Here is a 52652-nt window from a genome sequence, read left to right as displayed (position 1 = left end):
ATAGTTATCTATCAATGGGGCGGGGGACATTACCCCCCCCCCAAAAATTTATAATTAATTTGGGGGGGGGAACATGACCCCCAATTTTTTAAATTTATTTTTAAAAAAAAAAAAATAAATTTTTGGGGGCAAATTACCCCCACCCAATAACAATGTTTTTTTTGTGGTGGGTGTTTTTTTTTCCCCGCCCCATTGATAGATAACTATTTTCACTTTATTTATTTGCACCTACTTAATCATCGATGACTAATGACTATTAAACGAGTCTTCTGAGAGTATCTAATAACATCTGCTGGTTAAAAGTGCCTTTGGTAATATAGGCATTGGCACCTGCTTCTGCACCCCTTTTTTTATCTTCATCGCTGGCTAAGGAAGTTACCAAAATAATCGGTATTTCGCTATATTCTTTTTGTTGGCGAATTTTGGCGGTGAGCGATAAACCATCTAAATTCGGCATTTGAATGTCGGAGACTATAGCATCATAAGAGCGAGATTTTAATTTAGTAAGTGCATCCATGCCATCGACGGCTGTTACGACTTCATAACCTGCTCCTTCTAGGATACGTTTTTCTTGGGTACGAATGGCGATCGAATCTTCTACTAACAAAATAACTTGTTTACGTTCTTTTGAAGCTAGGGATTTTACAGAGCGTCTTGTAACTTTTGAGACTGCTTGCTTACGCACAGATTTAATTAAATCCTGGGGATTTAACACCATACAAACTTCCCCAGTACCCAAAATAGTTGCACCGGAAACATTCCGCACCCGCTTGAGCAATTTACCTTGGGGTTTGAGCATTACATCCTGTTCATCTAGTAATGCGTCTACAATTAATCCCAAAGTAGCATCTCCTACTTTAATAATAATACAAGGCAAATGTTGAGAATTTGTAGCTGCTTGCTGAAGCGGAAGAGTTCCCCATCCCTGCTGATGATTTATTTCTAATAAATCAGCTAAGTGAGTCACTGAAATAGGTTGAGAATCAACAAGAATTGTATCTTGTCCTTCAATGGGAAAAATATCTGACTGTGTAATTAACCGCGCCATCATCACATATTCCACAGGAATTGCATAAGAAATATTATCGACTGAAACAATTAATACGTGCGCTGTCGCTAAAGTTGTGGGTAACAACATCCGAATTGTACAACCCATTCCGAAATTAGATTCAACTTGGATATTGCCTTTCAAATGTTCTACATTATTCCGTACCACATCTAAACCTACACCCCTACCCGAAACTTCGGTAACAAATGTCCGAGTCGAAAATCCCGGTGTAAAAATTAAAGATTGAATTTGGGATGGTGTCATTGTGTTCAGTTCTTCTTCGCGACAAACACGGCGTTTCAATGCAGTTTGTTTGATTTTTTCAATATCTAATCCCCTACCATCATCGATAACTTCTATTACTACATTGGTTGTTGTTTGTTTCGATCGCAGTAAAATTGTTCCTTGGGGAGGTTTACCGAGACGGCATCTTTCTTCTACAGCTTCAATTCCGTGATCGACACAATTACGAATCATGTGCATCAAAGGATCTTTCATTTCTTCAATGATGCGTTTATCGGCTTTTGTTTCTGCTCCTTCGATAATGAAATTAATTTCTTTACCTTGTTGTTTAGCTAAGTCGCGTACCATGCGAGGAAATAAATTAAAAATAGTTGATAATGGTAATAGTCGCAGAGTTCTAATTCCATCGGAAAGTTCATCAGAAATTACTTCTAGTCTCTGGACATCTTCATAAAGGGAATTTCGTAATTTGTTAACTAGCATTCCCAGTTTATCCAGGAATTGTTCTTTAGTTCTGGATGAATCTTTACTATGTGCTAAATCGGAGCTTTGGGGCAGAGAAAACAGAGAAGCAGCAACGGGGAAAAAGTCTGTTTGTGCTGATTCATTTTTGAGTGTTATTCTCGAAGATTGAGATTTAATGCGACTATATTCTTCACATAAATTGGCGATTTCTTCAATTTCTGCCAGTCGGTGATTAACCCGAATTTTGGTGACTGTAAGTTCACCTGCTTGAGTCATTAAAGAATCTAAATGCCGAGTTTCTACTCTAACGCTTTCAATGCGGTAAGTTTGCTCAGTGGGAGTTAAGTTTGGGAAAATTTTTAGTGGTTCTGGAGGGTTTTCTGAAATTGGGGAAATAGTAAGGTTTAGTTTTTGAATTTCGTTGACGGGAACTGTGTCAGAGGTAATGTTTGGGAGATTAACAGTTGGCGGAACTTCTATTTCTGGGTGAATTACTTCTACATCAGTCGCAGTAATTGGAGTTTCTGCTGCTATTTCCTCTGGTTGCTCTCCAGATAAGGTGTCTTCTTCGTGAGTTTCTGATGATGGTTGATTTTCTGTTGAATTATCCGAAGATTCTGGGCTATTTCCTCCCATCATATAAGCTAAAACATGGAAGGCATCTATGCGGGGTGGAGTGCCTGTAACTGCTTCTACTACTAATTGACTAATGGCATCTAATCCTTGGTAAAGGCGATCGCTAACATCAGGCGATAGTTCTACTTCATTTCGTTTTATTGTACCTAAAATATGCTCTAATTGATGGGCGAGAGTGGAAATATCTTTTAATCCCAACATCCCAGCATCGCCTTTGAGACTATGTGCTTCCCGCATGATTTCTTCTAAATTTGCTCGATCGTGGGAATCTTTTTCTAAGTGCAGCAAGCCTTCTTCTAATTTTTGTAAATGTTCCTCGCTGGCGGATTTAAAGATAACTCTCAGTTCTTCATCGTCGATATACATTATAATTTTCTCCTTGGCTATTCATGATTTTTGGTAACAGGGAAATGATTAATAATTCCTCAGTTAAACTACATTTTTTAAATTCATAGTTGCCTCATTTAACTGTTGGGTACTAATTTTCGTTTGACTAATGCCGCTGGCTGTTTCAGCAGCAGCTTGGTTTAGTGAATTCATCGCATCTACTACTTGTTGAATGGCAATAGATTGCTCTTTGGCACTTAAGGAAATTTGTTGAACACTGAGAACGATGTTGTCAATTGATGCTGCTACCTTTGTGAAAGTTTCTGCTGTCTTTTGGGTATTTTTGGCATTATCATCTACTGTTTTAGTACCCTCCTCTGTAGCGATAACTGTAGAATTAATGGCATTTTGGATCTCTGTAATTAAGGAATTGATTTGAGCAACAGATTTTTTGCTTTGATCGGCAAGTTTGCGAATTTCTGCGGCGACAACGCCAAAACCTTTGCCATGTTCACCAGCACGCACCGCTTCAACAGCGGCGTTCAAAGCTAACATATTTGTTTGGTTGGCTAAGTCACTTACTAAGTTGGAAATGCTAGCAATTTGATTGGTTTGTTGACTTAAAATTAAGGTTTGTTCGGCGATACTAGTGACTTTTGCTTTTAGCGATAACATCCCTGATTGAGTTTTTTCTACTACTTCGGTTCCCGATGCGGCTAATAGTAATACTTCTTTAGCACTAGTAGCAGCAGTAGCAGCTTGACTTGCTGCGCGTTGTGAAGAAACTCCTAATTCATCCATTGTGGTAGTTGTTTGATTGACAGCTGTTGCTTGATGATTTGCGGTGCGTTCTTGCTGTTCGACTGTGCTAGCAATTTCTGTGGAAGAAGTGGCGATCGCATTTACAGCTTTATTTATTTGGGAAGTAATACCTGAAGAAATTAAAATTGCCGCTATTAAGGAAAATCCTAAACACAAAAGAGCACCTATTAACACGGCAGCAATCAAATTGTTTAGTACCTTTTCAGCTTCATTAGTTGCTTGAAGAACTAAATTTTTCTCAGCTTCGTTAAATTCTCTGCTTAAATCTCTAAAATCATTGACTAGTGATTGCTCTTGCTCTGTTCTTAATAAAGAAATTGCTTCTGTTTGCTTACCTGCCTGAATTAAGTTAATAACTCTGTTAGCTACTTGGTTATATCTATTATTTAAAACTACCATTTTTTCCCAACGTTCTATCTGTTGAGAATTGGTAAGCATTGGCTTTATCTTAGTGGAATATTCAGTAAATAGCTGCAGCCAGGTTTTGTAATCATTAATTAGCTGGTTATTGCGAAAAATTACGTAACCCCGCAGTGCCAAAGCCTTCCTAGCGTAGCTAAATCTCATTAAAGCACTATTCTCAAGAATTTCTTGGTTTCGTTTTACTTCATCAAAAGCGAGAACCAATCTATTTGTACTGGAATAAATTAATCCAGCTAATCCCATGAATAGAATTATTGGCACTCCATAACCTAATAACATTCGATTCCGTAATTTAAATTTACTAAACATAATTTTCTCTCTGTTGGTATCTGCAAGATTTTTTAGTCTTTAAACTATGGTTTTAAGATTCATGGCTGCTTCATTTAACCTTTGGGTACTTTCTTTAGTTTGGCTGATTCCACTAGCAGCTTCAGCTGCGCCTTGATTGAGGTTATTCATCGCCTCAACTACCTGTTCAATAGCAGTTGCTTGTTGCTTGCTGATTAATTGGTTGAACAATTTGGCGACTAATAAAAAGTACAATAAATGAACCGACTAAAACCGCAATTACTGTACCACCGATCGAAACAACTTGAGCTAAAAATTCTGCTGGCTTTGCGGCTTGGATTCTTTGGGCTTGCAGAGCATTTTCTCGCTTAATCATTAACTCAATATTTGCTCTGATCTGATCCATTACTAGACAACTGATTTAAGATTTACAGCAACTTCGTTGAGTTTTTGGGTACCAAGTTTAGTTTGGCTGATTCCACTAGCGTTTTGCATAGCAGCTGTACTTAAAGAGTTCATTGCTGAGGCTACTTGCTGAATCGCTGTGGCTTGCTGCTTGACGTTCAAGGAAATTTGTTGGCTACTTTCATAAACGTTGTTAATTTCTGCCATAATACTGGCAAAAGCATCGGCAGTTTTTTGAGCAATTAATTCTCCCTGTTCAGCACTTTTAGTGCCTTCTTTAGTCACAATTACTGTAGAGTTAATCGCATTTTTAATGTCACCCACTAAACCATTAATTTTATCAGCAGATCGTTTGCTAGCATCGGCTAATTTGCGAATTTCACTAGCCACAACTCCAAAACCTTTACCATGTTCTCCAGCACGCACGGCTTCTACTGCTGCATTCAAAGCTAACATATTAGTTTGGTTAGCTAATTCGCTGACTAAGGTAGAGATGTTACCTATTTGATTTGTTTGTTCGCTTAAGTTGAGAATTTGATTGGCGATCGCTTCTACTTTTTGTTTCAAATTTCCCATTTCTTGCAAAGATAATTCCACCGCAGAACTTCCCTCTTCAGCTTTTTCTAATGCTTCTTGTGCGCCTTTGGCTGACATTTCTGCTTGTTGGGCTGATTGACGAGAAGATACGCCTAATTCATCAATAGTGGTAGTAGTTTGATGAACTGCGGAAGCTTGTTGGGAAGCGGCGCGTTCTTGTTCTTCGATTGTGGCAGCAATTTCTGTGGAGGAACTAGCGATCGCATTCACACTTTCATTAATTGTTTGTGTAATTCGCGAAGCAATCCATAAACCTAGAGGAATCGCCAAAGCGATCGATAATAATGTCCCGATAATTACTGCTAAATTCAGCGCACTTAAGGCATCTTTAGTTTCTTTATTTTTTTGTTGTTGAATTGCAATTTCATCTTGCTCAAATTCATTCAATAATTGCTCTATTTCCCGATTCAATTCTTGCCGACTTAACGAATTATAACTTTGTACTGCTTCTTTTACTCTGCCAGTTCTCACTAAATTGATCAAGTTCCTATTAAATTCAATAGACTGTTTTCCCAGTGCAATCACTTGTTCTAAACGCTGTTTTTGTTCGCTAACTTCTACTCTTTCTTGCAAGTATTCCGCTGATTTCTTAAATGACGTTTCTCCTTCCTGAAAGCTGATAACGTTTTGTGGCTCTGGTTTTAATAAGTAACCTCTACCAGCCCTTTGCACCCTCGCTAAACCCAAAGCCATCGTGTCTGTATTTCTGACTATTTCATAACCCAAAACTTCTCTTTTATTTTGTGACTCTACTTTTCCCACGTTGTAGTAGACTACGCTGGCGATCGCAACTGAAAACAGTAAAGGCACAGAATACCCTAAAATAATCCTGTCTCTTAGCTTTAAATTACCAAACATACTATCAAATTTCATAAAATTACACTTCCTCATTTACAATTAAATCACCCTGCTGAAAAACTTTGGCTAAGTCCAAAATACTCATCATTTTCTCGCGGTAATTAGCCGTACCTCGTAAATATTCCCTATTTGCTGAATGCACTGCTGTCGGTACAGGTAAAATCTGCGACGGTTGCAAATACATTACATCAAACACTTCATCAACTGTCACCCCTGCAATTAAATCATCCATTTTAATAATCATTACTTTAATATTATTGCTATTTTCCATCTCTAATATTGGCATATTTAACACTGTGCGAATATCAACTAATGTCAAAATTTCTCCCCGCAAATTCATATTACCCACAATATGCGGAGGGCAACAGGGAACCGGAGTAACTTGACGAATATCAGTAAATTCGCGCACAATTCCTAAATCTAGCCCAAAATATTCATTATTTAACCCCACCACTGCTAAAGGAATTAATCCGGTAAAATCTTCTTTTTGAGTAGGTTGCCTTAAATTCTCTGCACGTTCTCTCAATATTGCTCTTTCTTCCGGCGTTGCTTCAGGACAAAATAGCAATTGTTTTTTGCTGAATTTCTCCGTAAATTCTCCTTTTTCTAAAGTTCTTTTCCCTAAAATTGATTCAAAATTTTGGGAATAGCAAAGTAACTTTTCATGATTCAGCAACATGATAAGATCTGCATCTACTTTGCCAATGCCAGCTATAAAATGCGAAGCACTTCCATTCAATTCCTGTATATAGAATAGTTCATTTGTCATTTCTTGCTGGTAAATATTATGAACTTCTAGGACTTGATTCACAATAATTCCTAAGCGAAATTCTGGCGATTCTAAAACAATTATACTGTCTGTTAAACTATAATCTAATTGCTCGTAACCCAACCGAATATTTAAGTCTAATACTGGTAGAATATCCCCACGCAGATTTACTACACCAACAATATCAGCTGGTGCTTCCGCAATAGGTGTCAAATTAGGTAAAGAGAAAATTTCTTGCACACAAAATGTTTCCACTCCATAGCGTGAACTATTTATTCTAAAGATCAGATAAGGTTTATTAGTCATTGTTAACCTATTTGTATTTTTGCTAAAGTTATGAGATAAAAGTTTGATTTCTGAACCTATACAACTTGACAATTTGCCAATTTACTAGAAACACTATTACTAGTAGCTGTTAGCGCAGAAGCTCAAGCTTGTAATACTGGTTTCTATTTCTACTTTAATCAATAATTGGACTTAGTTAACCAGAGTGGCAGTCTATTCCTCTACTTGTTGCTGATTTGTCACTTTGAGAAGCACCCCTAACAAGATTTTGCTTTAAGTTTGCACAGTTTCCCTATTTTTAACTATTTTTTCTGATTTTACTTTTAGTATAATTAGGATAGTATGTTTCAGCTAATTAATTAGCAATTAACTTTCTTACAATAGTTTATTGACGTATTCTAGCAACTCACCAGCAGTTACAGAGCTTTGTTGCTCTACCATAGCTGAGGATGGTAGCTGTTTGAGTAGTTCCAAAGCAGTTGCTAACATTTTTTTCGCTCTATTAGTATTTCCTTCTTTTTCATAAATAGCCGCAAGTTCCAAATATGCTGAAACAGAAGAAGGTGCCAAATAAATAATAGTTTTCAAAAATATTTTGGCTTTTTCTAGGTCTTGTTTTTCTTCAGCAATATGCGCTAATAAATGATAAGGCTGTACTGCCAAAGAATCAATTGCTATTGCCTGCTGACAGTAATAAACAGCTTTACTATGCTGACCTAAATTAGCATAAGCTTGCGCCAGTAAGTAATGAGCAGCAAAATGTTGCGGATGGCAAGCAATCACTTGTTCGGCTTTTTTAATTGCTGGCATATAAGCTTCTTCTTGAAAAAGTATCTCTGCTTCTTTCATCAAATTATTGGATGAATTTTGATTGCCAGAAGTAGATACATTTGTGATAACTGTTTCTGTTGGTTTTGCGAGCGGAGAATTTGCATAATGATGCTCAAAATTTGATGATTGGATTTTCTGCGGTAATTCTTTTACTACAGCAGGTTTGTCTTGGTATTTCGCTGTTTCACTCTTAAATATTTGGCTATGATCAGAATGATAACTTTTAGATAAATCTGTTTTTCTGCTCTTTTGCTGCACAGAATCACTAGGTTCTAATTGCTTACTTTGTCTTCGTTGATAAATTACTGATTCTGGTAATACATTGACTTGAAATTCACCCATATTCTGACCATAAAGCTCTGTGTGTGCTGTCATTAAGTAACCACCAGGCACTAGGGTATCATAAAATTTTTTAACTACTGTTGTAATAGCTAGGCGTTCAAAGTACACAAAAACGTTGCGACAGAGAATCAGATCCATATCGTGAAACTCAGTATTATAGTCGGGAAAGTTATCGGTTAGTAAATTTCCCTGTTGTAATTTCACCATCTGACGAATTCGATCGTCTATTTGCCATTCGTTTTGTTGCTCTTGAAAATAATTAATTTGTAAATGAGGATCTACTAACCGAAAAGACCAAGGATTATAAATTCCTTGTTTGGCTTTCTCAATAGCTTTATAATTAATATCTGTTCCCAAAACTAAGATATTCCAATTATCTAAGTCCGAAATTAATTCTTGAATTAAAATAGCTAAAGAATAAGGTTCTTCGCCTGTAGAACAGCCAGCACTCCAAACCCTGAGAGATTTTTTATGATTACCTGTTACCTCTGAGTTTTGCTGTTTTGCTGCTATAATTTCTGGTAATATTTTAGTTCTAAGTAGGTTAAATTGCCCTCGATCGCGAAAAAAGTAACTTTCTCCCGTAGTGAGTAAAGATACTAACTCTTTCCATTCCTGTTTTGCTGACCAATTTCCGAGTCCGAATTTACCTTGAGGAGTTTTAGATTCATTCTTGGCTTCTAAAAATAGATAATAATCTTCGGGATTTGATATTCGCAAATATTTTATCCTTTGCCAGAGTTTTTTTGTTAATGTATTTTTATCCTCCTCTCTAATGTGCAAACCCGTATTTCTGGTAATTAATTGGCTAAAACAATTGATTAACGCCTCATTCATTAAACTTACTCTTGGGGCAATGAACATGATATATTTTATACTCTAATTTGGGCTACTGTAGTCAAAAAACTTGAGAATCACAGAGGTATTATTAAATTCTTTAACTAAATTACAGATTTGAGAGCCAAAAATTTATATTTCTCTGTAAAGTTAGCCGTTTCGTTAGAATTTGCGGAAACTGGGAAGAGTACACAAAATATAATAACAGAGGCAAATCTAGTTTTGGCATGGTTTTGAAGACAACAGCAAAATCAGATCGAGTAAGTATTGCAAAGTAACCAGATTAGTCTGTTGTGAGTTTGATAATCCCAATAGATGCACTTTTATATTTTACTACCTATTTCGATTAATGGCTGTTACTAAAGCTGGGAGATGAATTTGAGTTCGGTTCTCCCAGACAAAATTAATTAGACATCTCCAGAAATTAAAGGTGCATCTCCAAAAAAGCTTGTAGAGACGTTATATATAACGTCTCTACAAGCTTTTTTGGAGATGTCTATTAAATTTTAGTGTTCTTCCACGTACATCTTAGGTTCGATCGCAAAGTTATCCATTCGTCCAGATTCATCGATAACATAACCAGCAGTGGTGTCTAAATCACTACCTTCTTCTTGTTCTCTGAATGCTTCTAATTGCTCGATATTCTGCTCTACATCCACATTAGAAGGAATCTCTGCATCTCGGGGATTAACATTAGTATTTTGTGCGGTTTGTACGCCGTAATGATTGTTACCAGGTGCGCCTCTTCCGGGTTCAGCTTCTCTGGGATCTTCTGGCAATGTAGGATTTTGTTGGTTAGTCATAGATTGTATCCTCTGTTTCATTATTTCTATGAACTTAGCCAATTTAGTATCACCATTTACTCTTTCTCTGGGATTAAATTATTAAGTAAAAATCAGGTCTAATTGCCAGTAGATAAGTCCACCAACAGTTAGATGTAGACTGGGCTAAAAATTTGCCAAATTTAACAAAGCGGGTGTGAATAATTGATTTTTGAAGGAAAATTATATGGATATTTTGTTAGGAATTTGTTTAGGAATTAGTTTAAGTGCTGCTTGTGGCTTTCGGGTTTTTGTCCCGCCTTTAGCGATGAGTATTGCTGCTTTGACGGGAGTTTGGACACCTGGATCTGGTTTTGAGTGGATTGGTACTTATGAGGCTTTGGTAGCATTTTCTCTTGCTACTTTAATCGAAGTTACTGCTTATTATATTCCTTGGTTAGATCATTTTTTAGATGCTTTAGCGACACCAGTTGCAGTGGCAACTGGGACAATTATTACTGCTTCCATGTTTACTCATTTTGACCCTGTACTTCAGTGGAGTGTGGCTGCGATCGCAGGTGGTGGTTCGGCTGCTATTGTAGAAGTAATCACAAATATTACTCGGTTATTTTCTACTACGACAACTGGCGGTTTGGGTAATCCAGTTTTGGCGACTTTTGAAACTGCAACTTCGGTTGTTTTGTCAATTTTAGGAATTTTGTTGCCGATATTCACTGCTATTTTATTGGCAATGTTGTTGGGAGTTGCTGTGTCGAAGATTTGGCAAATGCGCGGGGTAAAACAGCAAAGTGCGACGACTACGGAGTGAGGTTTTAGGAATTGGAATTCAGAATACAGGAAGTAAAAGATTGTGCATTCTGAATTCTGATTCCTAAAAAATACTTGTTTGTCCTGATTTAGATGGCTATTTGTTAATACTCTACCTGCCTACAGTAGTTGCTACAAAAATCACAGTAAACACTAATGCGATCGCAATAAAGATCAAAGCAATGATTAACAGCCAGTATTGCAGAGTGTAAAGTTTTCTCAACTCACCCAGCGCACCCATCAAATTTTCGATGTCACTGCCGCTAGTTTCTACAATGCGTCGGAAAGCTGAAGAAGCGCTGTTAGTCCAAATGCCAGTTAAGATGTAAACAACTCCATTGATGATGTTGCCTACTCCACCTGTTCGTAATGATAACAGCCCGCCTATTATTCCCAGAGCGCCAATCCCGATCAGAAAGGCAGCTACAAAGCGCATTTTATCAGCTAGGTTTTTGATTAGTTCGTTCTGGGAACTACTAAATTCGTATTCGCGAGATTCCATTTGTTATACCTCAGATAATAAATACCAAAATTTTACGGCATTTTTGGCTGTTAAATGGGTGAGGAGGTAAGATTTGCGACGTAGAGGAGATATTTTGATATAGGTGCTTATCGATATTGACAATAATAGCCCATTAATCTTATTTGTGTTAGAATGTGCAAGTAAAATCTCTGTTGCGTTTATACTTATGAAAACTGTAAACGTTAAAGAAGAAGCTCGTCGTTTGATTGACAAATTACCGGAAAATTGCACTTGGGATGACTTGATTTATGCAATTTATATTAGGCAAGGTGTAGAAGCTGGTCTTGCTGATGTTAAAGCTGGTAGAATAAGAACGGTGGAGGAAGTGCAAAGAAAACTTGGATTATCAACGTGAATATTTATTGGACAGATAAAGCAATAGAAGACCTTATAGTAATTAGAGAATACATTGCTCAAAACTCAACTGAATCTGCTGATAGAATAATCGATAATTTGACTAATCGTTCAGAGCAGATTGCTGCTTTTCCTTTTTCTAGTCGCATTGTGCCAGAATATTGAAGATGAGCAAATTCGTGAAGTAATTGAAGGCTCATATCGGATTATTTATTATGTAGAATCAGAACAAGTTAGCGTGATTGCAGTTAGACAGGGTTCGCGACCAATTACATTACCAGAATAACAAAGTATTATTTAGTTATTTCATCTTCAATTAGGAAATATTTTAATACAGAGTTAATGGCAACCATCTTAGCCCGCCTGCGATTCAAATCGCTTTTCTTATAGCGGAAGTCCGTTGCAACAGACTGAAATTTTTGTTGGGGTTTTTAGTCGGTTTTAACCGACTTTCGCTATTAGCCCGGAAATTGATTTCCGGGTGGGTGTGGGCGAAATTTATTTTAAATAGTTCTTACTCTGACAATCCCAATTGTTTCTTTACTTCTGTTAACGATATTGAAGGTTTATCTGCATCTTCCTGCTTGGCATTTCGCAAATCAATCAAATCTTCCAAATCTTCTAATAGTTCTTGCAATGCCTGAAATTCTTCGTAAGGGAGGACAACAAATTCTTTCTTGCCGTTTTTACTTAAATATTCTGGGTGTAATTCAATCATCATTATCTTCCTCTAGTTATGAATAAGCGTCGCTGCGATGTACAAAATTTAAGGGTTAACTAAATCCTCTAACAATCCTTAATTATATCATTTCCGGGTTAGTTATACTCTTTATCCTCTTCTTCTTCCTTGGTGTTCTTCGTGCCTTCGTGGTTCCGTAAAACTTTAGGGGAATGGTGCGTTACGCTGTCGCTAACGCACCCTACAATTAGACTGTTGCTGCTACTTTTAGCAATGCTTCAAATAACTTTAATCCGTCGGTTCCTCCTAACATTTTATCTGATGCTCTTTCTGGGTGCGGCATCATTCCCAGCACATTTCCTTTCTCATTGCAAATACCTGCAATCTTATTTAAAGAACCGTTGGGATTTTCACCTTCGTAACGGAACAAAACTTGACCGTTATCTTCCAAACGTGCCAAAGTATCAGCATCGGCATAGTAATTTCCTTCACCGTGCGCGATCGGCAAACTAATCACTTCTCCTTTTTGATATAATTGCGTCCAAGTTGTATCTGTGCGTTCGACGCGCAAGGGAACGCGATCGCAAATAAAATGCAAATCCCGATTTCTCACCAACGCCCCTGGTAACAACCCCGCTTCAGTTAGCACTTGGAAACCATTGCAAATACCCAAGACTAATTTACCTTTGTTTGCGTGTTCCACTGTAGCTTGCATTACTGGAGAAAAGCGTGCGATCGCACCACAACGCAAATAATCCCCGTAGCTGAAACCGCCCGGAACTACCACCACGTCTAAATCCGAAATATCCGTTTCTTCATGCCAAACCATTCTAGTTGGTTGTTTGAGTAAATCGCGAGTAACATAGAGGACATCGCGATCGCAATTTGAACCCGGAAAAACTAACACCCCAAACTTCATACCTTCGCCTCCGCAGGAGTAGAAACCTCAGTTAACTCAAAGCAATAATTTTCGATTACCACATTTGCTAATAGGCGATCGCAAATTATATCAAGCTGCTGTTTTGCCGCATCTTCCGACTCAGCAGTGATACTTAATTCAATGTACTTCCCAATTCGCACCTGTTCCACATTCTCATAACCCATGTGTTTTAACCCCGACTGTACCGCAACACCAGCAGGGTCTAAAACCGAGGGTCGTAGGGTAACATAGATGCGAGCATGATATTTCATTATCCTATCCTCACTGATAATAGTTAATGTGCCAGCCTTTTTATTTTAGAGTGGTACTCGACTCCCAATGGTTAATCTCCTAACTAAGCTATTTGAGATAGCGTATAAAAAGGGCATGGAGTCTGGTTCAAACTGGGATAATACGAATGAAAACACAACACACACGCAGCCAAAAAAGAATATTAAATTTTCTCCAAAGCGTCAACCGAGCAATTTCCGCCCAGGATATCTATGTAGAATTGCGAAATCAGAACCAAGGCATGAGCTTGGCTACAGTTTATCGCGCTTTAGAAGCTTTGAAACGAGAGGGCGCACTTCAAGTGAGAATGTTATCCAACGGCGAATCACTTTATAGCTGTGTTCAGCAAGACAAACACCATCTTACCTGTTTAGAATGTGGCAAATCCATTTCATTAGATAAATGTCCAGTTCAAGACTTAGAAACTCAACTGCACAATTCTTACAAATTTAAGATTTACTATCACACATTAGAGTTTTTTGGACTGTGCAATATCTGTCAAGCAGCGCAAGTTTCTAGTAATAGTGAAGATCAATTAGGTTTAGATCCTGCTTAAAATTATAAGAGTAACATCATCGCGAAAGGAGTTTCTATGTCCTCTTTAACAATTAAAGACCTGGAAAAACTACAAGCAAAACACCCTGATTATCGCATGGAGTTAGTTGACGGGAACATCATTGTTATGAGTCCATCAGGTTATGAATCAGCAGAAGTTGCTTTTGAATTTGCTACTCAGTTGTTAAACTGGGTAAAACCGCGTAAGCTAGGGCGAGTAACTGGTTCTAGTGCTGGTTTCATTCTGCCAAATTCAGATATCCGCGCACCTGATGTGTCTTTTGTTTTAGCAGAAAGATTGCGGAAAAGTCCCCGTTCTTTTGCTGAATTAGCTCCTGATTTAATGGTAGAAGTAAAATCTCCAAGTGATAGTCTCAAATCTTTAAGAAAAAAGATTGAAGACTTTCTCAGCTTGGGAACAAGAATTGGTATTTTAATTAACCCAGAAAAGCATATTGTTGAAGTATATCGATTAGGTCAAGATGTGGTAATTTTGACTGATGATGATGTTTTAACTATTCCTGATTTATTACCTGGTTGGGAGTTAGCAATTGCTGATTTGTGGTCGCCGGAATTTGAGTAATTGTGAAAAAGCAAAGGGTTGGATTAAAAAATGGCGATGTGCCTACGGCAGGCTACGCCAACGCACCTGATAAAATATTTAATAAACAGGTCAGTTCCCAACAAACTTTACACCCAATGACCCGATTTATTCACGACCAATTTGCCAAAGATTACTTAGAGAAATTACTAACACCTTACGGAGTAGTCCAAGCACCGCGCAGAGTAGCTGGAGAAGTCAGAGAAATCGATGTTTGGTTTGCTCCCAGTGAGCAGCAAAACTCACCTCCAGAAGATTTGGGTTTGCTAGGAAGATTGGCAACAACTATCTCCATTTTTGAACCATATCGCAATGCAGCAAGCGACGAAGAAATAGGCGATTGTCTGTTAAAAATATTAGAAGTTAGAGGTGAATTACGCCGAGAAGCAAATCGAAATAACACTCGATTACAAGAATCAGACTTACCGAAATTATGGATTATTACCCCCACAGCATCAAACAATTTATTATCGCAATTTGGTGCAATTCCTAATCAGAATTGGGTAACAGGGATCTATTTTATGCCATCCTATTTTCGGAGTGCAATTATCGCAGTTCACCAATTACCCCTCACCACAGACACGCTATGGTTAAGAATTCTCGGTAAAGGAAACGTGCAAAAACAGGCAATTGATGACTTAGAAAAACTTCCTGTTAATAACCCATATCGTGCAGCGGCGCTAGAATTGTTATACAACTTGCAACGAAACTTGCAAGCAAATCAAGTTCAAGTTCAAGACGAAGAAGATCAAGAATTAATTATGAGATTAGCACCCCTTTATCAGCAAGATCGAGAACAAGCAATGCAGCAAGGAGTTCAGGAGGGAGAACGCTTGGTGGTGGAGAACTTGTTGCGAGTACGCTTTGGTTCTTTAGATGCAGAACTTTCATCTGTCATCGATCGCCTATTATCATTACCACCAGAAGAGTTTACTCCTTTGCTGCTGCAATTATCCCGTGAGGAACTTTTGGCTAGATTTGGACAGCAAAATTCCTAATGGGAAAGCAAATTAAATTCAAGAGGAAAATCGAGAGTTAATTATGAGATTAGCACCCCTTTATCAGCAAGATCGAGAACAAGCAATGCAGCAAGGAGAACGCTTGGTGGTGGAAAACTTGTTGCGAGTACGCTTTGGTTCTTTAGATGCAGAACTTTCATCTGCGATCGATCGCCTACTATCATTACCACCAGAAGAGTTTACTCCCTTGCTACTGCAATTATCCCGTGAGGAACTTTTAGCTAGATTTGCACAAGAAAATTCCTAAATTCAAATATTATTGGGCGATTGAAATCGCTACTACACAAACAAAGTCCGCCTACGCGGACTAAAGAATAACGGGCGTATTTCTCGTTATTTCTCGTTCCCAGGTTCAACCTGGGAACGAGAACGCCGGAGGTTCTACCTCCACTGGTGCAAGCTTTGAGTTTAACACTTAAATAAATGTTTTTAATAGTTAGGAAAAGAACTCTTTTAAAAAGTTTTTACCAGCATCTTCAAGGTTGCCATTTAAAGAGAATGTTAGGCTACGAACTCGGATATTTCCAATCAATCTATCTAACGGATGCTTAAGGGAGGTTGGATAAACTAAAATTACTTCTTGGCATTCTTTAGAAACGGCATAAGCGATAACTTGTGCTACATCATCGGATGCTGGGGAAGTGGGAGTTTTGTATTTAGTATCGAGGATGTAGCGCGGGCTTTCTGTTGAGTTTTCGTAAAGGACTATATCTGTTTTAAATGAAATGCGATCGCTAATATTTATCCGTTCCTGAAATTTGAGAAAGAGGTGAGATGGCAAGTTTTCTTTTAGCCATTCTGCGACAAAAACTTCATAGAGTTTCGCCATGTCAATTAGAAAGGGTAGCATAGTGCGATCGCCTTTTTCATGACTTGGCCCAGTATTCTCTAAAAAAAAGCGACAAAGTGCGTGTAATGGTTGATAATCTTCATTAAGGCGATGATAATTTCGCCCAAGACAATCTTCTGGTTTAAATGGTTTTAGGGTTACTAATCCTTGTAAAGTGTGATATGCTTGTCGCAGTTTTGGTAATACTCTTTCTTTACACAAACCGCTACGGAGAATAATAAAAAGTGTCCAAGCGAGAATCTGATTTTCTGCAATATCAGCTGTGTGTTCTTCGTAATGGCATTTTAGCTTTACTTCCCAAGGTTTTTGGATAGTTTGACGCATATCTAAACGACCGCGAACATAAGCGAGATTGCCTGTTTTTGGCAGATAAGCACGATAAAATCCTTTGCGACATCTGTCTAGAATTCGCTGGGCTAAAACATGAGCAAGATTATTATAAAATTCTTCTAGAGATTCGCAATTAACTAGTCCTGGGAGAAAGCAAAAGCTTTTCAGTTTGTACGCATACTCTAACATTCTGAAAAGATTACCTAACGGCACTTTTGGCAACAGTGAAAGGTGAAAATCTGGAGTTACTGGGATATGTCCTACCCATCCTTTAGCGGTTAATTTCCACTTATTGCCAGTTTTGGGAGTTGGGAAGTCTACGGTAACTTCTTTATCATAATTGCGCCACAAAGTTTCTGCGATCGCATATTCAATTTCGTTAATTTCAAAGGTTTTGGAACTGTATTCAGTTAACTCGATATCTTGCAGAGGAGTCATGGGATCACCTGCTGTTTAATTTTATCCCAGCGAAACTCATCGACTTTTTCCAACTTATCGAAAAAATACTCTTCTAGATACGGTTCTATTTCCATTTTCCAGATATCTTCAATGTCTTCAGCCAGCTTTTCTGTTAAAAAGAAAGAGATACCGAGTTCATAATTTTTATCTGCGATCGCCTGATTTAATTTTTGCAATACCTGAATTAAACCGTCTACTGCAAAACCTGTATTTCTCTTTTCGTGATAGTTCCGCAGTACGTCATAGTTGGGGCGAATTTCGATGAATGCGAAGCGGCGACGTAGGGCGTGATCTACTAGTGCGATCGAGCGATCGGCTGTGTTCATTGTACCGATAATCCGAACATTTGAGGGAATGCGAAAAGTATTACCGCCAGCAAGAGGAATTTCTTTATCTCGGTACTCTAGCAAATACATCAATTCACCAAATACTTGAGCTAAATTTGCGCGGTTAATTTCATCAATGATTAAAACACAAATACCTTCACGGGACTCGGCTTTTTTGCAGAATTCTAAGAATCTACCTGGAACCATTGAATAGCTTAATTGCCCATCTTTATTTTGTGGGCGGATGCCTTGAATAAAGTCTTCGTATGAATAAGCTGGATGAAATTGCACTAATTCGGAGAAACCGTTACTACCCCCGATTAAGTGTTGGGCGAGTTTTTCAGCAATGAACGTTTTTCCTGTTCCGGGTGAGCCGTAGAGGATTAGTTGCTTTTTACGTTCTATGGCTTTTAGCCAACTTACCACTATCTCTCTTTCCAACATCGTATCATCAATAAATTGAGTCAGTGTATACGCTAATTTTAGCGAAACTTTTTTATAAAATTTTATATTAGTATTACTAACTAGGAGATTATCGCGATATGACAATGGTAGTCTGAGTTCAAAAAATGGTAAGCTGAGTTGTTGATAAACGGGTTCTCTGGGTTGTATATAATTTATTATTTCTTGCCGAGCGTTTGAAAATTTGCCCATTAAAAACAAAGGAAAAATTCTCTCAAATTCATTCCTAATTTTGGTAACAATATCTTTGTTGTCAAGCGATAAAACTTGTGTTTTTTTGATAAACACAATCGATTTTATACTATTTATATCTTTAGAGGCATTGCTAAATGTATCATTTGGCAAAGATTCTATAGTACAATCAGACTCAGATAATTTATCAGAATCGCAAATGGTGCAAACTTGTTCCAATCCATCTTTTGTAATCAATTCTTTAACTTCTGAATTGTAACGATACAGATAGCGAAAGTTACGGATAAATTTTTTTTTGTCAGGTTCCGAACCAATAAATAGACCAAAAACTAATGAACAATGGTTAATAGCTATAAATAACTGAGTGTCATCAATTGATTCTGGGTACGCGCAATAAAAACTATGCTCGTACCACCTCCATTGTGGATAGGAAAAATTACCAATTTGTATATTTAGTTGATCTGTGATTTGAGGAGGTAGTTCAGATGCTACCTGATTTACAAGCTGTTCAAAAGGCTGTTCTACATACTTAATAAATTTTTCTCTATGCTCTTGATAAAAATTGAGTGTAGGCTGATGATTAAGTTTTTCAAGAATTTCAAACGTTTCAGCATAGAAAAAATTATGATTAGATACATTCATTTCTTTCTTGATCCTTTTTAAAACTCATATTTTCAGCTAAAGGTAAGCAATTCCACTAAGTTCAGTATCTAAGTCCGATTCATCATAGTCGAAAATAACTATACCTTTTTTGGCTAAGATATCCATAAACTCAATCCGGTTAATTCCAGCTAATTCTGCTGCTTTACCAAGAGAAAGTTTTTTGTCTTGAAAATAGGCGATCGCAGCTAACAACCGCATATTTTCGCCTAATTGATTTGACCCAATTTTTAATGCTGCTAAGAGATCCTGAGATACTTGAAAAGATATAGTTTCCATATCGATAAATCGATTACTGACTGGAGGAGAGTAAGGTGCGATCGCACTTTGCTACTCTATTTTACACATATACACTTCGTAACTCAACCATAGCTTATACTACCTAGTAATAGGATATTATTAATTGCTATAAAAAGGAGGTAAATATTTCGCAGATTAATGCTGAACAACTTTTGGAGTTAAGATCGATCGCCAGCCAACACGAAAACCTTAAATGTGTTGAATGCGCTAGTGCGATCGAAGATTACTTAATATCTCAAGGTATTCATGGAAAGCGCATTAAACTTTTCACAGGAACAACTATGGGTCGAAGTAGCTACATTTATGATGATAGCGTGCCAGGAGAACCTATTTCCTTAAATGGTTGCCATCAAGGAATTGTAATTGCGATCGACGCAGTAGAAATAGTTTTTGATAATCATCACCCTAATGGAGTTCCCAGAGATGAATGGATGAATAATTTGTTATTTTATGGTAAATTACATTTGGTCAAGATTTTCAAGTGACAGAAGAAGAATTTTAGAGGAAAGTATTATGACAGAAATTCTTCAGAGAATCACAGAAGTTAAGTCTGAATATCTCTATGAGATGTTACAAGAAATAAAAAAACGCCCTGGGATGTACTTAGGCAAGCGTTCAATTTCTCGTCTGCGATCGTTTTTAGATGGATACATGGGTGCAAGAGAAGATCTTGGCTTACCTCAAACAGAGCAAGAAAAAGAATTTAACGGTTTTCAAGAGTGGATACAAGAAAGATTTAATATTACTTCGTCTCACGGATGGGATAGTATTATTCTCTTTTATTCAGCAGATGAAAGAGATGCTTTAGAGAAGTTTTTTGAGTTGTTTGAAAAATTCTGCAATGGCGAAAGTCCTTTACCACATAAGGTCGTTATAAATCACTCCGAAAAAGCGTAGGATGTTACTCATAGCCTTAAAAAGGAGTTAAATATTACGCAAATTAATGCTGAACAACTTTTGGTAGTGAGAGCGATAGATAATAATTATATGACTACAGAAGTTACTCAAAACATTCTAAATGTTAAGACTGAATATCTCTATGACCTGCTGGAAAGAATTAAGCAAAGACCGGGTATGTATTTAGGTAAAAGTTCGATTACCCGTCTGCGGATGTTGTTAGATGGATATGGTATGGCTCGAATGGAACTTGGCTTACCTCGAACAGAACAAGAACAAGAATTTAACGGGTTTCAAGAATGGATACAGCAAAGATTTAATATTACTTCATGTCACGGATGGGATAGTATTATTCTTTTTTATTCGGCAGATGAAAGAGATGCTTTAGATAAGTTTTTTGAGTTGTTTGAAAAATTCCGCAATGGAGAAAGTCCTTTACCACATAAGGTCGTTATAAATCACTCCGAAAAAGCGTAGAATGTAGAGAATGTAGAGACGTTATATATAACGTCTCTACATTCTAATCTACAGGGTGTTGGAAAAAAGATATTATGACCGATCGACCGAACATGATATTATTTAGTAATAGCTTATTTTTGATTGGCTAAATTTAGCCGTAAGTTGCGGATGGCTGTGCTGGTATTGCGATCGCCTGCAACCCGAAAACACTCTACCAAAATTTCCGATAAATTAATCATGGGAAAATAGCAACTATTATTCACAACTTCATAGCCTTCTTCCCGATAGTTATAAATTACCAAACCTTTCCTTTTATATATCCAAACTTCCGGTACTTTGTAGGGCAAATAATCATTTACATCAGTGTAAGTAGTGACATCTATTTCTATTACTAAATCTGGGGATGGATCGACACCCCAATTAATCCGAGATTTCCCGGCAACAGCCGCCCAATTATCAATATAAAAACAGTAATCTGGCTCAATTCCCCTTATTTCCGGCAAATCCATTGTAATTGGAGTAAATGCCTCATAATCTTGCTCTAAATAATCGAGTAAAACCTTGACTACATCGGCAATTATATGAGTTTTACGCCCATGTTCCAATAAAGGTGACATTAACAGAATTTCTCCGGGTCGATATTTGATGCGGGGGATGGATCGATCGCCCAACTGCTCAACCAATTTTTGATAATCTTCCCAACTCCCTGGTAGTCGTAAAATTGCCCCTGGAGGCAAATGAATTTTCTCTGGTGTAACAACAGCAAACATTTAAATTTCACCTCTTTTTTGGGGACTAGGGATTGGGGTAGGGGCAATTCATGAATTGCCCCTACGACTGGGAAATTTTGGCTAGGATTTACAGATTTACCAAATTTCTTAAATAATCCTGATTATCATGTAAATCCATAAATCCTGGTTTTAGATTATTAACCTCGCGTTACTTCCCCATTTTTCACATCTCCCACAATTGCCTTCATTCCCTCTAAAGAAGCGGGAATACTGCGGGGGTCCATAAACATTACTTTGCTGCTATCGCTGCTACCAATTTTTGTTCCCATTTCTAGATAATTCTGGGCAATTAAATATTGCAAAGCTTCTTTCGCATTGGGATCAGTTTGCAGAATCTTACTGATAATTTGCAAAGCTTCTGCTGTAGCTTGGGCTTTTAAAACTTGTTGCTGACGTTCCGCTTGGGCTTTTAAAACAATGGTTTTTTGTTGTGCTTCTGCATCTAAAATCGCAGCTTTTTGCCGAGCTTCTGCATCTAAAACTTGCGCTTCGGCTCTACCTCTGGCAGAATTAATTGCAGATTCTCTTTCCCCTTCAGATGTGAGAATTGCTGCCCGTTTTCTCCGTTCTGCGGACATTTGTAATTCCATTGAATCTTGAACGGCTTTAGAAGGAACAATATCTCGCAATTCTACCCTGGTTACTTTTACGCCCCAAGGATCGGTTGCTTCGTCTAATTCTCTGAGGAGGATTTCATTAATTTGAGAACGGGCGGTAAAAGTTTCATCTAATTCTAATTTGCCCATTTCCGATCGAATCTGCGTCAGCACTAAATTTACCATTGCTGAGTGGAGATTTTCTACTTTATAGTAAGCTTTCTCCAAATCTAAAATCCGCCAATAAACTACAGCATCCGCAGTTATTGATACGTTATCACGGGTAATACATTGTTGGGGAGGAATGTCTAAAACTTTTTCCCGAATCGTTTCTTTATAAACAATGCGATCGACCACCGGAACCACAAAATTTAAACCGGGTTGTAATTTTTTCCCATTATATCTACCCCAAGATTCTACTAAAGCTTCATTCCCTTGGTTAATCACTTTCACTGTACTCGAAACCGCAGAACCACCTAAAACTAGAAATATGATGAAAGCAAAAAATGATTCCATTTTTTTATCCTCTTTGTTATCTGAGAATTTGTTGTTTTACAATTTATCGGGTAAGACAATTAAAGTTGTGCCTTCCCTGCCGATCACGTAAACTTTTTCATTAGGTGCGATCGCTCTTGTTTCATCACTACAACGCGCCCGCCACGAATTCCCTTCGTATAAAACTCTTCCTGTTTGTCCGGGCAAAATTTCGCTGATTGTTTGCGCTTCCACCGCATCCCTAATTGCTGAGGTTTTCCGTTTTGGTGCCAAGCGACGGAACAGGAAAAATAACGCCGTCGAAAGTAGCAACCACAGTATCACCTGTAATAAAGGCGACGGTATCAAAACCGCAACTAAGGCTACTATCATTGCAGCTACTCCCATAATGACGGCAGTATAAGCTGTGGGTAAAACGAATTCCACCAAACACAGCGCTGCGCCAAACAATAACCAAAGTAAAGTCGGACTGATGGTGAAGGATAATGCTACCGTTGCCATTAATCCCATCAGTGAATGATACTCGGTAGTTGCTAGTGAATAGTTGCTAGTGGCAACTAAACTCATTAATAAATCATCCAAAAGCATATTGATATTCATTGCCTGTACTTCTATAGTTAACATGAAGTATTTATTCTCAGGGGCAGATAAGATGGAAAAAAATCCAAAGATTTGTTGACTACAACACTTTATTTATTGCCTTTTCGTAAGAAAATGTAACTTTTCGAGACAGTCTCTGATTTAATATCTAAATCTATTTTATTCATGAAGTTCTATGAGTAGTTCCGAGCCGTCGATGAATCGCTATCTTTGGGCATCTGACCCAGCATCAGCGCAAATTCCCCCAGAAGTGCTAATACAGGATAGGTATCAAGTAATTGCACCGCAAATTTGGCTGGATACGCAACCAGAAGCACCGCCCTACGTTCCCCAAGAATTACCAGAAGAAATTATTCCCTATCTGCGCTTATTTCCCCAGCGTCTCCATATTCCAGAAGTTTATGGTGTAGCTGTTTTAAGCGAGGAACCAAACTCCGCAGAAGCGATCTTGTTAGAAAATGTGCCGATCGATTCTGATGGCAATCTCTACCCTGCTATTGTAGAGCAATGGCATCAGACAAAGGCAGTTAGACAAGTTTATTGGTTGTGGCAAATTCTGCAATTGTGGACACCCTTATCAGAATTGGGAGTAGCATCAAGTTTACTAATTCCTGAAAATATCCGAGTTCAAGGTTGGCGAGTTAGACTGTTGCAACTATTTAGCGATCGCACAGTCGCCAACAACGCACAACCAAGTTTAGCAGCTTTTTCTGATTGTTGGTTAGAAGGGATTGCAGCCGCTCATCCTTCAGTTTTAGACCGCCTACAACAAATTTGGCAACAACTTGGCGAAGGGCAAAAATCTTTAGATGAAATTTCTTTAGAATTAAATCAATTATTGTTAGAAAAAGCCGCCGAACTTCCCTTAAGATTACAAGTAGCAGGCGGTACAGATCAAGGGCCAATGCGTTCTAGCAACGAAGATTCTTGTTATCCTACAGAAGCAGATTTGCAATCAATAACTGAATCACCTAACGACTTATTGATTCCTAATTTAACCTTAGTTTGTGATGGAATTGGCGGACATGAAGGCGGCGAAGTTGCCAGTTTAATGGCATTGCAAACCCTAAAATTACAAGTGAGAGCATTATTAATTGAAATTGCCCAACAAACAGAAATCGTTCCCCCGAATATTATCAGCGAACAAATCACAGCAATTATTCGCGTAGTCAATGACTTGATTGCTAAACAAAATGATTCCCAAGGACGAGAAATGCGCCAAAGAATGGGGACAACTTTAGTCATGGGATTGCAAATACCGCAAAAGATTAATAAACCAGATGGGACTGTTTTAGAAAATGCCCACGAACTTTATATTGCTAGTGTTGGAGATAGCCGAGTTTACTGGATAACCGCTGATTATTGTCAGCAATTAACTATAGATGATGATGTGGCAACTAGGGAAGTACGTTTAGGGCGAAGTGTTTACCGGGAAGCATTACGACGAGTTGATGGTGGTGCTTTAACTCAAGCATTAGGAACGCGAGAAGCACAAATTCTGCGTCCTACAGTTGGGCGATTTATTTTAGAGGAAGATGGGATTTTATTGTTATGTTCTGACGGGTTGAGCGATAAAAATACAGTAGAACAATCTTGGCAGGAATTTGCTAAACCTGTCTTAAAAAATAAGATTTCTTTAGAAGCAGCGGTGCAATCTTGGATTGACTTAGCTAATGAAAAAAATGGGCATGATAACACTTCCGTAGTACTCACTCGTTGTTTACTTTCTCCCGAACCGCCTGTGTTATTTGAACCCAGAAAAGTAGAAGCGGAAATGCCAACTACTGCATATCCAGTAGAATCGGAATTGACAGAAGCTTCTAAAGCATTATTGTATTCACAAGCTACTCAACCAGAAGCAGGGGAAACAGTTGATGTGCAACCCGTAAGACAGAGTAGTTGGTTAACAGTGTTGACAACTTTAGGAATTATAGTAGTGTTCGGTTTAATTGGGCTTGGAGTTTGGCGATCGCTAACTCCCCAAAATACCCCACCAACCCAAGAAACACAGGTAAATCCTAACGAATAAATCGGAGGTTTGTTAATCTGAAAGCGTGCGAATCCCATCCTCATTTTAGATTATGATTACTCAAATACCAGCCTCGCAATTATCAATTACTTGGCCTAAACTACCAGAAGATTTTCCCCTACCCGACGATCCAGTGGAAAATACAGACCAACCACTTTTAGCAGCTGCTTTGCGTCAACCTTTAACAGCGATTCCCGAACTGTTGCAAGACGCACTAATTGTTTCTAATTTTGCCTTATGTGCAGCAATTCAGGGCCGAACAATTTGCAAAGCACCTGACTGGATGTATGTCCGTCCGGTACAATCTTGGCAATCAACTCAACCTCGCCGCAGCTACACTCCGCACACAGAAGGCGTAGTTCCCCAAGTAGTAATGGAGTTTCTTTCCGCAACTTATGGCGAAGAATACTCGGTGGAGTTTACCGAGGGTGTGGGGAAATGGTTTTTTTATGAAAAAGTGATTAAAGTTCCCCACTATGTAATTTTTCGCCCCGAAACAGGAAGATTAGAAGTTTATGAGTTAGATTCGGAATCTTATCGCTTGCAAACACCTGATGAAACAGGGCGTTATTTGATTCCGGGATTAGACTTATTTTTGGGAGTTTGGGAAGGAACTCACGAAGGGAGAACAGGTTATTGGTTAAGGTGGTGGAATGCCCAAGGTGAGTTATTATTGTGGTCAGAAGAACGGGCCCAACAAGAACACCAACGGGCGGAAAGATTAGCCCAAAAGTTGCGAGAGTTGGGGGAAAATATAGAGTTTTGAAGAATTTAGATCCCCGACTTCTTCAAGAAGTCGGGGATCTATGACTTCTTGAAGAAGTCGGGGATCTATGGGGATCGAGCTACCAACTATTTGTACACCTTACGAACAGATGGGAGAGTAAAAATGTGGAAAGATGAGGTTCTTGAAGAGATTTACAAAATTAGGGAAGAACACGCTCAGGCTTTTAACTACGATTTACAGGCTATTTGCGATGATTTACGGCAAAAACAGGCTGCTAGTGGTAGAAAAATTATTTCAGAACCTCTAAAACAACCCCAGATGGATAAGGAATCGCTACACCAAGCTGTCTAAAAAATGAACAAGTTACAGATTTGCGATCGCCCTTTCTCAACTTACAAATTTGCGAAGTCTTAGCCCAGTTTTCCGGTTTATAATTGCTCTCTCACCCAATTACGAAATGCTCTCATTGTTGCATTTCTACCCACAACTTTGCTTTCCTCAACTTTTTGGTGAATCACTTCGCGTAATTGGGAAAATTGCGAAAATATGCGGCTAGTTTCCGATTCAATATATTTGCCATCTTGCAGCACATTAATTTGTAATCTTTCCCCGTTATATTGCCATAATTCAGGAACACGCAACCCTTCATAATTAGTAAAAGCAGTGCGATAAGTTATATTAATTTCAATAGCTAAATCTGGCGGTGGATCTACGGTTAAATCGATTTTTTTCTTACCTCGGATAGCCGCTTCATTTTGGATATAGAAACAGGTGTCTGGTTCTAATCCTTGCGCCATTATTTGATTTTTGAAAGTAGTAGAACCTAGATCTCTAAATTCAATATCGAGTTCTTCTAGTAACGCCTTAACTAAATCACCGATAATTCCCTTATCGTCTTCATGTTCTGGTAATGGTGCCATAATTTCTAAAGTACCTTTGTTGTAGGAAAGTTTTGCTGCACGACTTTCTCCCAGTTCCTCTAAAATGTCCTCAAACATCTGCCAACTAATATCTTTTAGTTGCAGCACATTTCCTGGTGGAATAATTAATTGTTTTAGTTCTATTTGCATACTTCGATTACCTTGAATTGGATAATTTAAATAGGTTCTCCCATATTTGTACTCATAAAGGAAACTTATAATATAGCTGCATCAAGATTCTCAGCATTCATTGTCTAGCAAAAATGTATAAACCGCTGCTTTTATACCAAAGCTCCGGGAGAGCCAGCATGATTTATTCAAGAGCATCTCTTTTTACTTCTATTAAATCAGAAATACTGATATGTCTGCCTAGATGAAATTCCAGAATCTCTATAATTACTGCCAAAGTGCTAAACTGAACACCTTTGAGCTCGTTTCTAACTGCACTACCGATCGTATTTTTACTGACTCGACCCTGAGCAAGCTTCATTAACTGATACTGAGTAATTCCTTCACTCTCAAGAAACTCCCTTAATTTCCATCGTACAGTTATCATAGATATTCCTAACTTAATAACAAAACTTGACTATACCCAATATATTGGGTATAGTTTAGTAGGAACCCAATTGATACGAGCATAATGGAAAAGCGTTTGAAAGTAGCATCATTTTTTTCAGGTATTGGAGGCTTTGATCTCGGCTTTGAAATGGCTGGGATGAATGTTGTCATGCAGTGCGAACTCGACCCTTTTTGCAGAAAAGTTTTAAAAAAGCACTGGCCTGATGTTCTATTGTATGAAGATATTGCCAAAATAAAGACTGAGCAAATTCCTTATGCTGATGTTTACGTTGCAGGATTTCCATGCCAGGATGTGTCCTTGGCAAATCAAGGAAAAAGAAAAGGTTTAGAGGGAACAAGGAGTAGATTGTTTCATGAGTTTATCCGATTTGTTGAAGAGCGACAGCCCCGATGGATTGTACTTGAGAATGTTCCAGGACTGCTCAATAGCAACAATGGAAAAGATTTTGCCGTTGTCCTCAATACGCTGGAAAGTTGCGGGTATGGTATTTCATGGAGAGTATTTGACTCTAAATTCTTCGGAACACCCCAAAGACGTAGAAGAGTCTTCATTGTTGGAAGTTTTGGATCAATCCGTTCCGCTAAGGTTCTTCTTGACGACAGAGCATTTGCAGTCACTTCTGAATCGAGCTACTGCCAGAAACAAACCGCTTCCCATAGCTCTAGAAAAAGTCATCAAGGATCAACTTTATACTCTATACAACACGCCGCAGTTGGAAGAAAGCATACAGCAGGCCCGCAATCAAAAGGATTTCGTAATGACGGAGAAACTTGGACACTTGATTCAAGAGGGAGCTCAGACGTTGTTTGTAAGACGGATGACCCCTTTGGAATACGAGAAACTTCAGGGCTTCCCTGTGGATTGGACTCTCGTCGATTTCGAGCTTTAGGTAATGCCGTTACAGTTCCGGTTGCTAAATATATTGCAGAACGGATTGTTCTTGTTGAACAAGGATATGATCTTGTAGAAGATAACTCAATTATTACTTTCAAACAATTAACTCTCTTTTAGAAGTTTCATGTTAGTTGTAAATAATTTTTCATCTTTCTCACCATACTTAATTAGTGTGCTGACTAAGTTGTAAAGGTCGAGGTATAAGAGGTTTTCATGGTCAATAATGAAATCAATATTATTTTCTCCTTTTTGAATCTGATAGGGAATGAAAGCACAATTCCAACGCTCTCTTTTTTGTAGTTTCAAACTTTCCAGATTTGGTAAGTTTTTTAATCGGTGTTGATAAATTGTCTTTCCTAGTGCGACAACGAACTTCTTCTCAGAACTGATACAGATTCCGCCTTTGACAATTAACTGCTCTTGTAAGCGTCTCCAAGCATTAGCAGGAATTAAGCCAGGAGTAACTGTTTTACCTTTATTAGTAATACGTTTAGGAAAATCATCTAATTTTACCTTTTTCTGATTTTCCCACTCAGTTACATGATCGCTAAGAATTTTTGTATTGCTTGTTTCACCACCACCCTGAATTTCAAGAATACAGGCATCGCCATTTCTCCTATCTCTGAGAATAAAATCTGCTCGTTGCTTTAATTTCGTAGTAACCTCATTTTTGTATTCAATATCATCAAGCTTTATGCTATCGTTGAATATTAATTCTGAGATTTCAAACAATCTGGAGCGTTGATAGTTCGTATGATTTTGCATATTTGTAGATAAAAGCCTGTGTGCACAGACTATGAGTGGAACTCCGCCAGTACTTTCAACTACACACATTGGTTTTTGGGGATTATGTCGGTCAATCTTTTTACAAGTTTTGCCGATGTAGGGACAAATTTTCTCAGTTAGTCTGACATCTGAAGGACTAAGGCCATTAGCATTTATCCCTAAAAACTCAATGATTTTGACTGCCATGATTCTTCTTTACCTTGCATTTATCTATTTCTTAGAATTCCCATTTGCTTTCCGTTTCTAACACAACCTGAAGAAAAGTTTGAAATTTATTTGGCTATCTACCGCCCACCCGCTTTTAATCATGCTTCACTTTCTAGATTGCAGAAATACCACAATGTCCGGTGGTCAATCGATGTTTTAAGGTAGCCGCCCGCCCGTCATATCTATGTGTAAAAAACTGGTGGCTAGGCGTTGTATTTGAAGACGTTGAGCAAACATCTGTTTAGCATCCCGCCCGGAAATCAATTTCCGGGCTAATAGCGAAACTCGGTTAAAACCGACTAAAAATCACAACAAAAATTTCAGTCCGTTAAAACGGACTTTAGCTATTAGCCAGCGATTTGAATCGCTGGCGGGTGAATGGGTAAGGTAAAAGATATTTGTAAAAGCGATCGAATCTCCACTACTACAAAAACATTACAATTTAGATATTCGAGCAAAGATGTAAAGCGATTAACCAATTTTACTCCTGAATATCGTTTGCGAGTGGGAGATTACCGAGTATTATTTGAAATAGAAGACAACATAATTTTAGTTTACCGCATTAAACATCGCAGCGACGCTTATTCATAACCAGAGGAAGATAATGATGATCGAATTACACCCAGAATATTTAACCAAAAACGGCAAAAAAGAATTTGTTGTCCTCCCTTACGAAGAATTTCAAGCACTGCAAGAACTATTAGAAGATTTAGAAGATTTGATTGATTTACGAAATGCCAAGCAGGAAGAAGCAGATCAACCTTCAATATCGTTAGCCGAGGTAAAGAAGCAATTAGGATTTGAGAGTAAAATAGATAATCAAATCCAACAGGAAATCAATAAGAGGATAACCACACTATGAAAATCAAAGTCATCATTCACGAAGCAGAAGAAGGCGGATATTGGGCAGAAGTCCCCTCTATACCTGGTTGCGCGACTCAAGGCGAAACTTTTGAGGAATTGCTGCAAAAGCTCTACGAAGCAATTGAAGGCTGTCTATCGGTCGATGTTGAATCAATTGATATAACTGATAAAGACAGAATTATGGAAATTGCTATATGAACTCTATGTCTGGAAACAGAAACACACCGCAGCGATACATCTAGGGAAAGACGCTAAACAAAATAAAATTATTGATGTACAATCAGTGCGGTGCGACTCATTTCAATTAGTGAGTGCTGAGTAAAAAATTGAACTAACTGAGGTAAATTACTTTGGAACAACGCCTCAAGTTCTGCATTTGTGATATTGCCAGTTGTCACTAAAAGTAACTTATAAGGTTCTTGACGGATTAAAAAGCTATCAAAAAAATCTGAATCTTTAGTAATAACGATTCGCGATTCCTGAATTGAAATAGCGTTAACTTCGCTATCAGGTGTTGCATTGCTTAATGGTAAATCTCTGGTATGAATCGTATCATAACCAGCTGCTTGGAGAAACCGGGCTAAACGCACTGGTAATTGAGCATCTACAAGAAACTTCATTGGGCAAATTTATAAATACTTTTCACCTGAGTTAACCGAGTAGCAAATAGTAAAGCTGCTAAAATATCATCCCGTTCTAGATCATCATAATCTGCTAAAATTTCTTCAATACTCATCCCAGCACTCAGTAACTCTAAAATAAATTCAACCGGATAACGCAATCCCCGAATGCAAGGTTTGCCATGACAGATATTTAGATCGATCGTAATTCGCTGCAAAAGTCGATCGCTCATGATACTATATTCTCAACTAAATTGAATTATAGCAGGCCATCTAGACAAAAGTTGGCTGAAATTCCCTTAACTTAATATCAAGATGAGATTAACAGCTACATCGATCGCAATCGAATTCCCAAAGACTTAATCGATCCATTAGTTCGATATTTATGAGCCAAATTTTTATAATTTTTCCAGTCTAGTTGAGAATTGTGCAAGATTTGGGTAAACCACAAAACATACCGCAGCGATACTTCTAGGGAAAGACGCGATCGCACAAACCCCTCCCTAACATTGTAAGAGTCGCAACTCCCCAAGCATAATTATGAACAATTCCTTCACTCGCCCTCTGGCTGTGGTTACAGGTGCTTCTAACGGCATCGGCTACGAACTTGCTAAACAGTTTGCCCGAAATGGCTTTGACTTGCTGATCACATCTACCGGAGATAGCATCAATAAAGCAGCGCACGCTTTGGCAGAATTGGGTACTAAAGTTGAAACAGTAGAAGCCGATTTAGCTACATACAATGGAGTTGAGAAACTCTACAAGCAGATTCAAGCAACAGGTAGACCAGTCGATGCGATCGCTATTAATGCAGGTGTTGGCGTAGGCGGCGACTTCGCCCGTGAGACAGACCTCAAAGACGAGTTGAATCTAATTAACCTGAACGTCGTGTCCGCTCTACACGCAGGCGATGCCTACTTTTATCGGCAGGAAATGGATTCTGAACCAGATTGTACACCTGGTTTGCGTGCTTATCAATGGATGATGGAGGTAGATCGCAAGGCTCGGTTGTTTAATCAACAGCGGCTACGGGGGTTATCATGCGATCGGACAAAGGATGTGCGAGTCTTCTGTAGTCACGACGCGGTTGAACACAAAGCGTTTGCTGACCAGGACTCACCAAAAGCCAGGGTGGATTGTTAATTTCTATAAATCCCTAATTTGGTGGATTTATTATGATAATAAAACTAATTATATTGATGGGCTTACTTTCGCATTAAGCGTTGGGTTAAGTGTGGCATTGCTTGGTGCGTTAATTAACGGGCAAAGTTTAGGTGTAATTTGCATTCAACACTTTATTCTGCAAGCATCAGCCAGAAATTGCGGTTTGCACCTAAATATATAACTTTTGTCCAGCATCTGCTAAACTTATGACGGGGTGTATGCAAGGCGCTTCCAAAATAGAGGAGCGCAATCTAACCGCATAGGTGCTAATACCGATTAGAGAAACAACTTTTGACAAGATCAAAGTTGACTCTAGCATTGGTGTTTAAATCTAAAACAATTTACGCACAATAATTATCACTTGATTAAGTTCAATTTGAATCAATTCATTCATGACTACGCCTTATCGCAGGGATGGTGCGTTACGTCGCACGCTTCGCACCCTACAAATGGTTTATTTGCTGGCTGCGTAATCCCCATTGGTAAATTGATTTGTTTCAGGTTGTGATTAGAATGGAGCGAACAAACAAAGGTAAAAATATTAATTAATTGTGACAACCTGCTATCCTCTAGCATCATTTTTTGAATAATATTACACATTAGCCACACTCTTTATTACTAGGTAGCTTATATGTACTACTCTTACGCCAAATTTCTGGGCAAAGATTTAGGATATTTTCGGTTATTTGGAGGATTTGGTCTTTGTAATTTGTTGTTTGATTGGGCTAGATTTATTGTCGCCACTCGAAAGTATGACTTAATACCTATTTCTCCTACTTGGATTCAACTCAAATTAGGGCCTCTTTTGCGTGGAGAAGTAGATAAGCGATTTTACAGCAACCTGTTTTGCACTCCCCAAGACCAGATCTCCGGCATCAAAAAATTGTACTTATTGAACACATTGAAAAGAATTACATCGCAAGAATTTTACGATAAGACTCATACCAATGATAAGAATGATTATCTAGTTGTGTTTACAGGTGCCTATGAAAAAGCATTTTTTTCAGAAATTTTGACAGACCATAAATTAGTTTTTAAAGAATTATTAGACCTGACTCTGGATCAACATAAAAAAGGTCTAACTCACAACTTTAAAGGATCAATTTCTATTCATGTGAGATTGGGTGACTTTACTCAACCCACCAGCGATGCCAATGCTTTAAACGGTGCTTGGCATTGCCGCATTCCGCTCACTTGGTACATTCAACAAGTGAATCAAATCCGATCGTTTGTGGAACGTGAGGTTCCAGTCTATGTCTTCTCCGATGGCAAACCTAATGAACTGGCAGAGCTATTAGCATTACCCAATACCACAAAAATGGACTTTGGTTCGAGTATTGGAGATCTGCTAGGATTAGCCAATTCAAATGTCTTGATTACATCGGGATCTACTTTCTCTATGTGGGCTTCCTATCTGGGTAGAATGCCTGTGATTTGGCATAAGAATCAGTGCCGACAACGCCTTTACTATGAAGATAGTTCTCTGGAAGTTGAAACCGACGAGGCTGGTAATTTATCAAAAGAGTTTCTCGACAAGGTGGCACTCAGGCTAAAGTAAACTACTCTAATTAATTGCAAATAATTAGACCTCTCCAACAAAGAATATATAAGGCAGGCAGGATGCCTACCCTACAAGAGTTATTGGAGATGTCTATTAGTTAGTTGAAAGCTCAATCCGCCTGATAATACCGAATAGGTGGGTTTTTAATGGACTTAAGCTGTTAGCCCGGAAATTGATTTCCGGGCGGGCTAAAATTGCAGATGCAAGATCTCAGCTTAACTAAACGGTGTAGCTTAACGGGAGAGTGTTATTTGCTAATTTCTCTAACTGATGGTTGTCCGTCTATCACTTCACCAACTAATACTAAATCGGTGACATTTACGAACAAACCATTTTCTAGAACACCGGGAATATTGTTCAGGGTTTTTTCTAATTCTGCTGGATTATCTATTGAGTCAAATTTGACATCAATCACAAAGTTTCCTTGATCGGTAACTACTGGGCCCGCTTTTTTTACTCCCATTCTTAATTGTGGTTTACCGCCGAGTTTTTCGATCGCACGCATCACAGGCGCGTATGCCATCGGAATCACTTCTACTGGTAACAAAAATGTCGAACCAAGTTTATCTACTAACTTGGAACTATCCACAACTACGATAAATTGATCGGCTAAACCATCAACAATTTTCTCACGAGTATGGGCTGCACCACCGCCTTTAATTAAGTTTAAATTCGGATCGACCTCATCGGCACCATCAATGGCAATATCAATATGGTCAACTGCATCCAGCGTTGTCAAGGGAATGCCGTATTGTCTGGCGAGCACGTCTCCCTGAAACGAGGTGGTAATCCCAACAATATCTGTAAGTTCGCCAGATTTCAGGCGTTCTCCCAAATATTCAATCATGAAAGCGGCTGTTGAGCCAGTGCCCAATCCCACTATAGAACCTGATTTTACGCGATCGGCTGCTGCTTTGCCGACCATTTGTTTCATCACTTTAGTAGCGTCCATCTCACTCATGCGGTAAACTCCTGTAATTAGTCCTTGGTCATCGGTCATTAGTCATCTGGAAAAACATCCTCATGACAATTGACAAATGACAATTGACTGTTTAGTGTTAACTTTACTAGGGAATGGGAATTTCTCTAAGTGTTTCATCCCACAAAGTTAAATTCCCAGTCGCTCATCCTCTGTCATTACTCACTATTTCTACCAGATGCAATCGCAAGTAAACTCCCGAATAGCTGAACATTTCTGCAATGCTGGCAATCAACTGAAGACAGAAAAAAGATTCGATGAAGCTATTGCCAGCTATCAAAAAGCTTTGCAACTGCAACCAGACTATGCAGAGGTACATCACCATCTGGCTGAAATTTATTTTTTACAAAGGAAGTTACGAGAAGCGATCGCATCTGGCAACAAAGCACTACAACTGCAACCAGATTTTGCCCCAAATCACAAGATTTTAGGTAATATTTTCCAAACTCAGGGTAACATGGAAGCGGCTTTGGATGCTTACGCCAAAGCGTTAGAATTAAATCCTGAATATGCGGAAGCTTATATAAATCAAGGTAGTATACTTTCTAAAGTTGGGCGTAATGAAGAAGCAATTGTTAGTTTAGAAAAAGCAATTGCTATTAACCCAAATATCGGCGCAGCTTATTGGAATTTGGCGAATGTTTATTTGCAATTAGACAATTTGGAAAAGCTGGTTGAATGCCGCAAGCAAGCGTTTTTAATAGAACCTAAATTGGTAAATGCGGAAACTTTAAATGATTTGGGAACTGCGATCGGCAAATTAGGTAATTTTGAGGAAGCGATTAACTATTATCACAAAGCAATCCAATTACAACCAAACTATCATTTGGCGCATCTCAATTTAGGAGTCTCTTGGCGGAAAATTGGGAAATTAGATGCGGCGAAAGAGGAGTTAGAAAAAGCAATTAAGTTAAAACCAGATGATCCAGAGGCATATAACAATTTAGGCAGGGTTTTAATAGATGAAAAACAAATAGATGCAGCAATATATAATTACGAGAAAGCAGTAAAACTCAAACCTGATTCGGCTGAATATCATTTTAATCTAGGTACAGCTTTAGGACATAAGGATAAGTTTATCGAAGCAATTAAGGAATTACAAAGCGCGGTTGAATTAGACCCAGATTTAGGTGAAGCTTATAGTAATATCGGGGCGATCGTATATCGCAAAACTAGAAAAGATGGTGAAATTAGCGGGGAATTATTTAATATAGCAATTAACAGCCTTTTAAAGGCATTAGAAGTTAATTCAGACCTAGAACTTGCCCATCTTTATTTATCACAATTAATTAGTAGTCCAGTCAGGGCTTCAGATTTTGGCGCTTTAAGACAAGCATCAGCGATATATTTAGAGAGAAGTAAAGATAAAAATCGCTTAATTGCTGCATCTACGTTTATTAGTACTTATATTAAATCAGGATTAGCGCAATTAGCTAAAGAGAAATTTCTGGAAATTGAACCAGAAATTTCCAATGGACTTGGAAAAATTAATAATATAGAGTTAAGCATCGTTTACAGTCATCTGCTGTTCAATCTCCATTATTTACGGGATGATTTAGCAGCAAATACCCAACTTTATCAGGAAGTTGGAAAAAAATATGCCGAGCAAATTATTGCCGCTAAACAAATTAAAATCAGCCAACCTGAGAAGAAACAACTACCAACAAGCAATTTAAAAATTGGGGTAATGTCTTCCTATTTTGCTAGACATTCTGTTGGTTGGTGTAGTGCAGATATTATCACAGAGTTAGGGAAGTTAACACCTAACTTGTATTTATATTTTATGGGCGATCGCCAACCGGACGATCGCACCAAAATTTTTGAAACTGCCGCCGCAAAATTATATCGCCCAAAAGTTGCCCTTAACGGCGAATTTGATATTAACCAAATTGTCCAAGATATCGCCCAAGATGAATTAGATATCTTGATTGAATTAGATTCTTCCACAATTCCCACGCAAGTGGAAGTAATCTATCATCAACCAGCATCAATTTGTCTATCTTGGTTAGGTTTTGAAGCGCCATTTACCAAGGAAAGTAATTACTTCCTTTGTGACTGGAATACTCACCCAGAAGGTAGAGAAAAATACAACCGCGAACAGTTAGTAAGAATGCCAGATTCTTTCGTTGCTGTCGGTGGTTTTAAATCTACGCCAGTTGATAAGAAAGCTGCAAGAAGAGTTCAAAGAATCGCTGAAGATCAAATCGTTTATTTGTGCGTTGCACCCGGTTACAAATTGAACGAAGAACAGATTCAAGCACAAGTAAAAATTCTCAAAGGAGTACCTGATAGCGTTTTATTCTACAAAGGTCACACGGGCGATCTCAAAATCATTGAAGCAGCTTATAAAGCAGAATGTCAAGCACAGGGAGTAGGTGCTCAACGCATTAAATTTATTCCCCGTAGCGCCAGCGAAGAAGAACATCGCCAAGTGTATCAAGTAGCAGATATTATGCTTGATTCTTATCCCTACAATGGCGGAACTCACAACTTGGAAGCATTGTGGTTTAATTTACCAGTAGTTACCAAAAGCGGCGAAACTTATCTTTCGAGAATGGGTTACTCTTTCTTAAAAACTCTCTCGCTGGACGAATGTATTACTAACAGTTGGGAGGAGTATATTGAAACAGGAATTAAGTTAGGTAAAGACCAAGAATTTCGGCAAGAAATTAAGGAAAAGTTGGTACAATCTAAACAACCAGAAACTCTCTCTCCTTTATGGAATCCACAAAAGTTTGCCCAAGATATGTATCAGGTTTTTGAGCAACTTTTGGCTGAAAAATTGGGTAATGAGTGATGAAAAACCAAGAACAACAACATCCTTTGTATAAGGGCGATCGCGAAATTGTCGATCGCCTATTACAAAACGATCCAACTGATTACAATATGGCAGAATTAGCCCGTTTAAAAATTCGTTATCGCGGTTTTCCCGGCGCAAAAGATATTCAAAGTGACTTGGAAAAAGTTTTGCAAAAATGGCAAATGAACGAAGAAGAACTCTTGGCAACTACTCGTCAAATTCATGCTAAAGGTTTGGTTTATAAAACTCGTGATAATGATAGCGAAGATTGGGCTTAGTTAATAAAAAGGTACTTTGTTGCGCTCGACTCGCCTTTCTTTAGCGCCCTCAGCGCAACAACGTACCTTATTAGGAATCAAGCATGATTTAGAAAAATGTTTTACTCAACTACAAGAAAAGGGGCAGATTGAGTATTTTGAAATAGGAAAACGGGATCTTAGTAGGTGTAAATAAATACTGGAGTTTAGACTATCGCACTAAAAGTGCGATAGTCTAAACTCCAGTTACTCAAGCATTACCAATAATCAGGCACTAAAAGTGTAAAATTTCCCGATCGTAATTCTCTGGAAAAGGTTCGATTTCCCAAACTAATCCTTCTCCTGGCGCAAGAGTTACATCAATGTAAAGTTGTTCTTTTGCAGTAAGAGCAACATCTTCATTACCTTCAAAAACTTGTAAATCTTCCGTTAAAAGTCTCAACTTAAACCCGCCAGGAATTACACCACCAGGAGCCGAATTTTGCAGTTGAAAACGCCAAGTTTGCTGCTCTAAATTCCCCAGAGGAAATACTTGTAGTTCATATTCTTGACCTGCAATCTGCAATTGGCGGGATAAAATAGCCTCACCCTCTGTTAATTCTACTCCTCTAGCTCCGGCAAAATCCGGTTGTAATTCAATTCGTTTCCAGCCAATTTGTTGAGCAATTTCTGACACCCCAGCACGCAACCAATTAAGTATAGATTGCTGCTCTGGTAATCCCATTCTTCGAGAATATAATTGTTGCCTTATACCCCCATGTTCTAATAAATAACCCCACAATTCAAAAGGTACTGCTAATCGCGGTTCGATAATAGCTGGATTACCTAAACGTTGCAGCAAATTTTCTGTCTGTACTAGCGATAAACTAGTTGAAAAAGTAACTTCTGCACGGGTTATTTCTTCTCTTGCAAGTTGACGTGCTACCCACAATACATTTAGGTCAAGAATTAGCTTTTTTTGAGGTAGGGAATAAGTCCGATCGCTCACATCATAAAATCCCTGTTTTAATTGCTCATGAGTAGCATATCCCCAAATAACTACACATCTATCATCGGGATTAACTTGCACAGCTAAATAATAATCTGCTACCCAACTGGGAATATCAACCCATTCTTGCGGTACTCGTAATTCGCTTTGATCGATCGCTTCACTAGGAATTAAAACAAATCTCCTATTATCTAAAGCAATAGCTGTGCCATTTACCACTTCCCAAAAACTGGGTAAAGCAGCATTATTAGGCCAAACTTTAGCTTTTGGTGCATATTCTTCCTGCAACCAAGGTAACACCGTAGTTAAGCAAATTTGATTTAGATAAGCATTCCAACGGCTAGAAGGTAAGGAAAAAGATTGACTATTTTCCCAAGCTTGGTTTTGCTCTTGGGCGGAAATTTCTAGCCAAATTTCCGTAGAATCAAAAACAGATAAATTGGCAATCATGATGGTAACTCGCTAATAGATGAAAAATCGGCATTGCTTAAAGTATCCTTAAGCCATCCTTCCAAAACTATACTTATATCTTTTAATACATTTGAACTTAAGGAAATATGCAAGGTATTTTGACTCCACTGCACTAATGCCAGAAGCAGAGATTCCCTGGCTTTGGTAAGACGACGGGAAATAGTGTACTGTTTAATTTCTAGCTGCTGGGCAATCTGCTGTTGGGTTAAGTTTTGACCGTAGTATAATTTGATAATACTTTGGGCTTCTGGATCTAGTTTAGCGATCGCACCACGCAAAACAGCATTCATCCCAGAAAGTTGTTCAGCACGGTATTGTAATTCTTCCTGTACAATCATCTCAGTAAGTAACGAATCAGTCGCAGTTTCGGGTAATGAGTCAATAAACTCATCCGTTTCTTGTCCCGGCTTTGCGGCGTTTAACGAAACCACAGGTGGATATAAATAGTTGCGTGCAGCTTTAGCGCAATTTGTCAACCATTTTTCTAAGATTTCGGAGTTAACTTCGATCGCACCTGGTTGCAGTTGAGTGATACGCTGTTGGTTGTAGTAATTTGCGATCGCATCCCAAGTAGCCTTATCTGGTGCAGGTAGTTTCCTTGTTCCCGTCGCTTGTTCTGGTAGATAAAGAGTTTTAAAACATTTCCAGGCTAGGACGTAAGTAGCAATTTTTTCTTCAGCTAAACCTGTTTGTTGCAAAGATTCTACCAGTCGCTTTTGGCTAATTCGGCGTAATAATGACCAAATGGTACTAATATTAACTTCTTGGCGATCGCGCAGCAAGTTGCGGATAGTGCTGCTGAAAATAGCACTAGCATAATTTTTTAGGGGAAATCCCTGTGTTGGGTTGTATCTTTTGAGTACAGTGTCGATATTAGCGATCGCAATTTGAAAGCAATCAGACAGAGTATATTGATTACTACCAAAATTATGAGATGTTTTTTCCGCTGCCCAGTAACAAGATTCTTGCAAGTAAGCAGTTAGATGGGATTTACTGAAATTATTTGATTCAGATTGCCAACATTTATACCAGTACAACACCCAAAAAGTTTCGGAAGCTTCGGTTTGTCGCAGCTGAATTATCGCATTTTCCATACTCCGACGCAGCTTCGGTTCAGTAACCCAATGATTGAAGCGATCGGCATTAAACTGTATAAAAGTTGCAAAGAGTTCAATAATATTCTGACGAGGACGCATAGACACACCGTTAATGATTGCATAATATCGCAAAAGCGAAACCTATGTAATTAGCAGAAGTGTTTATTCAGGAAAAACTGAATCAAAAATAATTTACTAGTATACGGAATAAACATTTCTTAGACTGTATTAACACACTAGCAGAGAAAAAGGTAAAAGAGATGACACAAGAATCGATCGAGCAAATGACCAAGGCCCAAACTGGGAACGAAGATAAAGACGGAGGCACGAAAGATCCCCCGGAACCCAGGTAAAGCTCTAGCCTTAATATTTTTACGAGGACGCATAGACACACCATTAATGATTGCATAATATCGCAAAAGCGAAACCTATGTAATTAGCAGAAGTGTTTATTCAGGAAAAACTGAATCAAAAATAATTTACTCGTATACGGAATAAACATTTCTTAGACTGTATTAACACACTAGCAGAGAAAAAGGTAAAAGAGATGACACAAGAATCGATCGAGCAAAAGACCAAGACCCAAACTGGAAACAAAAATACAGACAGAGGCCGGACAGATCCCCCAGATCCCAGGTAAAGCTCTAGCCTTGAACCTTAATGCAGGCAAAAGGTAGGCTTCAGAACTAGATCCTAGAAACCCGGCTTCACAGAAGTTACCGGGTTTGTTCAACAATAAGTTCTAGAAACTTATTGGCAATAATTTAAACGCTCCTGTTGCTTGAACTTGGGGCTAGTTTTGAGATAATTGTGCAGCCAGTTGCAGGCAGGGGTTAACAGATAATCAAAATTCTGTAATGTTATATTATCAAGCCGCCAAACTTTGATCGTATAGTCCGAACTGCCAGAAGCAATTAGTTTGCCATCCCTACTAAAACTTACACTATAGACAGGAGCAATATGTCCCGTAAAAGTAGCAAGTAGCTCACCGTCGCTTACTCTCCAAAGTTTAATAGTCTTATCTTCACTCGCTGAAGCAAGTATTTGTCCGTTTGGACTGAAACTAACACTCCAAACATAACCGTTATGTGCTGAGATAGTTCGCAGCAAAGTTCCATTAGAATGCCAAAGTTTGATAGTTTTATCTTCACCAGCTGAGGCAATTATTTGACCATCTGGGCTAAAACTCAGGCTATAAACTTCACTTTTATGCCCGTTGATCGTATTTAACAGTTTACCATCCCTGGCTCTCCAAAGTTTGATGGTTTTATCTCGACTAGCCGAAGCAATCATTTCTCCATTTGGGCTAAAAATCACGCTTTGAACCTCAGCGCTATGATCCTTCAAAGTATTCAACAATTTACCATCGCTAGTTCTCCACAGCTTAATAGTCCCATCCGAACTACCTGAAACAATCATCTCACCGTTGGAACTAAAGCTTACGCTATTGACTTTATCGCTTTCTCGCAAGTTGTGAACTAAAGAACCGTTGCTACTGTTCCAGAGTTTTACTGTATTATCTTCACTGGCGGAGGCAATAAACTTACTATTAGGACTGAAGGCTACACTACTGACGGTATTCTTATGCTCTTTAAAAGTTTGGAGTAAATAACCATTTCTACTATCCCAAAGTTTGACTGTGTTATCCTTACTAGCTGAAGCAAAGAGGTTGCTGTTAGGGCTGAAAATTACGCTAATCACCGCAGCGTTATGTCCTTGGAAAGTATTCGGTAGGCTATTATTGCTAAATCTCCAGAGTTTGATAGTCTGATCTCGACTAGCCGAAGCAATCGTCTGACCGTCTGGGCTGAAAGTTACGCTCTCAACCGCAGCGCTATGTCCTTGGAGAGTATTTAACAGTTTACCATCGTTAGTTCTCCATAGTTTGATAGTACTGTCCCTACTACCAGAGACAATCATCTGTCCGTTACGGCTAAAATTTACGCTATTGACCTCCGAGCTATGCCCTGAAAAAGTTCGCAGTAAAGTAATATCACTACTTTTCCAAAGTTTAATACTGCCGTCGCCACCAGCGGAAGCAATCAGTTTTCCATCTGGGCTAAAGCTTACTGCAAAAACTCCATTTTTATGTCCAGTCCAGCTTTTAAGTAACTGACCGTCATTACTTCGCCAAAGTTTGATGGTATTATCCCGACTCCCGGAAACAATGGTTTGACTATCAGGGCTAAAACTAACACTAATCACCCTCTTTGTATGTCCAACCAGGGTTTTGAGTAACTGCCCGTTGTTGCTTTTCCAAAGTTTAATAGTGTTATCTTTACTTGCGGAAACAATCAGCTTTCCATCTGGACTAAAACTTACACTAGTAACATTATAGTTATGTCCATAAAGCGTTCTAATTAACTTACCGTCGCTAGTTCTCCAAAGTTTAATAGTTTTATCTTTACTTGCGGAAGCAAGAATTTCACCATCAGGCGAAAAACTTACCGCAAAAACCGCACCTTTATGTCCATTCAGAGTTCTGATTATCTGACCGTCACGTTGCCATAGTATCACTTTTCCATCGCGACTAGCAGAAGCAATAGTTTGACCATCAGGACTAAAAGCTACGCTAATAACCTCACTATCTTGATTGAAACGGTTGTATTCTTGAATTCTCGAAAGTACCTGTTGTAAGTTTATTGCTGTTTTAGTTTGAATATCTTTTGGTACTTTAGGCAGAATTACATTACCCAACCACATCATTTGTTTAAGCTGCCTTCCTGCTTTCACACCAGTTACCAAAGCATCCAACTGTTTATTAGACAGTAGATAATTTTCAGACAATGAATTTAGTGTCTCAATTTCTCTAATTTGACTTATTCGGCTTTGCCAATAAGCTAAACCCCCCAAACCTAAAGCGCCCAATGCTAAAATACTAATAGTTGCAACTGCTACTTTAGCTTGTCTCAGTCTCTTTTTTAGTTGAAATTGTTGTTGTTTTCTTCCTTCCAAACAAGCATCTATAAACAGTTGTACATCTTCAGACAATTCATCTGTATATTTAATATAAATATCTTCCGCTTCTGCCAATCTTACACCTAGCAATAAAAAATCTGAATGATAATGGTTTTGTTTCCATAACATTGCTGACTGCACAAGTTGTCGTTGCACTCTCAACCGGGCGCGATTTTCTTCTAACCACCAACGCAAGGTTGACCAATGGCGAATTAATGCCTCATGTGCCACTTCTACTGTTACTTCCGATAATGGTAATTCCTGATTGTCTAAGGGTATTTCTTCTCCATTTCTACTTGTACCAGTAAGATTTTCACCTGATTGTGAGTTCATTACTATTAACTTAGCAGCAGTTAAGGTTTGTAAGGTTTTTTCTACCAATTCAGATGAATATTTTTTTACTACTAAATCAGATTTAAAAACTCTTCGTCTGGTATCTTCTTTTCCTTCACCTAATTGTGTCAAAGCTAAAAAAATCCATTTGGCGCAGTCTTGTTCTTTTTTATCTAAACTATCAAAAACTGCTTGAGCTTTTTTTTCTAATGCTCCTTTCAATCCACCTATTTTTTGCTGATAAACTTCTAATGTTATTTCGCCTTTGCCTTCATTCCGATTTAACCACAACTGTTCCAAAACAAATTGCAATAAAGGCAAATCACCTGCTGAACAATTTAATTCTGCTAACAACACTTCCACTAATTGTGGTTCTATATGCAATCCTACTTTTTCTGCTGGGATTACTATCGCTTGGCGATAATCTTCCTTGGTGAGATAGGGTGGAACTAACACATTTGATTGCTGTAAAGCTTTAGTTAATGCAGGTTCTTCTAAACAGGAACTAATAAAATCTGCTCGTAAAACTACTACTAATTTAAATCTGTCAGATGCGTAATCTAATGCACCTAAAATAATCTCTAAAAATCGTTTTCTATCTGAGGCGGCTGCTAAAGTAAATACTTCTTCAAATTGGTCTACAATTAATATTACCATTGGTTCGGGGCGCGATCGCAACCACCGCACAAATCCTTCTACCCCTTCATACAACATCCCTTCCAATTCCATCTGTTGATAAGCTCTCTCCCTTTCCGTACCTGCATCTACCATTCGCCAAGATAAAGCTTGCAAAGGATTAGCACCAGGACGAACACTTTTAACCCACCATTGTTCGCTTCCAGGTAACTGTTTACCTTGTTTTAATTGAGAAACTAATCCAGCATGAACAACCGAAGATTTACCGCTTCCAGATGCTCCAACTACTGCTAAAAAAGCCGAACTATTTAATTTGTTGACTAACTGTTGGGTTAAGCTTTCTCGTCCATGAAAAAACTGTGCATCTTCTTCCCCAAAAGCTTGTAATCCCATATAAGGACAGAGATTTAAATCGAATCCAGCAGCACTTTCAACTTTTCGCCAACCAATATTTCCAGGTAAGATTTCAATTATTCCCTGCGTTCCTGATAGCCAAACATGAAGTATAATGTTTGTTCCAGCTAAATACATTTGTAATCGCGAAATCCAACCTGCTGCTGGTAATCCAGTTTGCTTATCTGCTGCATTTAAAGTTTCTAATAATGCTTGAGTAAATTTTTCTGGTTCTTCTAATGTTGCAGCAGCGGCGATTAAACATTGTCCTTGTTCTGGGCTAAGTTGTAAATCTTCTATCCATTCAGCAAGCGAAGTTGCTCCCGGACAATCTAAGATAATAATTTGTTGGTTGATTCTGGAACGACGTAATTCTTGTCTTAACCAAGAACGGCTGATTTTGATGTTATCTCCTAAGATTAACCATGCTTCTCCTTCTTCGGTTTGTACGATTCGACCTCGCAAATATAATAATACTGTGTCTGGAATTGTGTGCGACTTCAAACATAATTGTATTGCTTCTCTTACTTCGGAAAACGCTTTTCCAGGTTTCGGCCAATAATCTACTTCAAAGTTTCCCTGTTGACGTAAAGTTTTAGATAAATTGATACAATTATCGTTGCGAGATAATCCTTCTATTATTAATGCTAACCGTGAATGCTGCAAAGCAATAGTATCTGGTTTCAATCCTAGAATTAATTCTCCTACTCCTTCGACAATTCGTTTAGGAGTTTGTAAGGGGTATTCTGATAATAATTGAGTTTCACCACGATGGCGCTTTTGTTGATTAATTAGTCGTAATTGTTGATTAGTTTTATCGATATATTGGAGAGTTTGGTGATAGACATATTTATAAAGACTATCTGCATCTATTACGCCTTGAGAATCTGCGGCTTCTCCCCGCAGTCCTCGCATTAAGTAATAAGTGAATACTCCATGTCCTAATTGTGGAAATTCCCACGATCGTTGTGCGCGATCGCAGGATAATAAAGCATAAAATCCTTTAGCTTGAGCAGCACGTTTGCGTAATAATTCTACAAATTGACTTGTGGGACTGAGCAAAGTAGAAGTATTATTTGTCTGTGTTTTTATTTCTCCTCTAGAACCTCTTAGCATCATCCCGCCACTGTGACAGGCATCTAGCCAAACTAATTGCTGATGAGCCGCACAATTCCCGAAAATATCTAATAAATCTGCTAAACTTAAACCTGTATTAATTAGGTCATCTTTTCGCGTATTCTGAAAACACAAAAAAGCTTGCTGACTTTGAGGTTCTAATAAACCATGCCCGGAAAAATAAAATAAAACTGTATCTTGTGAACTTGCTGTTTGACTAATATAGTTTAAACTTTGAAGAACTACCTCCACTGTGGCAGATTGGGCGGCAAAATCATGATAAATAATTACTTCTTTTTGGGGGAATGCCTGAGTTGCTTCTGTTAAAGCTTCGCTTAACCCTTGGCAATCTAAAGCTGAGTATTCTAATGGAGGAAAGCTACTATCTTGATATTTGTTTACTCCAACTAAAAGAATCCAGAGTTTAGCTGAACCTGTTTTTAAGGCGTACTTAGATTGACTTGTAGCAACACTAATTGGAGACATTTGGCTCTGATACTTTTGGATAAGACACTTCAATGTTAAAACAAGCCTCACCAAAGAAGCTTGTTTTTTTACCAGCAAACTGAACAGGGAACAGCAAGAAAGAAGATTTCAGCGATCGGATAATTTTCAAATTTCCCTTGTTCCCTGTTCCCTCTTAGTTACTTTTTAGCAAACTATGCTGGGAAAGTCTCAGCTAAATCATCACCAGCAATAACAGTTGTTAAGAAATAGTAATTCTTATTTAACTGATAGCGATTATCTTGCTTAATTAATGCCATAAATTCCCGATGATGAGCGCGAGATTGACCGACTAAACAGCCAGCACTCGCTCTACCTACTACTTCCATATCGTAACCCCAATGTTGGTTGACATAAAACAGACCTTCGTCAATGAAATCTCCTTTGCGGATTCCATCTTGATTAAGATCGCGGCAGACTTTAATTTTCGCAACTTGCACCAGCGCCTCATGACGATCGGAGGTTCCGTGAGTTCCTACTTGCCAAGCTTTATACTGTCCGAAAGCAATTCTAGCAGCGCCTTGACGATTCATCGGACGTTGAGTGTAGTAATTTCCCGGTTCAGTTGTTGCTTTCCAGTTTCCGACAATCTGTGGGATACCAGAAGCAATTTCAATTACCATTCGGCGATCGTTCCATTGATTTGGTGCATCATTATTGAGTGTACCATCAGAATTTGCCCCTTCTAAATAAACAATGTTGTAGTACTTTTCTCCCAAGCTGACAAAGTAATTTTTGGCAAGCATATACTTAACAATTCGGCTAGCTAAGTCATTACCTAACTTGAGAGGAATCGCTTCTTTAATTTCATTTAAGGCTTTGCCTGTTTGTACTCCTAATCCTGATTCTGATATCTTCAGTAAAGATTGCAATTTTTTCAACGCTTGCAACGAAAACCGACCAAATTGACCATCAGCTGGTGGATCGAGTAAGCCCAAACGAATCAAGTTAGTTTGTACTTGTTTAGCAAGTTCAGTATCTTTAGCTAAAGCTTCAAAAGAAATAGTGCTGTTGGGTGCTAATTCAGTGAGTAACATTGATAAATTCTCCTTAGTGATTGATTTCCAAATGGTCGTGCTTAATTGATGAAAGAAGGGCAAAGAAGAAAGGGAAAATGAATTTTTTACCCTTTTAAGATTGAGAAGGTTCAACACTTGGTTTATTCGGACCAGGTGCCCAATCAGGCGTATAAACTTCGTCTTTTGCTTGTACTCGTCCAGCTAATGTTGCGCCAGTACCGCAAAGAATGACTACGATTTTGACTGTATGATCGACCGAGAGTTTGTTTTGTTCAACAGCGGTTCCTACGATAGGTGCGATCGCAGCCATTGCCGTAAAAGCTGCACCCCAAAAAGTCTTGCTAGCAAATATGCTTTTGGGAGTAGGTGTAAATGTTGATTGGTTTAGAGATGCTGGTGATTCCATAATGTTTGCACTAAATATAATCAAAGTAGTTTTTTGGTTAGCTTTTGGGTGAAGCTGCAAAATGAATTTTAGGCTTCAACCCTTCGCTATAAGTTTGATAGGTTAGGCTCGTTTTTTTTATGCAATTCTCTTGAACAATCCTGAGAAAAAAGTTTGTTTGAGAGATGGATTCCTTTAATAGAGAGAGTTTGCGAAATTTAGAGTATCTATTGCTGGGCGGAGACTGCATAAAAAAACCAAGGCTAACCTACAGAACTGATAGTTAAGGATTCAACATCACGAGGAATTTACAAATGTCAACTATCAAACTCCCCATCCTGCGCTTGAAAGATGGTATTGAATTTCCTGAATTACAAGATGAAGTTAAGTTATTGCAAACGAAGTTGGGATTTATTGGAGATAGTATTGATGGAAAATTTGGAGTAGCTACAGAAGCAGCAGTTAAACGTTTTCAACAGGATAAAGCTTTAGTAGTAGATGGTATTGTCGGTCAACAAACATGGGTAGCTTTATTAGGACAATCTGTGGAAGTATTTCTTCCTCATGCTGTAACTGTTGGTTCTTTCAACATTGACAAAATTGTTAATTCTATTTCTGCTAGTAACATCCGTACTCATGCTCGAAAGTCGATTCCTTTAATTCTCCGTGAGTGTGAAGCCAATGGAGTTACTGAACGGGGTCAAATTGCCTACATTTTAGCGACTGCACAGCATGAATCTCTTCTTGGTAAATGGATGGAGGAACTCGCTAGTTGTGAAGCTTACGAAGGCAGATCAGATTTGGGAAATAACCAAAGAGGTGATGGCCCACGTTTTAAAGGTAGAGGTTTTGTACAAATTACAGGACGAAGAAATTACACCGATTGGTCAAATCGTTTAGGTATTGATTTAGTAAATAATCCAAAACAAGCTGCTGTTCCTGAAATTGCTGCCAAGATTTTAGTTATCGGAATGCGCGATGGTACTTTTACTACCTTAAAGTTGAGTAACTTTATTAACTCAACCAACCGCGATTTTGTCAAAGCTAGAAAAATTATCAATGGCATGGATAAAGCTCAACACATTGCCAACATTGCTGAACAGTTTTACCGAGTTATTTAACTTAGATCTTGCATCAAGAGGCAGAGCCTCCATTTTCGTTCCCAGGTTGAACCTGGGAACGAGGACAAAGGAGGTTCTACCTCAATACTGCTCGGTTAAGCATTATTTGCCTTTGTAGGGGCGAAGCATTCGGACATAAAATCTAGGGTTTGAGTCATAAATTGTCGCCCGAATGCTTCGCCCCTACTCTTAACCGAGCAGTATTGGGTTCTACCTCCTCTGGTGCAATAGCTGAGTTAACTCTTAATTTTTCACTTGCATACTTTACTCAATTCAAACCTAGTAAACATTCAGAAACAACTGCAAACCGGAGAAAATTATGACTACCACTAATGTAAGAATTCAATCTCTTTCTGATTTCGTTAAGTTAGAGTCACCTACTGTTTTATTAACTGATTGTCATCCCAATTTAATTAAAGAAATTCAAGCAATTTTTAAAATTAATGTGGATGGTATTGTTGGCCCGATGACTAAGCAAGCTTTTGCAGACTTTAAGCTAGATAATGATTTAGAGTTTCCACTCAATTTGGGAGTAACTACTGCTAAAGAATTGCTGAAAGCAAAGGGTCAAGAAGAGACGGCTGCTAATGATGGTGAAGGTTCTGAGCCGAAGCTTAATCCTGATGCTGGTTCTCGCACAGGTAAAACAATGACGCTTCCAACTGGGGAAATTGTGTATGCAAATCAATACATTGTTGAAGGCATTCCTTTGACTTGGGGTGAAGCAACTAAGAATTGTACTCGGGTTCCTACTAGTAAGGAATATGTGGAGAATGCTGTCAAGTTGGCTAAAGTTTGGGGAGAAGTACGGGATAAATTTGGTTCACCTCTCTACATTACTTCTGGTTATCGTCCACCTAGCGAGAATGCTAGAGTTGGTGGCGCTCGTAAGAGCCTGCATCTCTCTTTTCGCGCTTTAGATATGCAACCAATGAATGGTGATTTTAGAAAGCTTTTTGAGGTTCTCAAAGCATCGTCATTTACTGGTTTGGGAGATGGACGGAAGAAGGGATTTTACCACGGCGATATTCGTTCTGATAGCCGGGTAATCTTTGATTACTAATCAGTGTTGTTAATAAGCCCCGTTAATCCAAGCACAAACTGTGATATTAACTGGGGCTTATTGATGTTCTGGGGGTTTCGTTTCTTCACTGGAGTTTAGACTATCGCACTTTTAGTGCGATAGTCTAAACTCCAGTACTTAACGCAAGTTGCTAGTTATATTCCGTAGGGTGCGTCAGAAACTACAATGCCTGGTAAATCACCAGAATTTTCCGCCTCTGACGCACCCTACAAACCACAAATTTACCCTAAAGTAATAAGTAGCAACTTGAGTTACTTAGTCGTCATTAAAAAAAGTTAATTATCAATGTGGGATGATTTTTGGACGAGAGGTTTTCTATCTTTTCTGTTGGCTGTAGTTTCTGGTATCGCAACATTCGGCTTGTTTTGGGTGGGTAAATTATCAGTGGGAGAGTGACCAATAGTATTAGGTATTGGTAAATTTGTTGCTGCTTTCATTGGTTGTAAAAATTGGGCTACTTCTACCTGTTGTTGTAATTGTTCGGTGGAAGAAACTAAACCGCTTAATCCATTAATCAAATTACGGAGATTTTGGCGTAATTTGGGATCGCCGATTAATTCATCTAAATCAGAAGTTATTTTTTGGGCATTTTGAAATGTTACTCTGGCGGAATCTAAGGTTTGTTGTAATGATAAAATAACTGTGGGGTCATTTAAAGAACTAGAAACTTGGCGTAAATTAGCTGATGCTTCTACTGCATTAGCAGAAAGGGTTTCTAAGTTTTGAATTAATTGTCCTTGGGAAATGCGATCGATCGCCGGACTCAATTTTCGCACAGCAACCCGCAAATCATCACTCGTTTCTTTCAAATTATTTAAAGTGGCAACTAGCGCCCCTTGATTATTAGTAATTAAATTATTTAAATTACTCACTAAACCATTAACTTGACCCGTTGTAGACCGAAATTCGTCTAAAGTTCTATTTACCCGTCCCGCAGTTTGGTTAAAGGAAGAACCCAATTGATTAGTAGTAACAGTAACTTGATCGGCTGTTCGACCGATTCTATTTGCAGTCACGCCAAATTGATTAGAAACTTGCTCAGCAGTCCGACCAATTCTATCAGCAGTTACGTTAAATTGGTCAGCAGTCCGACCAATTCTATCAGCAGTTACGTTAAATTTATCAGCAGTTACGCTCAGTTTATCAGCAGTTACACCAAATCTATCTACAGTGCGACCAATAGCGGTAGTTGCTTGGGAAATATTTCCTAAATCCTGTCTCACTGCTTGGGATAACCCCGATAAATCACGAGTTAAACTAACTATACCTTCGGCTGCTCTTGATGTATTAGTAATAGCTGAATTAATATTGTTGTAAAATTGCGGATCGGTATAAAGATTAGCGAAGCTAACAGCAGCATTAATTAATTGGTCAATAGTAGCCCCTGTTTGTCCTTCTAAACGAGCATTATTACAAACTATTAGCTGTCTTTGATTACAGTTTGGGTCGAATGGTTCAAGATTTTTTACATCCGTAGGTACTTCTCTATTAGGAGTAATATTAACGCTATTTTCTCCGATTAAACCTGACTGTTGCGACTCGATTTTAACATCACGAGGTATGACTAAATCTGGTTCGGTAATTTCCACTAATACATCGACACCGTTAACTTGTGGATCGACTCTGAGAACTCTACCAACGGTGACACCACGATAGCGCACAGGTGTTCCTATTTGCATTCCTCCAGCATCCTTAAAGTTGACAGTAAATTGATAGTCACGTCTGCCAAAATAGATACCTTGTAACCACAAAATTAACCCAGCAAATAGTCCTATTCCTAACAATAATAATAAGCCAACCGAACCTTCTCTCATAGTACGCGATCGCATATTTCCTCTTCCACTTTCTTGCCAACTTTTTCTCAACCAACTACTTGAATTGGCCCTGCTACACTACCGCTAAAAAATTGCCGCATTAAAGGATCTTCGGTAGTGTCAATATCATCAACTGCACCCTCCCATTTCACTTTACCTTGATAAAGAAACACAATCCGTTCACTAGTGCGGCGAATAGTACTATCTTGGTGAGTGACGATCGCGTAAGTGTTACAACCTCCTGTTTTTGCTTTTAAATCTCGAATCAAATCTTCAATCACAGTAGAAGCGATCGGATCTAAACCTGCTGTAGGTTCATCGTACAACAAAACTTCGGGATTATCCTTTGGGTTGTCTGGATTAGACATAATCGCCCGCGCAAAACTGACTCGTTTTCGCATTCCCCCGGATAATTCTGCGGGATAGCGATCGCTTATTCCAGGCAATCCTACCATCTCCAATTTCTCCTCCACAAGTTCCCGAATTCTCTGCCGTGATAACTTAGAATGTTGATACAATAAAAAACCCACATTTTCTTCTACTGTCAACGAATCAAATAAAGCAGCTTGCTGAAAAACTAAACCAATTCCTAGCGGATTTTCTCCATCTTCAATTAACCCTTTGCGCCGTTTTCCCCGAATATAAATTTCCCCCGCATCAGGTGCAAGTAATCCCGCAATTACTCGCAAAATCGTTGATTTTCCCGTACCAGAAGGGCCAATAATACCTAATGCTTCTCCTTGATAAATTGTCAGGTTAACTTCGTCTAAAACCTTATTATCACCAAAAGTTTTAGAAATTCCTTTTAATTCAATAATCGGTTCAGTCATAGAAGTCCCGACTTAATCTACTGGTAAATATTATACCTTGTTATATCGGTAGGATTTATTTGCGATCCAAATGTAGAGACGTTTCATGTATTTACTGTAGAGACGTTTCATGTATTTACTGTAGAGACGTTTAATGTATTTAATTTAGAGAAGTTTTATTTTTTTAATTTATTGAAAATTAAATTAATTTAAATTAAAAAAAATAATTTAATTAAAATTAAATACAATTAAATTTTTTATTTATAAAAAATTTTTTTTATTTTTAATTAAACGTCTTTACTTTAAATAAATCAAACGTCTATACATTAAATACATTAAACGTCTCTACAGTAAATACATGAAACGTCTCTACATTTGGATCGCAAATAAATCCTACCGATATAACAAGGTAT

The 52652-nt window shown here is 38.3% G+C and carries 54 protein-coding genes; 23 read left to right on the top strand and 31 right to left on the bottom strand.

All coding sequences use genetic code 11. The annotated features are described in order from the left end of the window. Positions 1-256 precede the first annotated feature (256 nt). From ACE1CC_RS26550 to ACE1CC_RS26520, 7 genes are all read right to left on the bottom strand, one after another. Positions 257-2758 carry a hybrid sensor histidine kinase/response regulator gene (locus ACE1CC_RS26550; RefSeq protein WP_413273438.1) on the bottom strand — a complete coding sequence of 834 codons (2502 nt, stop codon included), beginning with the start codon at positions 2756-2758 and terminating at the stop codon, positions 257-259. A gap of 63 nt (positions 2759-2821) precedes the next feature. Further along, on the bottom strand, positions 2822-4273 hold the full coding sequence (locus ACE1CC_RS26545; protein WP_413273437.1) for a methyl-accepting chemotaxis protein: 1452 nt from the start codon (positions 4271-4273) through the stop codon (positions 2822-2824). Positions 4274-4439: 166 nt separating this feature from the next. After that, a complete protein-coding gene (locus ACE1CC_RS26540; protein ID WP_413273436.1) occupies positions 4440-4658 on the bottom strand; it encodes a hypothetical protein in 219 nt (72 codons plus the stop codon). A gap of 2 nt (positions 4659-4660) precedes the next feature. Beyond that, positions 4661-6127, bottom strand: a complete 1467-nt coding sequence (locus ACE1CC_RS26535; RefSeq protein WP_413273435.1) for a methyl-accepting chemotaxis protein — start codon at positions 6125-6127, stop codon at positions 4661-4663. Between the two features lie 4 nt (positions 6128-6131). Continuing rightward, positions 6132-7187: a chemotaxis protein CheW gene (locus ACE1CC_RS26530; protein ID WP_413273434.1), complete on the bottom strand. Its 1056-nt coding sequence runs from the start codon at positions 7185-7187 to the stop codon at positions 6132-6134. A gap of 354 nt (positions 7188-7541) precedes the next feature. Beyond that, complete coding sequence (locus ACE1CC_RS26525; RefSeq protein WP_413273433.1) at positions 7542-9176, bottom strand: CheR family methyltransferase; 1635 nt, start codon at positions 9174-9176, stop codon at positions 7542-7544. Between the two features lie 506 nt (positions 9177-9682). Continuing rightward, the gene (locus ACE1CC_RS26520; RefSeq protein ID WP_413273432.1) at positions 9683-9979 is read right to left on the bottom strand and encodes a hypothetical protein; all 297 of its coding nucleotides are present in this window, start codon (positions 9977-9979) and stop codon (positions 9683-9685) included. A gap of 205 nt (positions 9980-10184) precedes the next feature. Here ACE1CC_RS26520 and ACE1CC_RS26515 point away from each other — a divergent pair, with 205 nt between their 5' ends. Next, positions 10185-10766 carry a DUF4126 domain-containing protein gene (locus ACE1CC_RS26515; RefSeq protein ID WP_413273431.1) on the top strand — a complete coding sequence of 194 codons (582 nt, stop codon included), beginning with the start codon at positions 10185-10187 and terminating at the stop codon, positions 10764-10766. 111 nt (positions 10767-10877) lie between these two features. Here the strand turns inward: ACE1CC_RS26515 and ACE1CC_RS26510 are convergent, their stop codons facing one another. Beyond that, positions 10878-11267 (bottom strand): hypothetical protein, encoded by a 390-nt coding sequence (locus ACE1CC_RS26510; RefSeq protein ID WP_413273430.1) that lies wholly within the window; start codon positions 11265-11267, stop codon positions 10878-10880. A 187-nt stretch (positions 11268-11454) separates the two neighbouring features. On the opposite strand from ACE1CC_RS26510, the gene ACE1CC_RS26505 reads away from it, so the two are divergent. After that, the gene (locus ACE1CC_RS26505) at positions 11455-11643 is read left to right on the top strand and encodes a hypothetical protein (RefSeq protein WP_413273429.1); all 189 of its coding nucleotides are present in this window, start codon (positions 11455-11457) and stop codon (positions 11641-11643) included. Beyond that, a complete protein-coding gene (locus ACE1CC_RS26500; RefSeq protein ID WP_413273428.1) occupies positions 11640-11807 on the top strand; it encodes a type II toxin-antitoxin system RelE/ParE family toxin in 168 nt (55 codons plus the stop codon). The genes ACE1CC_RS26505 and ACE1CC_RS26500 overlap by 4 nt, the downstream gene beginning before the upstream one ends. A gap of 349 nt (positions 11808-12156) precedes the next feature. Here the strand turns inward: ACE1CC_RS26500 and ACE1CC_RS26495 are convergent, their stop codons facing one another. From ACE1CC_RS26495 to purS, 3 genes are all read right to left on the bottom strand, one after another. After that, positions 12157-12360, bottom strand: coding sequence for a type II toxin-antitoxin system Phd/YefM family antitoxin (locus tag ACE1CC_RS26495; RefSeq protein WP_459563923.1), 204 nt, complete (start codon positions 12358-12360; stop codon positions 12157-12159). A gap of 208 nt (positions 12361-12568) precedes the next feature. After that, positions 12569-13240, bottom strand: coding sequence for a phosphoribosylformylglycinamidine synthase subunit PurQ (gene purQ / locus ACE1CC_RS26490; RefSeq protein WP_413273426.1), 672 nt, complete (start codon positions 13238-13240; stop codon positions 12569-12571). Next, entirely contained in the window at positions 13237-13512 is a 276-nt protein-coding gene (gene purS / locus ACE1CC_RS26485; RefSeq protein ID WP_413273425.1) for a phosphoribosylformylglycinamidine synthase subunit PurS, read from the bottom strand. The genes purQ and purS overlap by 4 nt, the downstream gene beginning before the upstream one ends. Positions 13513-13658: 146 nt before the next feature. On the opposite strand from purS, the gene ACE1CC_RS26480 reads away from it, so the two are divergent. From ACE1CC_RS26480 to ACE1CC_RS26465, 4 genes are all read left to right on the top strand, one after another. Further along, positions 13659-14087 (top strand): Fur family transcriptional regulator, encoded by a 429-nt coding sequence (locus ACE1CC_RS26480; RefSeq protein WP_413273424.1) that lies wholly within the window; start codon positions 13659-13661, stop codon positions 14085-14087. 36 nt (positions 14088-14123) lie between these two features. Next, a complete protein-coding gene (locus ACE1CC_RS26475) occupies positions 14124-14669 on the top strand; it encodes a Uma2 family endonuclease (protein WP_413273423.1) in 546 nt (181 codons plus the stop codon). Positions 14670-14785: 116 nt separating this feature from the next. Beyond that, positions 14786-15685, top strand: a complete 900-nt coding sequence (locus ACE1CC_RS26470; RefSeq protein ID WP_413273440.1) for an RpnC/YadD family protein — start codon at positions 14786-14788, stop codon at positions 15683-15685. A gap of 43 nt (positions 15686-15728) precedes the next feature. Continuing rightward, the gene (locus ACE1CC_RS26465) at positions 15729-15953 is read left to right on the top strand and encodes a hypothetical protein (RefSeq protein WP_413273422.1); all 225 of its coding nucleotides are present in this window, start codon (positions 15729-15731) and stop codon (positions 15951-15953) included. A 189-nt stretch (positions 15954-16142) separates the two neighbouring features. On the opposite strand, the gene ACE1CC_RS26460 is transcribed toward ACE1CC_RS26465, so the two are convergent. The 3 genes from ACE1CC_RS26460 to ACE1CC_RS26450 are packed head-to-tail and all read right to left on the bottom strand — an operon-like array spanning position 16143 to position 19264. Further along, the gene (locus ACE1CC_RS26460) at positions 16143-17324 is read right to left on the bottom strand and encodes an McrC family protein (RefSeq protein ID WP_413273421.1); all 1182 of its coding nucleotides are present in this window, start codon (positions 17322-17324) and stop codon (positions 16143-16145) included. After that, positions 17321-18967, bottom strand: a complete 1647-nt coding sequence (locus ACE1CC_RS26455; RefSeq protein ID WP_413273420.1) for an McrB family protein — start codon at positions 18965-18967, stop codon at positions 17321-17323. Before ACE1CC_RS26455 ends, ACE1CC_RS26460 begins: the two co-directional genes overlap by 4 nt. A 36-nt stretch (positions 18968-19003) precedes the next feature. After that, complete coding sequence (locus tag ACE1CC_RS26450) at positions 19004-19264, bottom strand: UPF0175 family protein (RefSeq protein ID WP_413273419.1); 261 nt, start codon at positions 19262-19264, stop codon at positions 19004-19006. 173 nt (positions 19265-19437) lie between these two features. Between ACE1CC_RS26450 and ACE1CC_RS26445 the strand changes: the two genes are divergently transcribed. From ACE1CC_RS26445 to ACE1CC_RS26435, 3 genes are all read left to right on the top strand, one after another. Next, on the top strand, positions 19438-19770 hold the full coding sequence (locus ACE1CC_RS26445; RefSeq protein WP_413273418.1) for a papain fold toxin domain-containing protein: 333 nt from the start codon (positions 19438-19440) through the stop codon (positions 19768-19770). A 28-nt stretch (positions 19771-19798) separates the two neighbouring features. Further along, positions 19799-20182 (top strand): hypothetical protein, encoded by a 384-nt coding sequence (locus ACE1CC_RS26440; protein WP_413273417.1) that lies wholly within the window; start codon positions 19799-19801, stop codon positions 20180-20182. Between the two features lie 66 nt (positions 20183-20248). After that, positions 20249-20659 carry a hypothetical protein gene (locus tag ACE1CC_RS26435; RefSeq protein ID WP_413273416.1) on the top strand — a complete coding sequence of 137 codons (411 nt, stop codon included), beginning with the start codon at positions 20249-20251 and terminating at the stop codon, positions 20657-20659. Between the two features lie 113 nt (positions 20660-20772). On the opposite strand, the gene ACE1CC_RS26430 is transcribed toward ACE1CC_RS26435, so the two are convergent. The 3 genes from ACE1CC_RS26430 to ACE1CC_RS26420 form a co-directional block, all read right to left on the bottom strand. Continuing rightward, a complete protein-coding gene (locus tag ACE1CC_RS26430; protein ID WP_413273415.1) occupies positions 20773-21411 on the bottom strand; it encodes a Uma2 family endonuclease in 639 nt (212 codons plus the stop codon). A gap of 158 nt (positions 21412-21569) precedes the next feature. Further along, complete coding sequence (locus ACE1CC_RS26425; RefSeq protein ID WP_413273414.1) at positions 21570-22544, bottom strand: SPFH domain-containing protein; 975 nt, start codon at positions 22542-22544, stop codon at positions 21570-21572. Positions 22545-22580: 36 nt separating this feature from the next. Beyond that, entirely contained in the window at positions 22581-23123 is a 543-nt protein-coding gene (locus ACE1CC_RS26420) for an NfeD family protein (RefSeq protein ID WP_413273413.1), read from the bottom strand. Between the two features lie 175 nt (positions 23124-23298). Between ACE1CC_RS26420 and ACE1CC_RS26415 the strand changes: the two genes are divergently transcribed. The 3 genes from ACE1CC_RS26415 to ACE1CC_RS26405 all read left to right on the top strand — a co-directional run bounded on the left by ACE1CC_RS26415 (position 23299) and on the right by ACE1CC_RS26405 (position 26230). After that, complete coding sequence (locus ACE1CC_RS26415) at positions 23299-25152, top strand: PP2C family protein-serine/threonine phosphatase (protein WP_413273412.1); 1854 nt, start codon at positions 23299-23301, stop codon at positions 25150-25152. A gap of 52 nt (positions 25153-25204) precedes the next feature. After that, entirely contained in the window at positions 25205-25918 is a 714-nt protein-coding gene (locus tag ACE1CC_RS26410; RefSeq protein WP_413273411.1) for a Uma2 family endonuclease, read from the top strand. 123 nt (positions 25919-26041) lie between these two features. Next, the gene (locus tag ACE1CC_RS26405; protein ID WP_413273410.1) at positions 26042-26230 is read left to right on the top strand and encodes a hypothetical protein; all 189 of its coding nucleotides are present in this window, start codon (positions 26042-26044) and stop codon (positions 26228-26230) included. Positions 26231-26307: 77 nt separating this feature from the next. On the opposite strand, the gene ACE1CC_RS26400 is transcribed toward ACE1CC_RS26405, so the two are convergent. Together ACE1CC_RS26400 and ACE1CC_RS26395 are read right to left on the bottom strand one after the other, a co-directional pair. After that, a complete protein-coding gene (locus ACE1CC_RS26400) occupies positions 26308-26949 on the bottom strand; it encodes a Uma2 family endonuclease (RefSeq protein WP_413273409.1) in 642 nt (213 codons plus the stop codon). Between the two features lie 163 nt (positions 26950-27112). Continuing rightward, the gene (locus tag ACE1CC_RS26395; protein WP_413273408.1) at positions 27113-27355 is read right to left on the bottom strand and encodes a helix-turn-helix domain-containing protein; all 243 of its coding nucleotides are present in this window, start codon (positions 27353-27355) and stop codon (positions 27113-27115) included. A gap of 84 nt (positions 27356-27439) precedes the next feature. Between ACE1CC_RS26395 and ACE1CC_RS26390 the strand changes: the two genes are divergently transcribed. After that, complete coding sequence (locus ACE1CC_RS26390; protein WP_413273407.1) at positions 27440-28390, top strand: DNA cytosine methyltransferase; 951 nt, start codon at positions 27440-27442, stop codon at positions 28388-28390. Here the strand turns inward: ACE1CC_RS26390 and ACE1CC_RS26385 are convergent. After that, positions 28376-29245: a hypothetical protein gene (locus tag ACE1CC_RS26385; protein WP_413273406.1), complete on the bottom strand. Its 870-nt coding sequence runs from the start codon at positions 29243-29245 to the stop codon at positions 28376-28378. The genes ACE1CC_RS26390 and ACE1CC_RS26385 overlap by 15 nt on opposite strands. A 399-nt stretch (positions 29246-29644) precedes the next feature. On the opposite strand from ACE1CC_RS26385, the gene ACE1CC_RS26380 reads away from it, so the two are divergent. Genes ACE1CC_RS26380 through ACE1CC_RS26370 form a run of 3 tightly spaced genes read left to right on the top strand, consistent with a single transcriptional unit; the run spans position 29645 to position 30328 of the window. Further along, positions 29645-29857 carry a type II toxin-antitoxin system RelE family toxin gene (locus ACE1CC_RS26380; RefSeq protein WP_413273405.1) on the top strand — a complete coding sequence of 71 codons (213 nt, stop codon included), beginning with the start codon at positions 29645-29647 and terminating at the stop codon, positions 29855-29857. 16 nt (positions 29858-29873) lie between these two features. Beyond that, positions 29874-30128, top strand: a complete 255-nt coding sequence (locus ACE1CC_RS26375) for a type II toxin-antitoxin system prevent-host-death family antitoxin (RefSeq protein WP_459563922.1) — start codon at positions 29874-29876, stop codon at positions 30126-30128. Further along, positions 30125-30328 carry a type II toxin-antitoxin system HicB family antitoxin gene (locus tag ACE1CC_RS26370; protein WP_413273403.1) on the top strand — a complete coding sequence of 68 codons (204 nt, stop codon included), beginning with the start codon at positions 30125-30127 and terminating at the stop codon, positions 30326-30328. Before ACE1CC_RS26375 ends, ACE1CC_RS26370 begins: the two co-directional genes overlap by 4 nt. A gap of 68 nt (positions 30329-30396) precedes the next feature. Here the strand turns inward: ACE1CC_RS26370 and ACE1CC_RS26365 are convergent, their stop codons facing one another. The 3 genes from ACE1CC_RS26365 to ACE1CC_RS26355 all read right to left on the bottom strand — a co-directional run bounded on the left by ACE1CC_RS26365 (position 30397) and on the right by ACE1CC_RS26355 (position 31243). Continuing rightward, positions 30397-30750 carry a DUF5615 family PIN-like protein gene (locus tag ACE1CC_RS26365; protein WP_413273402.1) on the bottom strand — a complete coding sequence of 118 codons (354 nt, stop codon included), beginning with the start codon at positions 30748-30750 and terminating at the stop codon, positions 30397-30399. Next, positions 30747-30983: a DUF433 domain-containing protein gene (locus ACE1CC_RS26360; RefSeq protein WP_413273401.1), complete on the bottom strand. Its 237-nt coding sequence runs from the start codon at positions 30981-30983 to the stop codon at positions 30747-30749. Before ACE1CC_RS26360 ends, ACE1CC_RS26365 begins: the two co-directional genes overlap by 4 nt. A gap of 95 nt (positions 30984-31078) precedes the next feature. Beyond that, complete coding sequence (locus tag ACE1CC_RS26355; protein WP_413273400.1) at positions 31079-31243, bottom strand: hypothetical protein; 165 nt, start codon at positions 31241-31243, stop codon at positions 31079-31081. A gap of 47 nt (positions 31244-31290) precedes the next feature. On the opposite strand from ACE1CC_RS26355, the gene ACE1CC_RS26350 reads away from it, so the two are divergent. Together ACE1CC_RS26350 and ACE1CC_RS26345 are read left to right on the top strand one after the other, a co-directional pair. Continuing rightward, a complete protein-coding gene (locus ACE1CC_RS26350; protein ID WP_413273399.1) occupies positions 31291-31893 on the top strand; it encodes an SDR family NAD(P)-dependent oxidoreductase in 603 nt (200 codons plus the stop codon). A 652-nt stretch (positions 31894-32545) separates the two neighbouring features. Continuing rightward, positions 32546-33472 carry an alpha-1,2-fucosyltransferase gene (locus ACE1CC_RS26345; RefSeq protein ID WP_413273398.1) on the top strand — a complete coding sequence of 309 codons (927 nt, stop codon included), beginning with the start codon at positions 32546-32548 and terminating at the stop codon, positions 33470-33472. 250 nt (positions 33473-33722) lie between these two features. Here ACE1CC_RS26345 and rpiA read toward each other — a convergent pair whose 3' ends face one another. Next, positions 33723-34436: a ribose-5-phosphate isomerase RpiA gene (gene rpiA / locus ACE1CC_RS26340; protein WP_413273439.1), complete on the bottom strand. Its 714-nt coding sequence runs from the start codon at positions 34434-34436 to the stop codon at positions 33723-33725. 196 nt (positions 34437-34632) lie between these two features. Here rpiA and ACE1CC_RS26335 point away from each other — a divergent pair, with 196 nt between their 5' ends. Together ACE1CC_RS26335 and ACE1CC_RS26330 are read left to right on the top strand one after the other, a co-directional pair. After that, positions 34633-37251, top strand: a complete 2619-nt coding sequence (locus tag ACE1CC_RS26335; RefSeq protein WP_413273397.1) for a tetratricopeptide repeat protein — start codon at positions 34633-34635, stop codon at positions 37249-37251. After that, the gene (locus ACE1CC_RS26330; RefSeq protein WP_413273396.1) at positions 37251-37532 is read left to right on the top strand and encodes a DUF3288 family protein; all 282 of its coding nucleotides are present in this window, start codon (positions 37251-37253) and stop codon (positions 37530-37532) included. Before ACE1CC_RS26335 ends, ACE1CC_RS26330 begins: the two co-directional genes overlap by 1 nt. A gap of 253 nt (positions 37533-37785) precedes the next feature. Here ACE1CC_RS26330 and ACE1CC_RS26325 read toward each other — a convergent pair whose 3' ends face one another. The 5 genes from ACE1CC_RS26325 to ACE1CC_RS26305 form a co-directional block, all read right to left on the bottom strand. Beyond that, entirely contained in the window at positions 37786-38949 is a 1164-nt protein-coding gene (locus ACE1CC_RS26325; protein ID WP_413273395.1) for a DUF1822 family protein, read from the bottom strand. Then, a complete protein-coding gene (locus ACE1CC_RS26320) occupies positions 38946-40199 on the bottom strand; it encodes a sigma-70 family RNA polymerase sigma factor (protein WP_413273394.1) in 1254 nt (417 codons plus the stop codon). Before ACE1CC_RS26320 ends, ACE1CC_RS26325 begins: the two co-directional genes overlap by 4 nt. A gap of 618 nt (positions 40200-40817) precedes the next feature. Further along, a complete protein-coding gene (locus ACE1CC_RS26315) occupies positions 40818-45989 on the bottom strand; it encodes an nSTAND1 domain-containing NTPase (RefSeq protein WP_413273393.1) in 5172 nt (1723 codons plus the stop codon). A gap of 173 nt (positions 45990-46162) precedes the next feature. Continuing rightward, positions 46163-47044, bottom strand: a complete 882-nt coding sequence (locus ACE1CC_RS26310; RefSeq protein ID WP_413273392.1) for a peptidoglycan-binding domain-containing protein — start codon at positions 47042-47044, stop codon at positions 46163-46165. A gap of 94 nt (positions 47045-47138) precedes the next feature. Further along, complete coding sequence (locus ACE1CC_RS26305; RefSeq protein ID WP_413273391.1) at positions 47139-47432, bottom strand: hypothetical protein; 294 nt, start codon at positions 47430-47432, stop codon at positions 47139-47141. A gap of 293 nt (positions 47433-47725) precedes the next feature. On the opposite strand from ACE1CC_RS26305, the gene ACE1CC_RS26300 reads away from it, so the two are divergent. Further along, positions 47726-48532, top strand: a complete 807-nt coding sequence (locus tag ACE1CC_RS26300) for a peptidoglycan-binding protein (RefSeq protein WP_413273390.1) — start codon at positions 47726-47728, stop codon at positions 48530-48532. 319 nt (positions 48533-48851) lie between these two features. Then, positions 48852-49595: a D-Ala-D-Ala carboxypeptidase family metallohydrolase gene (locus tag ACE1CC_RS26295; protein ID WP_413273389.1), complete on the top strand. Its 744-nt coding sequence runs from the start codon at positions 48852-48854 to the stop codon at positions 49593-49595. Between the two features lie 296 nt (positions 49596-49891). Here the strand turns inward: ACE1CC_RS26295 and ACE1CC_RS26290 are convergent, their stop codons facing one another. Together ACE1CC_RS26290 and ACE1CC_RS26285 are read right to left on the bottom strand one after the other, a co-directional pair. Then, entirely contained in the window at positions 49892-51445 is a 1554-nt protein-coding gene (locus tag ACE1CC_RS26290) for an MlaD family protein (protein ID WP_413273388.1), read from the bottom strand. A 32-nt stretch (positions 51446-51477) separates the two neighbouring features. Then, the gene (locus ACE1CC_RS26285) at positions 51478-52260 is read right to left on the bottom strand and encodes an ABC transporter ATP-binding protein (protein WP_413273387.1); all 783 of its coding nucleotides are present in this window, start codon (positions 52258-52260) and stop codon (positions 51478-51480) included. Between the last annotated feature and the right edge of the window lie 392 nt (positions 52261-52652).

Origin of the sequence: Floridaenema aerugineum BLCC-F46 (assembly GCF_041929345.1) — a bacterium.
GTDB classification, from domain to species: Bacteria; Cyanobacteriota; Cyanobacteriia; order Cyanobacteriales; family Aerosakkonemataceae; genus Floridanema; species Floridanema aerugineum.
Note: the sequence above shows the minus strand (reverse complement) of the source record. Positions and strands in the feature narration are given on the sequence as shown.

Excerpts from the sequence above, each read along its gene's own strand:
- ACE1CC_RS26550 (WP_413273438.1), bottom strand. The coding sequence starts at position 2,758 with ATGTATATCGACGATGAAGAACTGAGAGTTATCTTTAAATCCGCCAGC.
- ACE1CC_RS26545 (WP_413273437.1), bottom strand. The coding sequence starts at position 4,273 with ATGTTTAGTAAATTTAAATTACGGAATCGAATGTTATTAGGTTATGGA.
- ACE1CC_RS26540 (WP_413273436.1), bottom strand. The coding sequence starts at position 4,658 with ATGGATCAGATCAGAGCAAATATTGAGTTAATGATTAAGCGAGAAAAT.
- ACE1CC_RS26535 (WP_413273435.1), bottom strand. The coding sequence starts at position 6,127 with ATGAAATTTGATAGTATGTTTGGTAATTTAAAGCTAAGAGACAGGATT.
- ACE1CC_RS26530 (WP_413273434.1), bottom strand. The coding sequence starts at position 7,187 with ATGACTAATAAACCTTATCTGATCTTTAGAATAAATAGTTCACGCTAT.
- ACE1CC_RS26525 (WP_413273433.1), bottom strand. The coding sequence starts at position 9,176 with ATGAATGAGGCGTTAATCAATTGTTTTAGCCAATTAATTACCAGAAAT.
- ACE1CC_RS26520 (WP_413273432.1), bottom strand. The coding sequence starts at position 9,979 with ATGACTAACCAACAAAATCCTACATTGCCAGAAGATCCCAGAGAAGCT.
- ACE1CC_RS26515 (WP_413273431.1), top strand. The coding sequence starts at position 10,185 with ATGGATATTTTGTTAGGAATTTGTTTAGGAATTAGTTTAAGTGCTGCT.
- ACE1CC_RS26510 (WP_413273430.1), bottom strand. The coding sequence starts at position 11,267 with ATGGAATCTCGCGAATACGAATTTAGTAGTTCCCAGAACGAACTAATC.
- ACE1CC_RS26505 (WP_413273429.1), top strand. The coding sequence starts at position 11,455 with ATGAAAACTGTAAACGTTAAAGAAGAAGCTCGTCGTTTGATTGACAAA.
- ACE1CC_RS26495 (WP_459563923.1), bottom strand. The coding sequence starts at position 12,360 with ATGATTGAATTACACCCAGAATATTTAAGTAAAAACGGCAAGAAAGAA.
- purQ (WP_413273426.1), bottom strand. The coding sequence starts at position 13,240 with ATGAAGTTTGGGGTGTTAGTTTTTCCGGGTTCAAATTGCGATCGCGAT.
- purS (WP_413273425.1), bottom strand. The coding sequence starts at position 13,512 with ATGAAATATCATGCTCGCATCTATGTTACCCTACGACCCTCGGTTTTA.
- ACE1CC_RS26480 (WP_413273424.1), top strand. The coding sequence starts at position 13,659 with ATGAAAACACAACACACACGCAGCCAAAAAAGAATATTAAATTTTCTC.
- ACE1CC_RS26475 (WP_413273423.1), top strand. The coding sequence starts at position 14,124 with ATGTCCTCTTTAACAATTAAAGACCTGGAAAAACTACAAGCAAAACAC.
- ACE1CC_RS26470 (WP_413273440.1), top strand. The coding sequence starts at position 14,786 with ATGACCCGATTTATTCACGACCAATTTGCCAAAGATTACTTAGAGAAA.
- ACE1CC_RS26465 (WP_413273422.1), top strand. The coding sequence starts at position 15,729 with ATGAGATTAGCACCCCTTTATCAGCAAGATCGAGAACAAGCAATGCAG.
- ACE1CC_RS26460 (WP_413273421.1), bottom strand. The coding sequence starts at position 17,324 with ATGACTCCTCTGCAAGATATCGAGTTAACTGAATACAGTTCCAAAACC.
- ACE1CC_RS26455 (WP_413273420.1), bottom strand. The coding sequence starts at position 18,967 with ATGAATGTATCTAATCATAATTTTTTCTATGCTGAAACGTTTGAAATT.
- ACE1CC_RS26450 (WP_413273419.1), bottom strand. The coding sequence starts at position 19,264 with ATGGAAACTATATCTTTTCAAGTATCTCAGGATCTCTTAGCAGCATTA.
- ACE1CC_RS26440 (WP_413273417.1), top strand. The coding sequence starts at position 19,799 with ATGACAGAAATTCTTCAGAGAATCACAGAAGTTAAGTCTGAATATCTC.
- ACE1CC_RS26430 (WP_413273415.1), bottom strand. The coding sequence starts at position 21,411 with ATGTTTGCTGTTGTTACACCAGAGAAAATTCATTTGCCTCCAGGGGCA.
- ACE1CC_RS26425 (WP_413273414.1), bottom strand. The coding sequence starts at position 22,544 with ATGGAATCATTTTTTGCTTTCATCATATTTCTAGTTTTAGGTGGTTCT.
- ACE1CC_RS26420 (WP_413273413.1), bottom strand. The coding sequence starts at position 23,123 with ATGAATATCAATATGCTTTTGGATGATTTATTAATGAGTTTAGTTGCC.
- ACE1CC_RS26415 (WP_413273412.1), top strand. The coding sequence starts at position 23,299 with ATGAGTAGTTCCGAGCCGTCGATGAATCGCTATCTTTGGGCATCTGAC.
- ACE1CC_RS26410 (WP_413273411.1), top strand. The coding sequence starts at position 25,205 with ATGATTACTCAAATACCAGCCTCGCAATTATCAATTACTTGGCCTAAA.
- ACE1CC_RS26405 (WP_413273410.1), top strand. The coding sequence starts at position 26,042 with ATGTGGAAAGATGAGGTTCTTGAAGAGATTTACAAAATTAGGGAAGAA.
- ACE1CC_RS26400 (WP_413273409.1), bottom strand. The coding sequence starts at position 26,949 with ATGCAAATAGAACTAAAACAATTAATTATTCCACCAGGAAATGTGCTG.
- ACE1CC_RS26395 (WP_413273408.1), bottom strand. The coding sequence starts at position 27,355 with ATGATAACTGTACGATGGAAATTAAGGGAGTTTCTTGAGAGTGAAGGA.
- ACE1CC_RS26390 (WP_413273407.1), top strand. The coding sequence starts at position 27,440 with ATGGAAAAGCGTTTGAAAGTAGCATCATTTTTTTCAGGTATTGGAGGC.
- ACE1CC_RS26385 (WP_413273406.1), bottom strand. The coding sequence starts at position 29,245 with ATGGCAGTCAAAATCATTGAGTTTTTAGGGATAAATGCTAATGGCCTT.
- ACE1CC_RS26380 (WP_413273405.1), top strand. The coding sequence starts at position 29,645 with ATGGGTAAGGTAAAAGATATTTGTAAAAGCGATCGAATCTCCACTACT.
- ACE1CC_RS26375 (WP_459563922.1), top strand. The coding sequence starts at position 29,874 with ATGATCGAATTACACCCAGAATATTTAACCAAAAACGGCAAAAAAGAA.
- ACE1CC_RS26370 (WP_413273403.1), top strand. The coding sequence starts at position 30,125 with ATGAAAATCAAAGTCATCATTCACGAAGCAGAAGAAGGCGGATATTGG.
- ACE1CC_RS26365 (WP_413273402.1), bottom strand. The coding sequence starts at position 30,750 with ATGAAGTTTCTTGTAGATGCTCAATTACCAGTGCGTTTAGCCCGGTTT.
- ACE1CC_RS26360 (WP_413273401.1), bottom strand. The coding sequence starts at position 30,983 with ATGAGCGATCGACTTTTGCAGCGAATTACGATCGATCTAAATATCTGT.
- ACE1CC_RS26350 (WP_413273399.1), top strand. The coding sequence starts at position 31,291 with ATGAACAATTCCTTCACTCGCCCTCTGGCTGTGGTTACAGGTGCTTCT.
- ACE1CC_RS26345 (WP_413273398.1), top strand. The coding sequence starts at position 32,546 with ATGTACTACTCTTACGCCAAATTTCTGGGCAAAGATTTAGGATATTTT.
- rpiA (WP_413273439.1), bottom strand. The coding sequence starts at position 34,436 with ATGAGTGAGATGGACGCTACTAAAGTGATGAAACAAATGGTCGGCAAA.
- ACE1CC_RS26335 (WP_413273397.1), top strand. The coding sequence starts at position 34,633 with ATGCAATCGCAAGTAAACTCCCGAATAGCTGAACATTTCTGCAATGCT.
- ACE1CC_RS26330 (WP_413273396.1), top strand. The coding sequence starts at position 37,251 with ATGAAAAACCAAGAACAACAACATCCTTTGTATAAGGGCGATCGCGAA.
- ACE1CC_RS26325 (WP_413273395.1), bottom strand. The coding sequence starts at position 38,949 with ATGATTGCCAATTTATCTGTTTTTGATTCTACGGAAATTTGGCTAGAA.
- ACE1CC_RS26315 (WP_413273393.1), bottom strand. The coding sequence starts at position 45,989 with ATGTCTCCAATTAGTGTTGCTACAAGTCAATCTAAGTACGCCTTAAAA.
- ACE1CC_RS26310 (WP_413273392.1), bottom strand. The coding sequence starts at position 47,044 with ATGTTACTCACTGAATTAGCACCCAACAGCACTATTTCTTTTGAAGCT.
- ACE1CC_RS26305 (WP_413273391.1), bottom strand. The coding sequence starts at position 47,432 with ATGGAATCACCAGCATCTCTAAACCAATCAACATTTACACCTACTCCC.
- ACE1CC_RS26300 (WP_413273390.1), top strand. The coding sequence starts at position 47,726 with ATGTCAACTATCAAACTCCCCATCCTGCGCTTGAAAGATGGTATTGAA.
- ACE1CC_RS26295 (WP_413273389.1), top strand. The coding sequence starts at position 48,852 with ATGACTACCACTAATGTAAGAATTCAATCTCTTTCTGATTTCGTTAAG.
- ACE1CC_RS26290 (WP_413273388.1), bottom strand. The coding sequence starts at position 51,445 with ATGCGATCGCGTACTATGAGAGAAGGTTCGGTTGGCTTATTATTATTG.
- ACE1CC_RS26285 (WP_413273387.1), bottom strand. The coding sequence starts at position 52,260 with ATGACTGAACCGATTATTGAATTAAAAGGAATTTCTAAAACTTTTGGT.